This is a genomic window from Streptococcus minor DSM 17118, assembly GCF_000377005.1.
Taxonomy (GTDB): domain Bacteria; phylum Bacillota; class Bacilli; order Lactobacillales; family Streptococcaceae; genus Streptococcus; species Streptococcus minor.
The window spans coordinates 1-57,671 of the sequence record NZ_AQYB01000032.1 but is presented as its reverse complement, the minus strand read 5'-3'; the positions used below and the strand labels follow the sequence as shown (position 1 = coordinate 57,671).

Below are 57,671 nucleotides of genomic sequence, written 5' to 3'. Positions count from 1 at the left end.
AAAGAAGGTTGGTAGATTTTCCTGCATTCGATGCTGCAAAATGACCTGCAAGACATCGTCGCGTACCCATGGACTATGCTGTTCGGCACCAATATCATCCAAAATCAGAATATCTGCTTTCTTAACAGTATCAATTTCTGACTTGACCTGACCAGATTGAATTGCATTTTTTACATTGACCACAAAACTAGGATAATGAACCATGGTTGTGGCTACGCTATATTTTTCAGATAAGTCATGGGCTAGAGCTGCCAACAAAAAGCTCTTACCAACTCCAAAATCACCATAGACATAGAGACCTTTTTTTGTTGGAGAATGAAAATTGCCAATAAAGTCGCTCATCAATGAGAGAATCTCTACCCGACTTTTGGTCAAGATGACACTGTCCTCCTGATTGGGAACCAAGGTGGCGTGCTTCAGGCTAGATGGCAATTCAACTAGGTTCATCCGACGGCGAATAGCCTCTTGACGTTGCGCTTCGACTAGCTCAGCTGTCTCCTCGTAGGATACGTCTGCATATCCTTTATTCATCATCAAAATGGGCTTATATCCCTTAGCAATATAGGTTTCATCCCCATGAAGCCACTTGTCCCTCTCCTTGATATATTCAAAAAACTTGGAGATGGAGAGTTCAATAATCTTCTCCGTCAGCGCATGTTCTTGAATAAAGGCAGCAACTTGAGGATCTGCTATAATTTCCTGACGGATTTCCTGATAAGACTTGCGGACCTGCTCAGGCTGACGCAAACTTTCTTGAACCTCTTTCATCTATTCTCCTTTCTTAAAATATAAAGGTCATCAAGGTGGGAAGTAATGTTTTTATATAGTTCCTCAGGCATGTCTAATGACTATAAGATGTTAAAAATCTCAAATGAGAACTACACAACCTTACGCACCTTATTTTTCTAATTTTTCTAAGATTTCCCGCTGGATTTCTTCTAATCTGGCCAAATCTTCTTCTGTGGTTTCTTCCTTGTAATCAGGATTACTCCAACTGGGCACATTTGAGTGCTGACTTTGACTAGTCTCAGCCTTCTTGCTAGTCGACTTACGGTTGCCTTCTCGCAAGGCCAAAACAGCAGCTTCCGCACTTCTTATTTCCTTATAGGAAAAGTCATTTCCCAATTTGAGGGCGTACTTTTCATTTAGATTGGCCGAGTCAACCTTATTAAAGGTATAGAGGACAATGACATTGATGACTTCATCCAATAATCCTAGTTTGGCTAAGCTGGTCAAACAAGTCTTCTCAGAAGCAATGACTGCTGCCTTCTTACTATCTTTAATGGCTGTCAAAAAGGCCAATGGTGATAAAGCTTGACTTTCGCGAATAATGGTTTCTTCGGCAGGGGAAAAGCTTACTTCTCCTGCACTTTTCCTCTGGTTAGAACGTAGTTTTTCTTGCATCCGCTTAATAGAAATTTCTTGGTTAATGGCTGTTTCTCGAGCTAACTGATAAACCTCCAACCAAGTCCAATTTTCTTGTTCAGCTAAGTGATAGAGACCGATAATATCCGTCTGCTCATCCTGAAAACGCAAATTGTGACGAGCCATAGTTTGCTTAAAAGCCTGTGCATCAAAGCGTTCAGACTTAGATCGCAACGGCTCAATTTGACCATCTAACTGAAAAACTTCTGAAAATGATTTTGAAATATTTTTATCTGCAGTAGGTAAGCTAATCCGCAATTTCTCAACAGCAGATTCGCCAATTTTTTTGGCTAAAAGAGCTCGATAAAGCTCATTTTTTAAAAAATCCTGACTGGATTGAGGAGCTTGAAGGGCTAAAGTATAGTTGTCTTCTTGCTGGTAAATAGCCAGTAGCTTCATAGCAGTCAGTACATCCAGAGCTTGTTCTAAAGCCTGAGTACCAAAGTTAAGATGATTTAAAATCTGGCTAAAACGAAAACGGCCTACCCCCTGATCATTGGTGACGCAGAGGTATTGATATAGAGCAAAAGCCTGTAGGCCAATAATGGGCTGATAACACTGGACCAGACTGACCATATCTGGCCAGACCGCCAGTTTCCCCACAAAGGAATAGGTTTGGTTCGGTCTCATTGTTTTACCTTGTTATTTTTTCTGACGACCACTCTTGGTAATCTGCTTGAGGAGACTTTCAATCTCACTAACATCCTTGAAAGAACGGTACACAGAGGCGAAACGAACATAAGTGATTTCATCCAAATCTACCAACTCTTCCATGACCAGATTACCGATCACATCGCTCTCCACCTCACTGTCACTCTGAGCGCGCACTTTCTGTTCAATCCGATTGACCACTTCATCAATGTCTGCACTGGAAACAGGGCGTTTTTGAGCGGAACGGATAATCCCGTTAAAGATTTTCTCACGTGAAAATTGCTCTCGTGTTCCATCTTTCTTGACTACAACGAGGGTTTTTTCTTCTAAACGTTCATAAGTTGTAAAGCGGTAATGGCAATTCTCGCACTCTCTCCTACGGCGAATGGTATTGCCATCTTCAGCCTGACGACTGTCTACTACGCTGGATTTCAAACTATTACATTTCGGGCAACGCATCTTCTTTCCCCCATTTTATCATTATGCCCCCATTGTACCACAATTCTAGGGAGAAGGAAAGAAAGGAAGAAAGAGAAAAGGACTTGTTGCTAGCCCTTTTCATCATATTTGCAAAAGAAGAATCTAACGTTCATTTGTTTCTGAGTATTTTCCTTCCAGACGAGCGTATGTCCATTCTCTTATCAAACGGTAAACCACAGCGAAAATAGGAGTGAAGAAAACCATACCTAGTAGGCCAAAAAGATTTCCACCAATTAAAGCTGCTGCCAAGGTAAATAAGGTTGGCAAACCAACTGATTGTCCAACAACACGCGGGTAAATGACATTCCCCTCAATCAGTTGAATCAACTGGAAGAGGACAATAGAACCCAAGGCTAGGAGCGGACTTTCGACAGAAATAAAGAGGGCACTGATAAGACAGGCTGAAAAAGGCCCAATATAAGGAACAAAAGAAAGAACTCCAGATAAGATACCCGCCATAGCTGCGAAAGGTATCCCAAAGAGACTGTAGGAAATAAAAACGAGGATACCAATGATAACAGCCTCTACAATCTGGCTCATCAAGAACTTGTCATAGGTATCAATAATAACTTCCCCAACATAATAGATTTTTTTTACCACTTTTTCAGGAAAAACAGCTAAAAGAAGCTTAAAGGTCATATCCTGAAGATGCTCTTTACTCGTTAAAATAGCTAATGTAAAGAAGAAGGCCATCACTAGGGTCATCGCATTCGAAAAAATCCCTCCAACATTGCTAACGAGGCCTGAGAGAAAACCTGTTACATATGTGGAAACATTGCTCCAGTCTGTAAAACGCGTCACATAATCCGTAAGCAGTTTAACCCATTTGTCAGATAAGATGCCACTGTTATTCAAATAATATAGAATTTTGGGAATGCCCTCTTGGGCAACCGTTACAAGCTGTGAAATCGTTGATGCTAAGGTCGGCAGGACGATAACCACTACTCCCGTCACAATCAAAGAAAAGCCGATTAACACGCCGACCAAAGCTAGGGGACGTTTCCCTTTTTTCAAAAAAGGAACTTTTTCAAGCAAATCTTCTAACTTTTTCATGGGTACATTGAGGACAAAGGCTAACAGCCCACCTACAAAAAGAGAATTCATAGACCCTAGAATAACCAGCAAAAGAGCATATAGGTCATCAATATTGAGAACCGCCAAGAGTACTACGGCTGCAAAGGTAATTAACAATAATTTTTCTTTCATAGAATCTTTCATCATCTACCATCCCTGTCTTTTATACTGGTTTATTATACCCTATCTAGCTCTAAAAGTCTAAAAAGAGAGAGCAGGTGATCCAAACTCTCTCTATCTATAAACTCTATTCATCCCGCATGGTATAGCCAACACCACGGACCGTTCGAATATAAGAAGCCTGACCAGGAAGATCCAGCTTCCCACGGAGGTAACGAATATAGACATCTACCACATTTGTTTCTGTCGCTGATTCATACTTCCAGACCCGATCTAAGAGCTGTTCCCTTGTCATGATTTCCTGACTCTCCATAAGGGTTGCCAGTAGATCATACTCTCTGCGAGTCAAATTAATTGCTTCCTGACCGCGGTGTACCGTTCGATTTTGAAAATCAATCTTTAAATCTCGATAGGCTGCTTGCAGTTTGACCTGCTTACAAGTCTCATCAATAAAATCACGTCCCCGGAAAATAGTTGTAACCTGCTGGACCAAGTCGCTGATAACAAACGGCTTGATGGTGTAAGAAACTGCGTATTGCTTGATTTCCTCACCGTATATTTGAGCTTCATCACTCTCGACAACGACAATCATGACAAGCCCTGGCCTAAAGCGTTGGAGTTGTTTAGCTAGCTCTGTACTGGTCATATCAGCTAATTGATAGCTGACAATCAACAAGTCAAAATCTGTCTCCTGGTTCAGCAAGAGCGCTTCTTCTCCACTCGATGCGTACTCCACAACATAATCCTGTTTCTGCAATTCCATGGAAACAAAGTGAGATAAATTACGCTCCTTACCTGCTATTAAAATCTTTTTTGCCATGCTTATTTTTCATCATACCATGAATAATGGAATGTACCTTCTTTGTCTTTTCGTTGGTAAGTGTGAGCTCCAAAGTAGTCCCGCTGTGCTTGAATCAGGTTAGCAGGAAGATCTGCTGAGCGGTAGCTATCATAGTAGGTAATGGCCGCTGAGAAAGTTGGGACAGGTACACCAGCTTGGACAGCAATAGCAACAATGTCACGTACAGCCTGCTGGTACTTCGAAGTCACATCCAAGAAATACTCATCTAAGAGAAGGTTAGCCAAATCTGCTTCACGGTTGTAAGCATCGGTAATCTTTTGTAAAAATTGAGAACGGATGATACAACCATCACGCCAAATAGAGGCGATGTCAGCAAACGGCAAATCCCAGTTATGCTCTTTAGAAGCCACACGTAGTTGAGCAAAACCTTGAGCATAAGAAATAATTTTTGAGAAATAAAGAGCTTGGCGGATTTTTTCAATCAACTCAGCCTTGTCACCCTCATACTTGTAGTCAACACCTGGCAAAATCTTACTAGCATGAACACGCTCTTCCTTGTAGGTTGAGATGTAGCGGGCAAACACAGATTCTGTAATGAGGGACAATGGAACACCCAAATCGAGGGCATTTTGGCTCGTCCATTTACCTGTACCCTTGTTGCCAGCTGCATCTAGGATATAGTCGACAATTGGCCCATCCTGACCTTCATCATCTTTACGTGTTAAGATATCCGCTGTAATTTCAATGAGGTAACTATCCAATTCACCTGTATTCCACTCAGTGAAGATGTCTGCCATTTCAGACGCACCTAAACCAAGAAGGTTTTGCATCAAGTCATAAGACTCAGCAATCAACTGCATATCCCCATATTCAATGCCATTGTGAACCATTTTGACATAATGTCCAGCTCCGTCTGGGCCGATATAGGTTACACATGGTTTCCCATCTTGAGGGGCCTTAGCAGAAATCTCTTCCAAGACATCTGCTACCAACTCATAGGCTTCTTTTTGTCCACCAGGCATGATAGAAGGTCCTTCAAGAGCACCTTTTTCACCACCAGATACACCAGTGCCAATAAAGTTGATACCTGAATCTGCCAATTCTTTGGAGCGACGGATTGTATCTTCAAAGAAGGTATTTCCACCATCAATTAAGATGTCTCCCTTATCCAAATGTGGCAATAAAGCTTGAATGGTCGCATCCGTACCCGGTCCTGCCTGAACCATGAGCATAATACGACGTGGTGTTTGGATTGATTTTACAAAACTTTCTACATCGTAACTTGGTATCAAGTTTTTGCCTGGATTACTAGCCACAACATCTTCTGTCTTATCCGCTGAACGGTTATAAATAGCGACTGAGTACCCACGTGATTCTACATTGAGGGCAAGGTTACGGCCCATAACAGCCATTCCGACAACACCAAAATTTGCTTTAGTCATGAATATTTACTCCTAAATTTAAGATATAAGGGCCTATGCGACACATAACAAAATAGCCAAACAAAAGGAAGAAGGACAAGCTTCTGGGAAGTTTTTTATCTTGTAGTGTGCCGTAGCCGTATTCAGTTATGAAATCAGATACACAATCTACCCGTCATGGAAACAGGCAGTTTCTGAGTATTCATTTTTGTTTGTATCCACTCTATTATACACAGAAAAATGGGATTTTACAAATTTTCTGTCAATTTCATTCTTGGTCTAATAGACCCTGTAATTTAGCAAAAGGACTATTGGCCTCTTTCTTTTCTTGAGCTTGATGAGCAAAGTCTTCTTCTGTCAGAAGAGTCCAGTTTTGACCAGAAGGCATCTCCTGTCCAGCTGCTTCTTCTGGTGTTAGCACTTTTGCTGGTAAATTGAGTAGAATATTGTCTGCTACACTCTCATCCAGCACTAGCTTCTCACCCTCAATAATCAAAACCAAGTCCTCATCAGCCAACTCTTTTTCTTTAAGAATCACTTCATTTTCTACAAAGACTTCCATCACCGGATAAACCTCTTTCCAAGTGACAGGCTGCATAGAGCGACTCGATGCCATAGTAATCTCATAGGAAAGAGTGTATTCCAGAAAGTAAAATCCTGCTTCAAAGCGGGCTTGACCGGATGCTGCAACTGATGATAGATCCAAGATTTCTGGATTTCGCTCCAATATCTCAGCCTTCAAGTCCAAGGTCTCTTCAAAATGGATACCTTCTGGATTTTTTTGAAGGTCATAAATATGAAACTGAACCATCTTAACCCTCCAACTCGGTGATATAATGATAGGCTTGCTGAGCTGCGGTCGCTCCGTCTCCCACAGCTGTCGTAATCTGGCGGAGCTGTTTTTGACGCAGGTCCCCAATGGCAAATATCCCCGGCTGGTTAGTTTCCATCAATTCGTTGGTCACAACCCATCCATGTTCATCTGTAATCCCCAAATTTGCAACTGCTTCAGACATCGGATCCAACCCAACATAGATGAAGACACCACCAAAGGCATGCTCAGTGACTTCCCCTGTCTTGAGGTTTCTGATATTTACAGACTGAACCTTACGCTCATCCCCCTTGATTTCCTCAACCACACTATCCCAAAGGAAAGTGATTTTCTCATTAGCAAAAGCTCTATCCTGAATGATTTTTTGTGCTCGTAGTTCATCTCGACGGTGAACAATTGTTACTGAGTTGGCAAACTGAGTTAGGAATATAGCTTCCTCCACAGCAGAGTCGCCGCCACCAACTACTAACAAGTCCTGATTACGGAAGAAAGCACCATCACAGACTGCACAATAGGATACACCGCGGCTATTGAACTCCGCCTCTCCAGGCGCACCAAGAGGACGATGTTGTGCTCCCATAGCTAAAATAACCGTTTTAGCCTCAAATGTATCATCTTCTGTAATCACTTTTTTGACGGGACCTTCCACCTGTACTTCTACCACTTGTCCAAAGAGGTGCTCAACACCGAACTTTTCGAGTGGTTCATACATTTTTTCAGCCAATTCTGGTCCTGAAATGAGCTCGTAGCCCGGATAATTTTCAATATCCGCCGTGTTGTTCATCTGACCACCATAGATACCGCGTTCTAAAAGTCCGACTTTCAAATTACTACGGGCTGCATAAAGAGCTGCTGTCATACCCGCAGGTCCTGAGCCGATAATTAATGTATCATACATGATATTTCTCCTTCGATTAAACAATTATTCTGATAATGTTTGCAAATAATTTACTACCAAGCTCTTAAAATCAAGATGAGACCGATAATGCCAAAGGCAAAAATAGGTATGGTCATTACATTGATAATGAGCAAATCATATAAAAATTCTCTTTTTTCGTGCTGGGTTTTATCCCTCCCTTTGCTAGCCCGCACTACAAACCAAGCTAGGCTAGCAATGACCACTATGATGGCTGAAAAAAGGAGGCTTTCCAAATAAAGACTTAAAATAGTTTGTAGCATGTGAGTTCCTAATTTATTTCTAGATTTAGATTTCTATCTGATACGTAGACAGATGAAAGCTTGTCTTAGTAAGCTGACAACAATTAAAATTCCTGACGTCTGGCCTTGCGCTCTGCTCGACCCTTGGCACGATTTTCAATTCTCTTGGTCTTGCGACGCTTTTCATCTACAGCCCACTTGATTTTCTTCTTGTATCCAGGTTTGATTTTTTTCTTTTTCTTTTTGACAAGGCCAATCATTTCCAAATCTAGTTTTTCGTGAGATTTTTCTCGATTGACACGACGGTCTCGATCATAGGTATCAACAAACTCTCCACCCTTGATATCCTTTGGTAGAAACTGGATATTTAGTTTTTCTAATTCACGGATATCCGCATCATCACTAGGCTGATAAAGTGTAATAGCAATGCCTGATAAACCATTGCGTCCCGTCCGACCTACTCGGTGAACAAAGAAGGATAAATCTTGCGGTATGGCATCATTAATGACATGACTGACACCCTCTATATCAATACCACGCGCAGCCAAATCGGTAGCCACGATATACTCGAAATCCAAGTTTTTGACCTGGTTCATAATCCGCTTGCGCTCTCGTGGTGGAATATCACCATGAATTTTGGCAACCCGCAGACCATTAGCCGTCAAATAGGAATGAAGTTCGTCCGCACGGGTCTTAGTGTTGACAAAAATCATAGCTAAATAGGGTTGCATGAGCTTTGTCATCTCTAAAATTTGAGCATTTTTATCTCGACCTTTGGTAGAAATCAGCCAATTTTCGATAGTATCCGAAATAACAGTCTGCGTCTTAATCTGCTCGACCACAGGATTGGATAAATATTTCTTTAAAAATGGTTGTAATTTTTGTGGAATAGTCGCTGAAAAGACCAGAAATTGTAGCTGTTTTGGCAAACTACCCGCAATCTTATCGACTGTCTCCAAAAATCCCATATCCAACGTCATATCTGCTTCATCGACCACAAAAATCCCCGCCTTATGGATACCCAGGTCTCCGGATTTGACCAAATCATAAATCCGGCCCGGCGTTCCAATGACGATATGGGGTTGGTTGGATTGAAGCTTCTCTATCTGGCGTTTTTTGTCTGTCCCACCTACATAATTGCTGACACGAACTTCCGTTTCAGAATGACTAGCAAGCTGACAGGCTGCCTGGTAGATCTGGGTGGCGAGTTCACGAGATGGCGCTGTGATGACAGCCTGAACCTGGTCCAACTCCTCATTTAACTTTTGGAAAATCGGAATCAAAAAGGTATGAGTTTTGCCCGAACCAGTCTTTGACTCTCCCACTAAGTCTCGCCCTGACAAGACGATAGGAATCAATCTTTTTTGTACTTCTGTCGCCTCAACAAAGTTGATTTCCAATAGCGCTTTTTGAATATAATCCTTTAAGGTAAATTCTGTAAATTTCATAGTTTCCTCTTTTTCTAGTACTTTTCATTATAACATTTAATAGGAAGACAAGCAAAAAGGACGGATGCCCGTCCTTCATATTCTAATTTATTCTTTTCTGATTTTTCAAAAACAACAGGACCTTTCCTGCTGTTTTGAATGCTATAAATAAAGAATTGCTAAGGTTATCAGACTCATCACAAGTCCAAGTCCCCATAAGAAGAAGTCAACCTTCCACTCACTCCATTTCTGCCCAGCACCAGATAAGCCACCTAATTCCAAATGATGATGGAAAGGGGTCATACGGAAGATGCGACGACCTTCGCCGAACTTCTTCTTGGTATATTTGAAATAAGAAACTTGAAGCATGACAGATGAGGTTTCAATAACGTAAACCAATCCAATCAAGAGCAATGTCCACTCAACCCGCAGAGCAATGGAAATAGTTGCCAACATCCCACCTAAAGCCAGACTCCCTACATCTCCCATGAAAATCTTTGCCGGCTTGTGGTTGTAAATGAAGAAACCAAGAAGGCCACCAATCATACTGATACAGACTAGGAGGATATCAAATTGTTCTTGTACTACAGCAATAATAGAATAAGCTGTCAAGCTGATAACCACTGAAATAGAGGCTAATCCATCAATTCCATCTGTTAGATTGACCGCATTGGAAAAACCAACTAGCCAAAAGAGGACAAAGAGAACATAGAGTGGCCCAAGGTGGAATAAATAACCAAAGACATTGAGAGCACCAGTTCCAGCTCCTCTCATATGGACTAAGTAGAAGACCACCCCTCCAAAAAGTTGTAGAGCTAGTTTTTGCCTAGGATTGAGACCTTCATTGATTTTATGGAAAATTTTTAAAAAATCATCCAAAAATCCGATTGCGCCATAGAGGGCAAGAACGAAGAGGATAGCCAAGACCCCACCTGTTAATAGCTGAAAGCTTGCTGCAATCAGAAGAGTGACCAGAATGGAAACAGCTAAAAATACTGTTCCTCCCATCGTTGGGGTCCCTGCCTTAAATTGATGCTGCTTCACATCCTCATGCATTTGTTGCCCTTCGATTCGCTTGGCCTGGTAAAATTTGATAAATACTGGAATCAATAGAACTGTTCCAATAAAGGAAGCAGCTCCTGCTAATAAAGCAGTTTGCATCTTATTCTCCTAATGTAATGGTAATTTTTTTGGTTTTCTTGAGATTGGTTCCTACCTCTACACTCTGGCCAATAACCTTGCTACCAGAACCTTCCATATCAATGTTGATATCTGTCCAACTAGAAAACTTCTCTACATTGGTTTTTGTCCAACCATACATATCAGGGACATCTTCAAAATTGTTGGTCAAGAGTAGGACTTGTTGATTGGCTACTAGGTTAGAGCCCACTTTTTTCGAAACTTTTTCAATTTTTGAGCCATTTCCCAAAATAACAGGCTGCACCAAGTTACGGCGGAGTTCATCTGCTGTCTTACCAGGGCTTTCGCCGATGATATTAGGTAGCTTGTACTCCGTCTCATTAGCCAAACTAGCCAATGCAGGAGATGCTCCTGTTAAGTTCAAGCTGTCTTTCAAAAGCATTGCTTCCTTGAGAACTGGATTAACAATATCTTGCCAGTAAAGAAGGCTCCAATGTTGAGGTTGCTGAACTGTCACATACATAATGAATTCTGGGTCTTCAGCTGGAACCATCGCTACCACAGAGTTAATCGTGTCATTGGCACCTTCCATATAACCTATCCCATTTTCTTTGGCGATTTCCGCTGTACCCGATTTAACGGCAATATTATAACCATCTACTTGGATAACTGCTCCGGTCTCCTTCGAATAAAGGGTTCCATAATATGGATCTGTACCAACTGTCACCATATACTGAAGTGTTTGGTTAGCTGCATCAGTCGATACTGGTTTTCCCATAATTTCCGGTTGGGCAATACGAGCTGAGTCTGTGAGCGGGTCATATATCCCGGAAATAAATTTGGGTTGCAACATCACTCCATGATTTCCAATCGCAGAAAAAGCACGTAACATCTGGGTATTGGTAACTGAAATCCCCTGTCCAAAGGAGCTCATGGCAATGGTAACAATATTATCTGCTGGAAAAATACCGCCATCCTCATTGTTCATCCCAAAACGGGTTGGGTAACCAAAACGAAACTTCGATAAATAACTCAACCATCTGGCATCTCCCATCCTCTGCTCAAGCATGGTCATGCCGACGTTACTAGAAAGAGCAAATCCATTAGCAAATGTCAGTGTTTGAGGAGGGCGTCCTTCATTGACCGTCCAGTCATTTATTTTTGCATCTGCTAGGGTATAGGTATTATTGGTGTAGTACTCATTGGGATTGAAGGTCTTATTGTCAATAGCTGCTGCCAAGGTCATAACCTTCATCGTAGAACCTGGTTCAAAGAATCCCTGGTAAAGGGTTGAGTTCCAGTTTAAATCTTTTTTATCTAGCCCTTCCTTCGTATCTGGATCAAAGGTCGGACGCTGAGTAGTAGCTAAAATCTCCCCTGTCTTAGCTGACATTAGAGTGGCATTAGCATAGACACCTTTGGTCTTCTCTCCATAAAAAACATCCATATTTTTTTCAAGAGACCGTTGCAAGTCAGACGAAAGGGTGGTATAGATGTCTTTTCCATCAACAATCTCTGCTTTAACAGTTTCTGTACCTGGAATGAGGCGGCCATAGCTGTCTTTTTCATAGATAATCTTCCCATCTTGACCAGAAAGAATATGATTCAAGGCTGCTTCAACACCAGTCTGACCATGTAGACTTTGACTACCATCATCGTTATCTTTTAGTTGAGCTAAACCGATAAAATGACTGGCAAAAACCCCGTTTGTATAGAGACGACCAGGACTAGTAGAAAAGGAAATACCCTTGATATTAGCCGCCTCGGCTGCTTCAGCAATAGCTGTCATCGTTCCATGAGAGATATTCTTGCCCTTTGTTCCAAAATACACTTGGTTTAAATCAGGCAATCTGAGTTGCTGAAGGACATAGTCCTTCTCCATCCCTAAAAACTCATGAAAAATATCTGCTACTTTATCAAACTGACTCTCTTCTACGTAGAGAATCTCCTTATGAGCAGATACATAATTCTTATCAAGAATGGCAAAAATAGTATAAGTTGTGGAATCTTGAGCGATTGGGTATCCTGTCCGGTCATAGATAGTGCCTCGTTTGGCTTGAACTGTAACCTCTTTTTGATGGACCTGCTGGGCTCCTTCAGATAAATCTACCCCAAATTTACTATCTGTACCTATGATAATAGCAAAATTAATGAGAAAAACGAAGAAAAGAAAGACTGTAAGTAAAATCAAACTTTGCCCTACTCTTCTACGATTTTGATTCGGTAAACCTCGTTTCTTCAAGATATATCTTAAAAATTGTTTCTTTTTTCTAGGCATCTTACTCTGCTACTCCAATATTGTCATTATTCAGTGTCAAACCTTCTTTTTTTGCGATTTCTAGTAGACGAGCATTCCGCACCAAGTCATTGACAGCCTGCTTGGCATCTTCAATTTCTAACAATTTAACGCTGATTTCTTGATTCACACTCGCCATTTCAGATTGAACTTGGAGGAGTTTGGTCTGCAAAAAAACAATGCCAATAGCCAAAATCAAACCAGAAAGAACAATACTGCCATAAAAAGCCTTTTCTACGCGAGTAAAGGTCTTAATTTTATCTTCAATGACCTGCATGGTCAGCTCTCTATGTTTGTCTTCTAGCATAAGGTCTTCCTCTCTAAAGCTATGATTTTATGGGTGTTCCTGAAGCTGATGAACTTTCTTAGCTACCCGCAACTTTGCTGAATGGGCTCGGTTATTTGCGGCAAGTTCTTGCACGCTTGGTAAAATCGGCTTGCGATTAACCAATTCTAAGGGTGCTTTGAGGTCATCAGGAATAAATGGCAAGCCTTTTGGTACATCCACAGTACTCGCTTGCTTAAAAAGCTGCTTGGTTAAGCGATCTTCCAAGGAATGGAAGGTGATGACAGAGATTCGCCCATCAAGTGCCAACAAATCAATGGCCTGCTGGATAGACTCATCTGCAGCACCCAGCTCATCATTGACTTCAATTCGAATGGCCTGAAAAATTTGTTTAGCCGGATGCCCCTTTTTCTTCAGCTCCTTGGCAGGCTTGGCTGATTTGATGATATCTGCTAGTTCTGTCGTGGTCTCGATAGGCTTGATTTGACGAGCCTGCTCAATCTTACGGGCAATTTGCTTGGAAAACTTATCTTCTCCATATTTGAAGAAAATCCGTACCAAGTCATGGTAGTCGTAGTCATTGACCACCTGATAGGCTGACAAGGCTTGGTCTTGATTCATCCGCATATCGAGCGCTGCATCCTGCTTGTATGAAAAGCCACGCTCACGTTCATCTAGCTGAGGACTAGAAACCCCCAAATCATAGAGAATACCATCGATTTTTTCTACTCCATGTTGAGCCAAATTGGACTGGAGATGGCGAAAATTATCCTTGATAAAGGTGACCATCCCTTTTTCAATATACTCTTTCAGGCGAACTTGAGCATTGTCAATAGCTTTTTGATCTTGATCAAAACAATAGAGATGGCCTTGTTCACTTAATTTGGAAAGTAAATAAGCCGAATGTCCCGCTCCACCTAGAGTGGCATCCACATAAACACCATCTGGTTTAATATCTAGTAAATCAACAGTCTCATGGAGGAGAACCGTTGTATGATTAAATTCTGTCGTCATATCTTCTTATTATACCATACTGTGAGAAATCCAGCTTAAATTCAGCCATAGAAAAAAATTTTTCAAAAATATGTCGTATATAGTTGACATGTTAACCATCTTGTTTTATACTAGTTGTGTAAAATATATGCGACATTATTTGCCTACGAAAGGAGAATTATGAATCGTGTCAAAGACTACCGACAGATGGTTGGCAAGTCACAATTAGCACTGGCAAAGGAAATCGGTGTAGCCAGACAAACCATCAATATGATTGAAAATAATAAGTATAATCCCTCACTAGATCTCTGTGTCAAACTAGCTTTAGCCTTGGACACAGACTTGAATAGCCTCTTTTGGATCGAAAGGAAAACAAACAATGAAAGAAACACTGACAGACAAACTGATTAAACGCTTCTATGGTATTACAGGGCCACTAGATGAGTTCAGACGCCAACAAGTAGAACGCGTGGGCAACATGTGCTTTATTTGGCTCTTTTATATTATCGCCTTTGGTAATCTCATCGCCTTCTTTCTTGGGCGACAATATCCAGAGGTGGTGGCAATAGCTTATCCATTTGCACTGACCTTCATCATTTTGTTCTTATACTTTGTTGTAGCGACCAAACAAAATGTTGATATCGTACAGACCATCGATGTAGAAGAATTGGATGAAAAAGAAAAAGTACAGTTGAAACAAGTCGGCTGGAAATCAGGTCTCTTTTTTGGTTTGATAATGTGGTTATTTGGTCCACTTATTCTGGAAATGAGTTACATTGATGGCCTCTTTACACCAAAAATTTTAATGTTTGGTTGTCTTTGTGGACTGATGTTTGGCTTACTCATGCATCTTTTGGTTAAGGCTCGACAAAAATAATCAGTTTCAACTGGAAAGGAAAACATTTAGTAGTTTTCCCTTTCTTTTTTTTTAGAATGTGTTACAATATCTACATATTTTAATCAGAGAGAAGAGAGGCATATGTCTTTTTTTAGGATTTCCTTAACACCTACTCAGCGAATTGTCCTTAGTTTTGCAGGTGTGATTGTTGTCGGTTCTATTTTATTAACCCTACCGATTTCACAATTACCAAATTCCCAGGCCCACTACTGGGACAACCTTTTTACAGCAGTCTCCATGGTTTGTGTGACTGGGCTGTTTACTCAACCAGTAGCTTCTAGCTATACAGCTTTTGGGCAAATCATCTGTATGATTCTCATGCAAATCGGTGGTCTGAGTCTCCTGAGTTTTGTCGGTTTAATCGCCCTGCAGGCCAGAAAAAAATTGAGTTTTGTCAATCTAACCACTCTACAAGAAAGTTTTAGCAGGGCAGATACCAAGAACTTTCAAGGCTTTATCTTGTCTGTCTTTCGTTTCACCTTTGCCATTGAAGGGTTAGGGGCGCTGTTGCTGTCCTTTCATTTTGTACCACAATTCGGCTGGGCTAAGGGGACCTTTACATCAATCTTTCTGGCGATTTCAGCCTTTTGTAATGCTGGTTTTGACAACATGGGCTCGAGTAGCTTGGTCGATTTTGTAGAAAATCCATATCTCAACCTCGTCGTTGCCTCTCTCATTATTATGGGGGGCTTGGGATTTTCTGTCTGGTTTGATTTTCAAAGTCGACTTGATCGAAAACAGACTAGACGCAGACTCAGCTTTCACACCAAGATCGTTCTCGGTCTGACAGTAACAATCTTATCTATCGGTACTCTGTTGACCTTCATTACTGAATACAACAATCCTTCTACTATCGGCAATTTCTCTTTTGGACACAAGCTTTTGGCTAGTTTTTTCCAAGCAGTGACCATGAGAACAGCAGGATTCGCTACTATTGATTACACCCAAACACGACCCATTACGCTGTTAATCTACGCCTTTCAGATGATGCTGGGTGGTGCACCAGGCGGAACAGCAGGCGGAATAAAAATCACAACCTTCTTGGTCCTGATAGCCTACGCTCGGAGTGAAATCATGGGCCTCCCACATACTAACTTCAAACGTCGAACTATTGATAATTTAACGATTCGTAAGACCATCGCTGTCTTCATCGTCTTTCTTTCAACTTTTCTATTGGGACTGTTTGCCATTAGTGTCACAGATGCTGAAAAACCCCTTCGATTCCTTATGTTTGAAGTGATGTCAGCCCTAGCAACAGTTGGTGTATCAGCCAATCTGACCGCAACTTTGTCTTATGCAGGGCAGTTGATTATCATGGCCCTCATGTTCTTTGGCAGAATTGGACCTATGTCTATTTTGGTCAGCCTTTCTACCAAAAAGCCTCCAAAATCAGCTACCCTCCAATACGCTAAATCTTCCCTCATCGTTTAAAGCAACTATTATTTATTGACAAGGTCTGGTATTTTTGGATCTTGTCTGTCTAAGGAGTATCTTTCTATTATGCAAAAACATACTATCGGAATACTGGGTCTAGGTATTTTTGGAACCAGTATTGCAAAAACTCTCTGTAAGTACAATTGTAATATCATTGCTGTGGACGACCACGAGAATCAAATCAATCAGCTTGAATCGATTCTAACACGTGGAGTTGTTGGCGACATTTCTGATAAGGACCTCTTGCGTGCAGCAGGGATTGACACCTGTGACACAGTCGTTGTGGCGACTGGTAGCAACTTGGAAGCTAGTGTTCTAGCAGTTCTTCATTGCAAGGCTTTAGGCATTCCTAAAGTGGTAGCTAAGGCAAAAAGTAAAACCACTAGAGAGGTTCTCCTAAAAATTGGAGCTGACCGAGTCATATCTCCGGAACGCGAAACGGGTATTTCTCTAGCCAAGCACTTGCTCCACGATGATACAACCCATGTCATTGAACTGGACGAATATATTTCCATTATTGAATTTAACCCACCTGCAAAGTGGATCGGAAAAAGTTTAGGAGAGCTGAAGCTCCGTCAAACTCATATGATGAATATCATTGGCTACCGCAGCAAATATACCAATATTCTTGAAATTCAACTGACACCTGATTATATTTTCAACGAAGATGAGTTAATTATGGCTGTCACAGACAACAAAACTGTTGACCATTTTGAGGAATACACCAATAAGATGTGACCATCAAGCCCCAACATCTTAATGAAAGTGACAATTTTAAACTTGCATCGTTCAATTTCAATAAGGAAGAGATCGGTGAAAACCAATTCTCTATAAAAAAGGCCCCATCCACATTCTTAAATGTGGATGGGGCCTTTTGTTCTGTTTTAGATGCTCTGACCCTTCTAGCAGTTTCACCTGTGTTCTTCACAACCTCTTTAGTAGTAAAGTAGTTGTGAAGTTAGAATAGCTAGAGTAGGCATTACTGGGTTACCTCTGTCAATTGAGGAATGGAAATTGTCCGAGTATGTCCTTCCTTATCTGTAAACGTAACCGTCTTATTCGGCGCATCATATGTTAATTGTTCCATTGAAACGCCATAACGAAGACTTAAGGTAATCAAGGCAGACTCAAATTCCTTACTGTTCATACCAAAAGCTGCTGCACGCTCATTTAAAGCTGCCGTATACTCATCCAGTTCTTCCTCATCTTCTTCAACTTCTTCTTCCGAAGTATTGTCATCCGGTTCAACGGAGGCATCCTTGCCCCAACCTTGATTTGAACCTGGCCGTTCTTCTGGATGTTCAATATAGTATTTCACAGTCGCCAAGAAGTCCTCTAAAGTATAACCTTCCGGAGCCTTATAATGCCCATTGTCAAACCAGGATAAGGCAATATTATGGTAATGGTCATAATGTGGAATGATGAGACGACCATTTTTATAGCCGACAACATAGGCAGTATTGTATGGAAGCTTGTCTAATGGAATTCGTTTTGCTGCTACAACTCTCTCATACATCGCTTCTGCTGATTCCTTTGGCGTCTCTGTCTCAGAAGCTGTATCTGAGTTGGCAGGAGGAGTTGCATCTGGTGTATCCTCCTTAGTCGGTGGTACGAGACCTTTCACTTTAGCATAATATTCTGCTAATCTACGCTCATTTTCTGATAAATCAGCCTTAGGAATCCAATGACTATGACCTTGGTGAGGAACCACGTAAGCATCTCCTTCGTCAGCTTCAATATCCCTAGGATCAAAGATATAGCCATCAGATGTTGTATACTTACCAGCTTTTTTCGCTTGAGCAATTTCCTCAGCTGTGTAGGTAATTTCTGTGTTTTTCTTACCTAAACGCTCTGGGTGAGCTTCGATGGATTGGATGTAGTTAGGGAGATCTTTTACTTCTAAGAGAAGTAAGGCCTTGTCAGTTTGACTATCGTAGGCTCTAGAAAGATAGGTTTCTATCAACTCATTGAGACGTCTACGCAACTGGCGGTCTTGTATGTGACGTAGGTTCTGGGCAAGTTTTTTCAAGAATAGTTTGATTTCTCGAGAAGTCTCATCCTGCTTGACTCCGTCTACACCATAAACTTCATCCAAGAAGCGACCGACACGCTCGGTATATGAAATATCCCTTACTTTTTCCTTGTCTAATAGGCTCTGAGCAATAGGATTCTCCTGATTGCTTTCAGCCAATTCTTTGAGCATTTCATCTCTCAGGCGTAAATTAGCAAGGAAGTTTTTGCGAATTTCTGTAAGATTCCATTTTTCAACTTGGGATTTGTACAGTAGCAAGATGGCTTCTTCTACACGCTCTCTAGTAGTGGCTGAAAGACGTGGATTACGGTAATTTTCATACAACTGACGCAGTAAATCTGCCCCTGCAATACCTGGTTGCTTATCGAGTTTTTCGAGAACATCCAGTAGAGCAGCAGCTTTTTCTAGAGCTGCACCATCTTTGCTCAAACTTGCTTCCTGTATGCTAGCTAAGAACTCCTCCTTGGTCATTTCTAGACCTTCAAAGGAAATCCCTTCAACCTTTGCCACTAAAGCACGGTACTGCTTGTCGGTGACTGATTCTTCATTTGGAACAAACTCAACATTTTTCTGTATATATTGTTGATTAAAGGTATCCAGAGCAGCTAAATAGCCTTCTGTTGAGTTACTTGCCAATCGTGATACGGTTTCCCAGAAACTTTCTAGGGCAAAAATCACTTGACGGTGATAAGCGGGATTGTTGGCATTGATACGCTTACTCTCCGCAATCAATTGATCGATTTTCTCACGCACCACTTTTCCATCATAGCTTCCTGAGACGTAGATGGACTGAATCATTGGCAAACGACTTTTCAACGCTTGTTGAATATTTTCAGTTTGGATACGAATATAGTGGTTATGTCCGTCGTGTGGAACGACAAATGTGCCATTTTCGATTTTCAAGCGATAAGGTGATACTCCAGAACGTAGCGCTGTTGTATACAGTTCGTTGAGTAAGTCTAAATCTGCCTGACCTGTCACCAATGGAATACGGACATTTTTCTTCAAGACTGCATAGGGGTGAATGTGGGTTGGATCATAGGCATGGTCTGGATTATTGAAAACAAAATAATCATTGGATGAACGAATCGCCTCTAGTGGGATGCCGTAGGCTTTTGCTATATAATCCATTTTTTCTTGATCACTTGCATCACGAGAAAACTCTTCTAAAGGCAAGGACTGGAGTTTGGCAGCATCTGTAGTTCCATCTTCATTCTTTTTCTTTGCCAAAGCTGCCTCAGCTGCCTGAATCTGTTCCGGTGTTAAATGTTTCTTGTAGAAATAGTGGGTATGATCCCCATGGGCTACTACATACCCTTCCTTATCACCACTAATAATCTGATTCACATCGAATGGTACTTCATGTGTGTCAGGTTTCGAAGGTTCCTCTTGTTTATCTGTTGATGGAGGAGTCGGCTTCTTAGGTTTCGGCGGGGCTGGTTGAGCAGGACCAGAAGAATGTGGACCATCACCGACTTTTATCAGGTTAACTATTTTTCTTTCTAGGGGAGACAGTTGACTATATGGAATAAAATGATAGTGGTCTCCATGCGGAACAACGACGCCAAACTCTGTTTTTTTGATGATTTTCCTTGGGTCAAATACCAACCCATCTTCCTCAACATGTCGTTGGGACAATGGCGTTGCATCAAGCAGAGCTAGCAAACTAGGTAGGTCGTCTCCAATTGGGTCTGCTTGTGGTTTGTCATTGTCTGGTTTTGGTTTTGGCTGAGCTTGATCATTTCCTGGTTTTGGCTGTGGTTTTGATTGCGGTGGATGAGAAGGATTGGTAGATGGAGGAGTTGGTGCTTCCTCTTGTTTTTTATTTTTCTTTTGGCGATTCCAATAATCCTGAGCAGCTTGTAATTCACTTGGAGATAAGTCTTTTTTGGGAATAAAGTGGAAATGGTTACCGTGCGGAACAATAAAGCCATCACCAGTATCCTCTATAACATCCGATGGATGAAAGACATAACCATCATCTGTTGAGTAGCGGCCATCTTTGGCTTTATGCGCATCATTTGAATGTTTGTTGGGACTGTCCTCTGGAGAAATTTGTTGTTGCCGTTCAATTTCCTCCTTGTTACGTACATTATCTCGTTTCTGTTTATCAGATAGATAGAGGTAATATCGGCCATCTACCTTAATAATGTAGCCATTTTTTACCTCGTTAACAATGTGGTCATCCTGCAAAACATAGTGAGGATCTGTCATTAGCAATTCTTCACTAAAAATGGCATCATAGGGAACTTTTCCATTGTAGTAATGGAAGTGATCCCCATGGGATGTCACATAGCCTTGGTCTGTTATTTTCACAACGATTTGCTCTGCTTCAATATTCTCCTTGGCTGATACCTCCTCTGGAGAAAGAGCCTTGATGGCACCATTCATGTGATCATTTGTTTTCTTTGCCGAAGCTGTATCTTCTATGTAGGCGACACGATTGTTTTGTCTTTCTTGCGACTGGTAACGCACTAACTGATAGCTACATACCGATAGACTGACAAGAAGGGCGGCAACTGACCCAACGACTACTTTTTTCTTTTTCATTTTATCATTCATTCCTTTCCTTTTACTCTAGTTACAGCACCGAATGAACAGGTGTTGCACGATTTCTCGTATCCTATAATCAAAAATGAGCAGAAACCAGAAATAAAGATAGGCCAGTGTTGCTACAAAGAGCTACTCAATTCTGGATTTACTGTTGATTCATTGCTATATTTAGGCTTTAAATCACCTTTTGGATGTGAATGCGAGCAAAATCATGACATTAAGTCATCTAACTTCTGTTACTTTAATTCCTGATAGAGAGTCTCTAAAACCTCTTCCAAATTATCTAAATAGCTGAGATCATTTTGTGGATCGGCTTCTAAAGGATCTAGTACCTTCATTTTGACTCCTGTGGACTCTGCGACTGTTTTGGCTAGCTTATCTGAAAGTCCTCGCTCAGAGAAAATAGTCTTGACCTTATACTCCATTACAAAATCTTTCATTTCCGCTAACTGTCGGGGACTTGGTTCTTCCTCTGATACACCTGCAATGCCTAATTGTTCTAATGAAAAACGTCGAGCTAAATAAGAAAAAGCTGTATGCTGGGTAACGAAAGTCTTTGAGCGAGTGTTATCAAACAGCTCCTTGTAGCGTTTGGTCAATGCTTGTGCTTCTTGATTGAGCTTTTCTGCATTTTTTCTATATATCTCTGCATTGTCCGGATCCAAATCAGCTAGAAGGTTTGCAATTTCCAGCGCTTCTTGACCAACCAAAGTGGGATCTAGCCATGTGTGGGGATCATATAAACTTGCCTCATCCATTCCTTGCGTAACCTCGACACCCTCTAGTCCAGGTACCCGCTCCAATGGCAACTGAGCTGAAGCTTCAAGTACACGAACATCTGACCCTTCTAGATTGGGAGCTAAACGTCCCGCCCATGATTCCAGTACACGCGAATGGTAGATAAAAGCATCTGCATCATAAATCGCTCCAATATCGCTGGCAGAAGGCTCATAAGAATGAATTCCCTGACTAGAGCCTATCATCCGTACATCATTCAAGTCTCCCGACACCTCTTTTACCAAGGAATAAATAGGATAAAAGCTGGTAACAATCTTTAACCCTGAATGTTCATCCGTTTTTTTCTCCCCTATTTGACAGGCAAATAACAAAGGGAAAACAAGAAGGGATAGAACCAAAAGAGTCACATAGCCTTTTTTCATAAACATCTCCTTTCAAACTTAACCGGTTAATTATAACACCAACAACTTAACCAGTCAAGGTTTTTTAGAAAATTTTTTACTGAGTCTTCATTTTTGTAGTCTCCTAGTTGCCATAATCCCTCTTTTCAACATACAAGTTATTCATATCTTTGACTGCCTTCATTTTATCTAATCAATCTATAACATTAGACATTTACTAGATTAGTCGTCATCGAACTCTAGGACTATCACCAATATTTCTAGATATATAAAAAACGTCTAGCACCAACTTTCTAATGAAAAATTGGTACCAAACGTCTCAATAAAATAATAGGTGAACTTAGACTATGATTCTGGGTCATCTAGACTTCTGCCATGCAAGCCTTTTTCACGCTGGATTTGGCGAAGTTTTTCTGGGGTAACATCATTGCCTTCCTCATCCACTAGCTTAATGCCAGCGAGATGGTGCCGCAAGGAACGTTTGTAGCCCTCAATATACTCCTGGCGGAGTTCAGCCTGCTCGACCTTCTCAGATTCAGTCAAACCGACTGTTTTTTTCTTTTTAGCCAGCTCATTGATACGATCGATTTTTTGTTGCTCCATTCAAAAACCTCCTACTTTGTATTTAAAACATTAAATTTAGCTACTGTCGCTGCTTTTTCTGTAAGAGAAGCAAGGAGGGCTAGACGATTGTTTTTTACGGCTTGGTCTTCTACCATGACCATGGTATTGTCAAAGAAGGCATCGATAACGGGGCTAAGAGCAAAGAGTTGTGCCAATTTTTCTTTATGCTCACCCGAGAGCAGTAAGTTTTCGATAGCTGAGGCCAAGGCTTTTTCCTGCTCATTTTCAAAGAGAGAAGGATCCACAGTAGCTACTGCATCCGCTTTTTCAGCTAAGTTAAAGACACGAGACAGACTTTCCACAGCAGGCTTGTAGTTATCAGCCTGTGAAGCTTCTACTAGGCTGGTTGCAGCAGCTAGCATTTCCGGTACAACAAAGGTTGAACCTGCCAAAACTGCTTCTTTAATATCTTTTGGCATCTTGCCCATCATCTTATCCACACGAGCGCGGATAAAGTTGAGGACTTCTTCCCTATTTTCGTACGACAAACTCGCGAAATCCAATTCATATAGGCTATGAATCAACTCATCCATCGGAATGTTCCAACCAAAGGCATCTAGGATACGGACAATCCCTTGAGTCGCACGACGAAGGGCATAAGGATCGTTAGAACCAGATGGAATCAAACCTACTGAGAAGAAAGATAAAAGAGTATCTAGCTTATCCGCTAGAGCCAAAATAGCGCCAACTTTTGTCTCTGGTAAGTCTCCATCAGCAGCATTTGGTAGATAATGTTCTCGGATTGCTGTAGCAACCGCTGGGTTTTCTCCCGCCAATAGGGCATACTTCTCACCCATAATACCTTGGAGTTCATCGAATTCGCCTACCATTCCAGTCAGAAGGTCAAATTTATAAATGTGGGCTGCACGGGCCAAGTCTTCTCTTTCTTGCTCTGAAAGGTTGGCCTGTTTGGCTAGAGAATCTGCAATGACTTGGACACGATGCATGTGCTCAGCTAGAGAACCGATTTTTTCATGGAAAGTGACATCCTCTAATTTGGCTACTAATGCTTCGATTTGCAGTTTCTGATCCTCACGCCAGAAGAACTCTCCATCTTCCAAACGTGCTACCAAGACTTTTTCATTTCCTTTGACAACATTTTCGATATGGTCGGCATTACCGTTACGAACAGAAATGAAGTTCGGTAGGAGCTTGCCAGACTGATCCCGCACCACAAAATAACGCTGGTGGGCTTTCATAGAGGTAACGAGAACTTCTTCTGGTACAGCCAAGTATTTAGCATCAAAGGCGCCCATGAAAGCAGTTGGATATTCAACTAGGTTGAGAACTTCATTTAGAAGGCTTGGATCAATTTCCACAACCACATTTTGTGATTTTTCGATAGCCTTGATTTGTTCTACAATCATGTCTTCACGTTCTTTGGCATTTGCGATGACGAAGACCTTGCGCAAATCAGCTTCGTAGCTATCTGCACTGGTAATTGCAACTTCTGTTCCAAGGAAGCGATGACCGCGACTGATACGACCAGATTGGATATCTAAGAAAGGCATATCCAAGGCTTGCTCATCCAAAAGAACAGTCAACGTATGCACAGGACGGATGTATTCGAATGAATTGCTAGCCCAATGCATACTGACAGGAAAGCTCAAAGAAGCTAGGACTTCAGGTAGCCCAGTCAGCACTTGCTCAGCGGATTGACCGGCCTCATGCTTGGTCACATAGACATACTCTTCTCCTTTCACTTCACGAAATTCAATATCCTCAACGGTCAAACCCTTACCACGAACAAATCCCTGCGCTGCCTTTGAAAAATTCCCATCCGCATCTAGGGCAATCTTCTTAGAGGGACCTTTGAAATCTTCTGTTAAGTCAGTCTGTGCATCTGCTAAACCATTTACCCGTACAGCCAAACGACGGGGAGTCGAGAAGGTTTGGATAGACTCAAAAGAGAGACGGTTGTCTCCTAAAAAAGCAGCCATTTTCTCACCTAGTTGCTGTTCACTTTGAGTGACTACATAGGCTGGCAATTCTTCTAAACCAAGTTCTACTAATAGATTTTTTGTCATTATTTCGCATCCTCCTTAAGTAGTTCTGCACGAGTTGCCTCATCCAAGAGTGGGTAACCTAGTTTTTTACGTTCTGCAACGAAGGTTTTAGCAACAACACGGGCTAAGTTACGGATACGAGCGATATAACCCGCCCGTTCAGTAACCGACACCGCTCCACGTGCATCAAGCAAGTTGAAGGTATGCGAACATTTCAAGACGTAGTCAAAAGCTGGATGTACCAACCCTTCTTCCAAGGCACGGGCTGCTTCTTTTTCAAACTTAGTGAAATTCTCCAAAAGCATATCTTGGTCAGATACTTCAAAGCTGTACTTTGAATGCTCAAATTCTGGTTGCAAAAAGATTTCTCCATATTTGACACCTGGTGACCACTCAATGTCATAGACCGAATCCACTTCCTGAATGTAGGATGCCAAACGCTCTAAACCATAGGTTACCTCAGCAGTGACTGGGCTAGTCGGTAACCCTCCTACTTGTTGGAAATAGGTAAACTGAGTAATTTCCATCCCGTCCAACCAAACTTCCCACCCAAGACCTGCAGAGCCCGTTGAGGGGTTTTCCCAGTTATCTTCAACAAATCGGATGTCATGCTCCAAAGGATTGATACCCAATTTTTCCAAAGATGCGAGATAAAGTTCTTGAATGTTTGCTGGAGATGGTTTCATCACCACCTGAAATTGATGGTGCTGGTAAAGGCGATTTGGGTTTTCCCCATAACGACCATCTGCTGGGCGACGGGACGGCTCCACATAGGCAGCATTCCAAGGTTCAGGACCGATCGCACGCAAGAAGGTATATGGACTCATCGTTCCAGCACCTTTTTCTGTATCATAGGCCTGCATGAGCATACAGCCTTGGTCATTCCAATATTGTTGCAAGGTCAGGATGATTTCCTGAAAGGTTAGTTTTTTTGACATCAGTTGCTCCTATCTTAAGAGTTAATTTTTGGATGTTGACATAAAAAGAGAACCACAATCTTCCACTCCCATGCCAACAGACATAGGGGCGTTAAGAACGCGGTTCCACCCTAATTTATTACTTCATTTTTATATGATATTGACTAGAAAGCGCCAATCTGTCCATGTTTTTCACCTGACTTTCACTGTCTCAGGCTCGCTAGAGAAATCTATGCCAGACCTTCTTTCCTGATAAGTATTATAGCAGAAAGTCAGCGCTTTGTCTAATATGACAAAATCAATGTGAAAAGATGATAAAATATTTTGTATATCACGCAAGAAAAGACAAACCTCCAAAGAAGGTTGTCTTTAATCTAAATCCAGGTATTTCTGTTTCTTGTCCTAGCTCCTATCAGTACTAACGATGGCTGAGCTTGCGGGTCAGTAAGTCACCCAATAGTTGGATTCCAAAGATAATTAGCAAAATAATGAAGGTCGCTGTCCAAGTCACATCGTGGTTGAAACGGTTAAAGCCATAAGAAATGGCTACATTTCCAATACCGCCACTACCGATAGCACCAGCCATAGCCGTCTCTCCCACTAGAGAAATAAGGGTCACCGTTGAGACACGAATAAGATCCGGCAAACCTTCACTAAGGTAGACCTTGATAAGGTCGAAACCAGTTGCACCAGAAGCCTGAGCAGCCTCGATGACACCTCTATCTAACTCAGATAAGACCACCTGAACCTGCCGGGTAAAAAAGGCAAAGGTTGCAAAAGCCAGAGGTACAATAGCTGCTGTTGGACCAAGGTTGGTCTGCACCAATAAATAGGTCAGCGGTTGCAGAATAAAAAGCAAGATGATGAAAGGAATAGCTCGGAAGACAGAAGTAATCTTGTCCAAGATATGAAAGACAAGTTTGTTTTCCAACACACCACCAGGAGCAGTCAAGACCAGAAAAAGACCAGTCAAAAGACCAATCAAGCCTCCAATTAGAAAAGCCCAAATAGTCATATACAATGTTGTATAAATGGCTATGAGCCAGCCACTTTCTCCCCAGAGTCCAATCTTATAGACATTAGGTAAATAAGTTTGAATTAAATTACTCATCTAAGCACCTCTTTTCAATATTGTCAGTTCTACACCAGACTCCACAATGGCCCTCTGAGCGGCTTCTAGTGCATCTGGCAGACCGGACAAGACCACCACCAACTCACCTACTGGTGTATTGTCCAAAATTTCGATATTACCATACAAGATATTAGCCGTCACCTCAAATTGTTTATAAATTTCATTGAGAAGTGGCTCATCAGTCGTGTGCCCAGCATATTTCAGCTGAACCAGAAGGGCGTTGCTAGCTAAATTTTCAACAATATCTTGCTTCTCGATTTTCACCAAAGCCTCATCAATCCCCGTTGCAGTTCGAATAAACTCCTTGGTCAGGGCTTGCTTGGGATGAGAAAAGATTTCCAAAACGGAACCTTCTTCAATTAAGACACCATTTTGCATTACCGCGACCCGATTACAAATATCCTTGACAATTTGCATCTCGTGCGTGATCATCACTACTGTCAGTCCCAACTTGCGATTGAGTTTTTGAAGCAAGGCTAAAATTTGCTTGGTTGTTTTAGGGTCAAGAGCCGAGGTGGACTCATCTGAAATCAAAATTTCAGGGTCATTGGCTAAGGCACGCGCAATAGCTACCCGCTGCTTCTGACCTCCGGATAATTGGGCAGGATAGTTGTCTGCTCGTTCAGATAGACCAACCAATTCCAGCAAATCATCTACCTTTTTAGCTCGTGCTTCCTTACTCAAATCAGAATGTCTCAAAGCAAAGGCGACATTTTGTCGAGCTGTTTTTTGAGCCATCAGATTAAAGTGTTGGAAAATCATGCCAATACTTTGTCTCTTTTGACGGAGTTCGGCAGCTGATAGTTGGACCTTGCCATCCGCAAAAGTCACCTGCTTCCCAATAGTAATTTTCCCAGCAGTCGGTACTTGTAGGAGGTTGATAACACGGACTAAGGTCGACTTCCCAGCACCTGAATAGCCTACAATCCCGTAAATATCTCCCTTGTTAATATTGACGGAGACATCCTTTACTGCTTCAATCACTCGTTTCTTCTGATGAAAGGTGATGTCGATATGCTCTAGCTGAATAATCGTTTCACTCATAACTTCTAATTAACTCCTCTATCATGTCTATATGGGTTATATAATCTGCAATCTTGACATTCTCATCGCCCCCATGGTCCCGACTATTGGGGTTGCCAATACCAAATGCTGCAATGGGAACACCCAGGGCTTCAAAAACCTGATGCATGGGACCTGTCCCTGCTGTAGTTGGTAAAACAGCTACTCCCTCTGGTGAGAATTTTTTTGCAATGGCGATGACATTGAGAATTGAGGGTGCAGTCATATCACTCCGATAGCCCTCTTCTCCCAAGGTATAGGTCAAGTCTACTTGTTCGAATCCATTTCGAACCAACTGCGCCTGAATCTGTTCAAAAACTTTACGCGGCTTCATACCTGGAACCAAACGTACCTCTAACTTGGCACTGGCCTCTGCTGGCAAGATGGTTTTGACACCTTGACCCTGGTAACCTGTTTGTAAGCCTTGGATATTTAAAGCAGGTTCAAAAAAGAGATTCTTGAGCAAGGCATCTTGATTTTTTGTTAAAAAAGGAAGTTGCAGATTGTAAACTTCTTGGAGATGTTGCTGATCTACCAAGGCATGCTGCCTGACTAGTTCCATCTCATGGTCGGTGGGGGCCATGACATCATCATAGATGCCCTCCACTAGAATTTTTCCCGTCGCATCACGTAAACTGGTCAGGGCATTGATGAGATACCAACTACTACTGTTAATGGTGCCACCAAATTTGGAATGGATATCGACATCCGCACTCCGAACCTTGGCATCAAAAGTCACAATTCCTTTGGTCCCACCTGAAATCTCCATCTGCCCTTTTTGGTTGAAAATTCCCTGCTCCCAGACCAGAAGATCTGCACCAACTAGCTTCGACTGGTATTTGACCAAATATTTTTCCAAGTCAACGGAGGCTGATTCTTCTGCTCCTTCTACAATAAAGATAATGTTCACAGGGAGTTCACCCTGCGTTTGACAATACTTCTCAATCGCTGTCAAGCGGGCTGTAATATGCCCCTTATCATCATCCACACCACGACCATACATATAACCATTTCGAATATCCAATTGAAAAGGAGGGCTCGTCCAAGGTTGATCTGCATCTGCAGGCTGCACATCATAATGATTGTAAAAAATAAGGGTCTTAGCATCCTTTTTTGGGCTGGTAAAGGTTGCCATTACAAAGGGAGCTGTAAATTCATCATCTAGAACCACCTGAGCCCCAGCTGCTTGAAAGACCTCCTTGAGGTAGTGGGCTGTTTCAGATAAACCTATTTGTTGGGCAAATATGCTCCTCTTTGCAACCAATTCTCTTAGAATAGACACATAATGTTCTATGATTCTATCTTGTTCAACTGTTTCCAGCTGCTTCATACTTTCCCCCTAAACACAAATACGGCGTGCTTGCACACGCCCATACTTGCTACTATGTGTATTCACAGTTCTCACTATTGAGATTATTTTACTGAATCTGCACCTTCCCAAGCTGGTACATCAACACCATTTGATGCATCGCTAAGGATTTTAGCCACTTCATTAGTTTGATAGGCCTTAATCAAGATTTTTATCGCATCAGCTTTATTTGACTTTTCCCAACCCTTTTGAGCAGCAATGACATTGACCCATTGTTTGGACTCAGCATTGATTTCTTCTTTGAAAAGAACGGTTGAATAGTCCACACCTGCATCCACAGCGTAGTTGTTGTTGATAATAGCTGCATCAACGGATGTACGAGTAGAAGCTGTTTGGCTAGCATCCAACTCTTTGATGTCCAATTTCTTAGGATTGTCTGTGATATTAACCTTCGTTGCCAATTCTTCACCAGATACATCCAATTTGATTAGACCAGCTGTTTGCAGGAGGTAGAGAGCACGACTCTCATTGGTTGCATCGTTTGGTACGGAAACTACTGCTCCATCTGGTAATTCTGAGATATCCTTGTACTTCGCTTTTTCTCCATTCAATCCAGAGAAGATGCGAAGGGGACTAATCAATGTATCTGCTGCTGCAACCAAGTCTCCATCGTTTTCTGTGTTCCAGTTATTGAGGAAGTTGTAGTGTTGGAAAGCATTGACATCAATTTCACCATTAGCCAAGGCCTTGTTTGGTTGTGAATAATCTGTGAACTCTACAAACTTCAATGTGAGTCCTTCTTTCTTAGCATTTTCACTGACTTTTTCCCATAGTGGCTCAGTTGCATCTGTACGCGTCATGATACCAACGGTGAGAGTCTTATCGTCTTCCTTGCTATCATTGCCTGATGACGGAGCACAAGCTGCCAAAGCTACAACTGACAGGGCAGCGACTGCTGCAAAACCAAATACTTTTTTAAAGTTCATAAACTAAATCTCCATTTCCTGAGCCAGCAACTAGCTGACTCTTATTTAATTGTCTCTATGTTATCATAAGGTTCTTCCGTTGACTAGTAGAGATTTTTTAACTAGCTCTTTAAAAATTTTTATGTCTCTTTTGTATCAGTTATAGTTTTTGACTATATCTAGATTCAATCAGAAAACAGGATAAAATACGATTTTATCACTGCATATCTATTTTTTCTACCGTTCAGGACAGTTCGATGACCGCTTAGGATTTCAATAGGAGGATGCCTGCTCTACAGGCTTTGCACCACATATTCAAACAATCGGCGATGTTTGGTACAATATTTGACCAAAAATTCAGGATGCCATTGGATACCTAAAATGGACTGTGAACCCTTACTTTCATAGGCTTCGATGGTGCCATCTCGTGGATCGTGGGCAGTGGCTACCAAGCCCTCTCGTGTCAAGCTAAACACAGGCTCTTCCACAAGACTGGCATTGATGTTAATCATTTTTTCTTTGTCCATTTCCTTATCCTTTCTTATTTTGAGTAAAAAATAGACGATAGGATTCCTCTCTATCGCCTTAACTATTTGACTGTTCTTATTATTTCCACCGATATAGTGGGGGATCTATTCCTTATTCTCATTTCTTCCTCCTTATTTTTAAGCATCAAAAAAGGAAGTATCCGCTATTTGCTTTTACTTCCTCTTGGTGATCTCATTTAATTGTTCCGCTTCGATTTATAAAATTCTCGATATATATCACTTTAATTCCATAAATATCGTATATTCAAATCCAGCTTGTTTAGCAAATTTTTCTTTTACTCGATGAGTTTCTACAAATCCTAATCTTTTATAAAGTTCAATTGCTGCAATATTGTTATTTGCTACATCAAGCATAAAACAAGGGTATTCTTTTTTTTCGATAATCCAGTTTAAGAACTGTTTCATAATCCCTTGACCACGATAACTATTCAATATAGTTACAAACTCAAAATATCCACAATTAGAGTCCACTTTGTATGGTTTCCCTAAAACTTGATAAAGTGTTATCCCCATAATTGTTCCCTTGATAAATCCAAATTCTTGACGAAATACATTTTTGTTCTTCTTATAAAGCCGAGCTCCTCCTTTTCCAATACCACAACACGCAATCACTTGTCCATTGTCCAAAACAACTTTAAACTGATTTAGCCTTAATACATTCAAAAGCAACTTTTTTATTGAGATTTCACTTGTGTTAAAATGCTTAAAGTGATGTTGAAATCCATGATAAATGCAATGAACAATACCTTCATAATCTTGTGGTTTTGCGTTTCTAAATTCCATATAATCTATCTCCTCAAGTTCTAATTTGTCAATTTCTCGTCCACTTCATTATATCACTTTTCCCATATTTTATCATTTACTCAAGCTGAATATTCATTGTTGTAATCACTGTGTTTTTTCTTAATTTAGCTTTTTCTCTTGTGGCAAGATACTTCTGAATATCAAAGAAATTTCTCTTGTCGTAGTCCTCTAAGAGCTTATAATTTTTATGCTTTGTGATGTCGAATTTATCCGATAAGAAAGGGAGAACACCACGAAGCTGAAAGATACATTTTCCTCCATCCATAACCGTAATCTCGTCTTGACTCATCAGCTCTTTACCGGTCTTTTGATAATTTAGTCCAAAACTCTTTTGATTGCTCCTTGTTTCCGAAGTGTTGTAAAGGTCGATGGTTTCTTTTCCAAGTGTTTCCGAAAGCTCTTTTAGTGTTGTTTTCTCTTTCCCTCCTAAAAACAAGGTACTATCACAGTTACCGACAATGGTATCTGCATGATCCTTGTAAATTGCCTTTAATTGAGATTGTGCCTGTAATATAATGCTCGCCGAAATCTCTCGGCTTCGGATTGTGGCAATCAACTTCTCAAACTTTGGAATCAAACCGATGTTGGCAAACTCATCGAGAAGAAACCTCACATGAATCGGAAGACCTCCCGCCACCTTGACTCCCTCTGAAAGGTCACGGGCCACTGCTACATACTGGATATTAGAGCCATCAGATAATTCCTTTTCATTTCCTGAAATGCCAACAATCACCTTAGACATATCGCTTCTCCCTTCCAAAATATTGTTTTCATGGTAACACGGAGTATTTCTTTCTGTCTAATATATAAAATTAAAGGAGAGTTAAAGATTTTTTAAGGCAAAAAGAGGAGCCTACTGGGATTCTCGCTTGGATTTTCGAACAAAATGATTTGTTTCTACCTCTAGCCAGTCATCATCAGCTGACAGTTCAAAATCTTGGATTTGACTCGAAATCTGTTGGAGTTGGAGCCTAGCCTGATGAGGGGAAAGTGGAAGATTGGCAGAAAGGAGATACTGGGTATAAGGATGTTGAGGATTTGCAAAAAGTTTTTCTGCTGGAGCCAACTCAACCAACGAGCCTTTATAGAGGACAGCAATACGTTGGGCAAAGTGTTTGACAACCGTCAAATCATGAGAAATAAACAGGTAGGACAGTTGATATTCTTCCTGTAATTCAGAAAGCAACTGTAAAATTTGAGCTTGAATGGAGACATCCAGAGCTGAAGTGGGCTCATCACAGACCACAAATTGAGGCCTGCTCACAACTGCCCTAGCAATACCAATCCGCTGACGCTGTCCGCCACTGAAAGATTTGGGGCGCTTATGAACCGCATCACCTGTGATGCCGACTCTCTCCAGCATAGCTAGAGCCATGGCTTCAGCTTCCTCTTTAGGCCATTGGTATAGAGGTTCCTTGACCAATTCTAAAGCAGATAGATAAGGATTGAGGGCTGAATAGGGATCCTGATAGATAATTTGTAAGGCTTGATTGGCTAAATCAGCTTGACTCAGCCCCACATAGTCCACTTGACCTTGACTGGGTGTTTCCAAACCCAATATTAGCTTGGATAAGGTAGACTTACCGCTACCTGACTCACCTACTAGACCTAAGGTTTCTCCCTTGTAAAGAGTTAGGGTGACACCATCTACTGCTATCTGGTATTGCTCTTGACCAAAAAGATTTTTCTTGCTGTAGATTTTTTGTAGATCACGAACTGTAATAAGTACTTCTCTATTCATCTATTCAAGCTCCTTTCTAACAGAATGGGTTTCAGAAACCGCCACAAGAGGACCAGATGGGTAAACAGACAGTGACTGTGGAGCCCATTTTCCATCTAATCGGGCTGCCCGCAGAAGTTCTTGGGTATAAGGATGCAGAGGATTGGTAAAAATATCCTCAACAGTCCCCTCTTCTACCACCTGACCAGAGCGCATGACCATAACTTGATCACAAAGACCTGCAATGACACCAAAATCATGACTGACAATAATAACTGTCAATCCTAGACTTTCTTGTAATCCTTTAATCAGAGCCAAAATTTGAGCCTGAATTGTCACATCTAAGGCCGTAGTCGGCTCATCGGCAATCAGGATGCGGGGTTCTGCCAAGAGAGCCATTGCAATCAAAATACGCTGCCGCATCCCACCTGAAAATTCAAAGGGGTATTGGTTGAGGCGTTGCTCTGGATTAGAAATCCCCACCTTGTTCAGCATATCTATCATCTTTTCCATCCGCTCACCAGCAGATAATCCAGGACTAAAGCGGTCAATAATTTCTTCCAGATGGTAGCCGATTTTTCGTAAGGGATTTAAAGAAGTCATAGGGTCTTGGAAAATCATAGCCATAGGCAAACGATCATAATCCAAAAGTGGTTTACCTTCTAATTCTAGACGGTCATAGGCTACCCTCACTTCTTTTGGGACAATCCCCATCATGGACTTGACCGTCAAACTCTTGCCACTCCCTGACTCTCCCACAATACCAAGAATTTTTCCCCGTGGAAGAGAAAGAGACACATCCTTCACTAAGGTTTCAATCGCTTTGCCTCTTTGAGTTTGAAGTGTTAAATTTTCTAACTGAATACTCATCATCATTAGATAACCTCCTTTTGCAAACTATCCCGAATCAAATCTCCTACATTATTGAAAGAATAAATGGTCAGGAGGATAAAGAATCCCGGTAAAATAGCCATATGAGGAGCACTTTGTAGCGTAGATTGAGCATTTTGCAACAGACTACCCCAAGAAGCTAGTGGCTGCTGAATCCCAATTCCTAAGAAACTGAGAGCAGACTCTGTCATGATGGCAGAAGAAATACTGCTAGAAGCTGCCACGATAAGAGTAGGAAAAATCGAAGGCAAAATATGTCTTCTAATAATGACCATAGGTCGCACTCCAATATAACGAGCATAACTGACATAATCATGGGTCTTAGCTGATAAGGTTTCTGCTCGAATCAATCTAGAAATCCGCATCCAAGAAAAACCACCAATCACAACAATAATGGTTGTAAGCCCTGGCTGGAGAAAAACACTGACCACAATAACCAGAACCAACCAAGGAATGGAAGACAAGACATCAACTGTTCGCATCAAGAGACTATCCAACCAACCGCCAAAGTAGCCAGCCAAAATCCCTACCAAACTCCCTATCAAAACCGAAGCTAGCATGGCCAACAATCCGACTAAGAGGGAAATTCGACCACCATATAAGACACGCGCAAAATAATCTCGTCCCACATTATCGGTCCCAAAGATATGTGCCAGGCTAGGTGGTTGATTCATCTGACTGACATTAGTGGTGTTGGGTTCCAGAGGCAAGATAGGAGCCAAAATGGACAAAGTCAGCAAGAAAAAAAGAAAGAGGACAGAAAACAGATAGAGAGGCGATGACACAGTCTCTTCTTTTAATCGTTTAAAAAACATCAAGAACTACCTCCCTTGCTAATACGCGGATCTACGATGGAGTAGAGAATATCTGATAGAAGATTGCCTAAAATAACCAAAGTAGCCGAAAAAAGCAGGACAGCCATAATCACAGGATAATCCAAGGCTTTCGTGGCTGAAGTCAGATAAGGACCAACACCCGGCCAAGCAAAGATGGTTTCTGTAATCAGAGCACCTGTCACTAGCATAGGCAAGGCTAAACCTATTTGGGTGACAATGGGAAGAAGGATATTACGGACAATATGCCTACCAAAAATTTCTTTCTTGCTCGCCTGAAAAGCCTCCTGAACCGTCACATAATCCTTATCTACCTCGACAATGGCAGAAGTCCGAATATAGCGTATTAAGTCTGGCATAAAAGCCATCACCAAGGTTAGATAAGGTAAGGCTAAATGAGCAAGAAAATCACCCCAGTCTCCTTCCTTACCAAGACTATACATCCCAATAAAAGGCAATAGATTAAGACGGAAACCAAAAATATAAATCAAAATCATGGCAAACCAGAAGGTCGGTACCGCAATCCCCAGGGAAGCAAAACCATCAATGAAACGGTCTAGCCACTTTCCTCGATGGGCAGCTGATAAGAGCCCCAGTCCAATCGCCAAAATCAAGGCAGTTAGATAGGCTGGCAAAACTAGAGCGATGGTATTTGGTATCTTTTCCGCCAAATCATCAGCAATATTATGATGGGTTAGAAGAGAATGACCAAAATTGCCATTCCAAATGTTGTCCAACCAAATATAATACTGAACCAAAAATGGTTGATTAAGACCATGCTGCTCCTTCAAGAGCTCGATTTGCTCTGCTGTCATGTTAGGTGTAGCCAGAGAATCAATGACATCAAAAGGGGCTAGCTGAATCAGAGAAAAAACAATGAAGGAAATGACCAAGAGTAGAGGAATGACCTGGGCAATTCGCTTAATAATATATTGAAACATAGTACTCCTATAACGCGGACAAGACTGGCAAAGCCAGTCTTTATCCTATTTTTTATTCATCTTCAATCGTCAAAAGCGATGGATCTTCAAAGGTATAGATTGGTACCAAACCAGCTTCTTTTACTCCTTTGATACGCTTGTTGACAGCTAATATTTTCTTGTTGTCTACAATTGGGTAAATAACCGCTTGATTGGCCAACTCTGCCTGCAAATCATCGTAGATAACTGAACGTTTCTCCTTATCCAACTCAACTGCACCTTTTTCAAAGAGACTATTGATGGCAGCCGAGTTGAGCTTGAAGTAGTTGGACGCACCTCCGCCTTTAAAAAGACGGGCATACTGGTCTGGGTCATTTCCCATAATATAGCCACCCAAGAAGAGTTTATAAGTAGTCGTCCCTTCCTTGCGCAACTCTGTAAAGAGTGCTGTAGGGTCACCACCAGCTAATTCAACACTGATGCCGACTTGTCCTAGTTGCTCCTGAATCAAGGTTGCCTGCAAGGTTTGAGCAGGATCAGACGAGTTGAAGCCCAGATTGAGTTTCAGATTGCTGATACCAGCTTCTTTTAGGAGAGCCTTGGATTTTTCTAGATTTTGTTTATAGTGCTCTACCTTTTCAGTGGTGTATGGATTGGCTACTGGCAAGAAGGAGTAAGGGATATCGTAGTATTTCTTATCTAAATAAGCTGCTTGGTTCATATCTTCTTTGTTGAGGGCAAAGAGGATGGCTTGCCGTACGCGCACATCAGACAATTCCGGAGTGGCCGCATTGAGACCCAGATAACCAATACGATTTTCAGTATAGGCATAGGTCTCGATATCTCTACTCTCTAAATCTGCTATATCTGTTGGAAGCACGAACGAAGCATCGATTTCCCCTGTTTGTAGAGCTATCTTACGAGTAGCCGCACTGGTGATGATACGCAAGACCAGATGATCAATTTCTGGCTCACCCTTATAGTAATACTCATTGGCTTCTAACTTGATGTACTGACCATGTTTGTATTCCACAAACTTGTACGGACCTGTTCCAACTGGGGTATTGGTCAGCTGACTAACCGAGAAATCAGGCTCATCATTGTAGACATGTTCTGGTAAGATGTAGGTCTCTGTTACGATATTGTCCAAGGCAGAAGCGCTGACTGCTGGTAAGATAAAAGTAACAGTGTAATCATCCACTTTTTCAAACTGAACGGGTTGACCATTGATGTAGAGACCATCCGCATTGCCATTTTCTTCCTTAACCTTTTGTTGGTATGTAAAGAGGACATCATCTGCGGTAAAAGCTTCACCATCAGACCACTTGATATCCTGACGCAATTTAACCGTAATACTGAGTCCATCATCTGCAATCTGGTAGCTATCTGCTAATTCATTGACATAAGAACCGTCTGGTTCTACACGAATCAGCGGAGAATAGAGAATATTGGTCAAGGTTAATCCCCAACGGTCGCTAGTATTGATCGGGTTAGTCGAACTAGGATCTCCATCAATGGCATAAATAAAGGTATCACTATCTACCGCCTTACTTGTGTTGGTTTTGCTTGTCTCCTTAGTACCACAAGCTGCCAAGGTTAAAACTGTCACAGCTGCTAAAAGACTGGTTACTAATTTCTTTTTCATATCCAACTCCTTTTTAAGTATTCCATGCCATCATACCAGTAAATCGACCCCTTGTATAATATATAAATTTTAAATAGACTTTAAAAAATTTTATAAATAAGATTTCTTTTTAAAAAAGAAAACCTTATATTTCTGACTGGAATGCAGAGATATAAGGTTCAAATATTATATTTATAAAAGAGGGAAATACGCTTCTTTATTCCACATGCCACGCAATTCCTTCATATTGCCAACCAGACCGAGATAAGACCGTTTTCTCATTTTCATCCTTAGTGTAGAGATGTTTTTTGATACCTGGATGATAGAGACGGTAAACTGGGATTGTCCCAAATGACTGATATGAAATCCCTTCTGCCTGCCAACCGCGTTTTGATAAAACCTGGTATTCATTGGTATCCTTGGTGTAGAGGTGCACTTTTAAGCCTGGGTGATATAGGCGATAAACCGGATGTTCACCAGTAGCCCTTGTACTCCAAGCAACACCTTCTGCTTGCCAACCGCGAGTAGCGAGAACTGCATTTTCATTGGCGTCTGTTGTATACAAATGAGTTTTAAGCCCTGAATGATACAGGCGATAAACTGGTTTTAATACGGAGTTGGGAGAGATAACCTTGACGGTATTTCTCACATGAAAGGGGATATCCGTCGTACCAGGTGAGTCGATATGTCGCTTGATACCATGTTGGTCCAATTCTGCTTCAAACTCTGGACTTTCATTATAGTATCTCCATCCTCTAACTGTGATCTCCACTGTCCCTTCCTTCAAGGCCACCCAGTTCCCTGTTGCATCCACTGTCAGAATGGACGGATCCGATACCTCGTATTTAAAGGCATACTGCAAATCTTTCAGGATACTTTCCTGACTCGGACGAACCTGTCCCTTGCTGCCTACTACCACTTCCCCATTAGGAATGCTGGCAAAATCAAAATCTTCTTGAGTGATGTAGTAGTTATAGGTTCTTTCTTGAGCTTTGGCCTGAATAGAACCGCTAAAAACAGTTAAGAGTAACGCAACTACGCTAATGATAATGCGATTTTTGTTGTATTTCATTTGGTTTACCTCCGTAGGAATTATACCTAAAATATCTTTCATTGCCATCTTTCATTCTTGGCAATAACACCATTCCTCAAGTACCCACTATCAGATAGCGTAGCTTATGGAAAGATGAGTACAGAAAAACCAACCTCGCGGTTGGCTCTATGTCTTAAAATCCTTCTACATTGGTATAGATTTTTTGGACATCTTCATCATCTTCGAGGGCATCGTAGAGTTTCTCAAAAGTAGCTAAATCATCACCTTCCAAGACCACTTCTGACTGGGGAATCATTTCCAACTCAGTTACTTGGAATTCTTTAATACCAGCTTCTTTCAAAGCAACAATGGCTTTGTGAAGATCCGTTGGAGCAGTATAGACAGTGACTGTTCCTTCTTCTGCTTCCACATCTTCTACTTCCACATCAGCTTCCAACAGTTGCTCGAAAATGCTATCTGCATCGTCACCTGCAAAGACCGCAACACCTTTTTTGTCAAACATGAAAGAAACGGAACCACTAGCTCCCATATTTCCCCCATTCTTACCAAAAGCTGCACGCACATTCGCCGCAGTCCGATTGACATTGGAAGTCAAGGTGTCGACAATCAGCATCGAACCATTTGGTCCAAAACCTTCATAGCGACCTTCCACAAAGGTTTCGTCCGTATTTCCCTTTGCCTTGTCAATGGCCTTATCAATAATATGTTTTGGTACCTGTGCCTGTTTGGCGCGATCGATGACAAATTTCAGTGCTGAGTTGGTTTCTGGATCTGGATCACCTTTTTTAGCAGCAACATAGATTTCCACACCAAACTTGGCATACACTTTTGAGTTAGCCCCGTCCTTGGCAGTTTTTTTCGCAACAATATTGGCCCATTTACGTCCCATGGGAATTCTCCTTGTTCTAAGATGGTTATCTTCCATCTTCTTATTTTTCTTTGGGAAATAGGAAATTCTATTTCCTAATAACTCCCACATTATACCATAATCTGCTTTTTTTGAGAAGATGGGATGTATTTTTCAAGTCTGACTTGCCATTTTTTGGCAAAAAACATATTATTATAATGAATAGAATTATTTTTAGAAAGTTGGATAGTTTATGAAAACATTGATCAAGGTTCTCTGGTTGATTTTACTCTTTATGACCTCTCAGCTATGGGGCATCGTGATAGGTTTTACCATGGCCCCAAGTATGCTAGCCCAAACCCCTTACAATCCCAATCTTCTGGTAGAACTCATCATTACAGCCAGTGCGATTGCATCCGTCTATTTGTCTTGGCTTATCGCTAGGAAAGCTGGTATGCCCTTGCCGATTTTTAAGGGCTGGACTATTAAAGATGGTGGCTTTGCGATAGGAATGACGATTTTGACTCGCTTTTTCGCCCATGCGGGTATCTATCTTTTGAAGCAATCACATATTGATGCGACTGCAAATGATGCTGCACTAGAGGCCATGTTTGCCAACTTTAGCCTTCCACTAGCCTTTATCATTATTGCTATCTGCGGTCCTATCCTAGAGGAGTGGATCTTTCGGGCAGGACTCATCGGCTATCTTTTTGAAAAATACCCCTTACTTGGGCTTGCTATTAGCACCCTGATTTTCGGAGTTCTCCATATGCCGACCAATCTGATTAGCTGGGGCATTTATGGTGGTATTGGTTTGATTTACTCTTTGGTTTATTATAAGACCAAGCGTTTGGAGTTGGTAATGGTCATGCACATATTGCACAACACCGCTGCCATCCTTCATTTCTAGCACACTATCAAATATAAGAATCTCTTAGAAAGACTAGTTTCTAAGAGATTTTTTATAAAAAAATGAAGAAAATCTCTTTAACGAGTTTTCTTCATTTCTAATATTTTTACAATTCAACTGTTGCAACCAGGCTATCTTTGTTTACTTGGCCGAGGTTTTCAATAGCTACTGACTTGAGTTCTGCTGTATTGGTAAAAGCAACAACGGTTGTGGTTTCACGTCCTGCTGAACGGATAGCTTCTAGGTCTGCGACCAAGAGTAAATCACCAGCTGTTACATGCTGACCATCTACAACCTTAGCTGAGAATGGTGCACCATTGAGAGCTACCGTATCTAAACCAACATGGACTAAAACTTCCAGGCCCTTGTCTGATAGAATACCGACTGCATGCTTGGTTGGGAAGACACTGGTTACAACCCCAGTTACTGGAGAATAAATGCTACCGTTAGAAGGTTCAACAGCATAGCCGTCTCCCATCATTTTCTGAGCGAATACCGGATCCTTGACATCTGTAATCGACAAAGCTTTCCCTTCCGCTACGGACTGAACAGTTTCTATCATCCCTTTAAATTGTACTACTTGCTTAACTGTATCTGTCGAAACGGAAGTGGATGTTGGAATAGCCACTCCAGATTCCAATAAGTCTTGAATATCTGATTTTAGAACATCGGCTTTCGGACCGTAAACGGCTTGCACTCCAGAATCCTTGACAATCAAGCCCATCGCCCCTGCTGCTTTCCAATCCGCTTCAGTTCCAACCTGCTTGACATCTTTAACACTAATCCGCAGGCGGGTCATACATGCATCTACATCTTCAATATTATCGCGACCACCAAGGAGATTGATAATTTTGACTACCTGAGAGTTTGCATCCGCCACTCCTGCCTCACCTTCTGGAGAGGCATCAATTGTATCAGTATCATAGTTGCCATTGCGCCCAGCTGTTGCCAGATTAAATTTTTTGATCATAAAATTAGCGATAAAGTACATAGCAACCGCAAAGAAGGCTGTTACCCAAACAAAGTTGAGCAAGTCCATACCTAAACCTGCTTTCAGGGCCATTGGAGTACGGGTTAAAAATTCGATATTACCAAAAGAATGCATCCGTAGGTTGACAATATCTGCCATAGCAAAAGCTGCACCTTGGACAAACGCATAAACAACATAAAGAGGCATCGCCGCAAACATAAACATAAACTCGATTGGCTCGGTAACACCTGTCAAGAAGACCGCAAGGGCAGAAGAGATAAACATACCTTTATATTTGTGTTTTTTATCTGCATCTACATTGCGATACATGGCATAGGTCAAGCCCATGAGAATACCAGAAGAACCAATCATCTGACCAACCTTGAAACGAGCTGGAGTGACGCTGACTAGAAGGTCGTTATACTGCCCCATATCCCCAGCATCTTTGAGATTAATCAAATCAGTAATCCAAGCCAACCATAGTGGATCTTGTCCAAATACTTGGCTACCTGCTTGAGCCCCAGTCAAGATATCATAGGTTCCTCCCAGTGAGGTGTAGTTCATCGGAATTGTCAACATATGGTGAAGACCAAAAGGCAAGAGTAGACGCTCAAGCGTTCCATAGACAAACGGTGCCAAAATCGGAGCAGTATCTTGTGAAGTCGCAATCCATTTACCAAAACTATTGATACCTGTTTGAACAAGCGGCCAGAATACTGCCAAACACAGCGCCACCAAGACAGAACGGTAGATAACCACAAATGGTACAAATCGTTTCCCGTTAAAGAAGGTCAGAACATCTGGCAACTTGCGGTAATTGTAGTATTTATTAAAGGCTGTTGCTCCAACAAAACCAGCAATAATCCCGATGAAGACACCCATATTAAGGGCTGGCTGACCTAGAATATTTACAAAGTAACCAGAAACTGGAATCTGAGTGCCAAATACAGTGCTAACGGTCGCCTTAGGATCTGCCAGCATAGCAGTAGTAACCCCAAAGAAGTTTCCTGTAATCAGGTTCATCAAGATAAAGGCAAGACCAGCTGAGAAGGCTCCTCCTGCACGTTCCTTAGCCCAGCTACCACCGATTGCTAAGGCAAAGAGTAAATGAAGATTTCCGATAATCCCCCAACCAATTTGGGCTACAATGTTCCCAATACGAACCAAAAGTTCTGAATCAGGATTCATGAGAGGAATGGAGTTTCCGATACTAACCATCAGACCAGCCGCAGGCATAACTGCAATGACGACCATCAAACATTTTCCGAATTTTTGCCAAAACTCGAAGCTCAACAATTTTTTCATGATATTTCTCCTAAAGTTTTAATGACATCTCCACACCAAAATGGTCTGAGATAGGGGACTTGTTACTTCCGTTAAAAATAACCTGACTGGATAAAACCCTCCTTTCCTGATTTAAAAAGATATAATCCAGACGTTTCTCTTGGCTATGACCACTCCAGCCATCAATGGCTTTTTCAACCGTAATACCAGAATCTTTCTCCTCTGCCAATTCAAATCCATCAAAGAGTCCCAGACCTTTGATAGCCTCGTAAGCTTCTTGATCTGAAAAAGCATCCATATTGAAATCACCTAGCAATAGTTTTAAGCGACCATGGTCCGTCCGGTTTACAATCGCTTTTACATTTTCCAATTGTTCCTCACCTGGACTATCTGGTAGATTGATATGACAAGAATAGCAGTCAATCAACTGACCTTTGTAAGAAATCGTAACACCCAAAATCTTACGCGATAAAATTGAGTCAACTGTCTGATGACGACTGCAATAAAAAGTATCCACCTCATAGACAGGATGTTTGGTTAGGATTGCAATCCCTTCATCATAACGACCATAGCCAATATGCGAATTGCTCCAAAAGTAAGAATACTGCGGACCTATTAAACTCTCTAAATGCTCCAAAACCTTAAGTCCATAATTATCACTTTTGAGCTCCCGACTCACATTAGGAGCTGTGATACTCTGGTTGACTTCTTGGAGGGCAATCAAGTCGTAATCTTTTTCCGCAATTGTTCTGGCTAACTCTTCTATCTTTTTTTCTTGACTTTCTTCCAACCAGGCATGAACATTGATGGTAAGTACTTTCATCTTTTTCTCCAGTCTATTCTGAGGCATTCAACTCATTGCCACGCTGGTACAAAAGGGTAATGCGAGTTAGAAAATCTTTATGTTCTTGAGTCAAATCTTCTTCCTTCATGCGCCACTGCCAGTTGCCTCCGATAGTGGATGGGAAATTCATACGACTCTCTGCTCCCAGATTCAGGATGTCCTGCATGCTTGCAATAGCGGTATTGCTCACAGTCCCAAAAAGAACCCGTAACATAGCTTGATAGATTGGCTCAATCGGTTTACGATTGCTGTAGGCATCTACATACTCTTGTTGCTCAACACTTAGATTTTGATACCAACCATTGACCACTTCATTATCATGCGTGCCCATGTAAGCGATAGAATTTGGAATACAACGGTGAACTGCATCAATACTCTTACCGGTGACATCACTCAGTCCAAATTCTAAAATTTTCATACCTGGATAACCGCAGTCATTGAGCAATTTTCTAGCCTTGGCATCAATATTACCTAAATCCTCCGCAATAATTGGCAAATCTCCTAGCGTCTCCTTAACAGCCTTGAATAGGCTATAGCCTGGACCAGGCTGCCAAGTACCCTCTTTTGCCACAGTAGCTTTCCCATCTACCTGCCAATAGTCTGAAAAGCCTTTAAAATGGTCAATCCGAAGAAGATCATACAACTTGAAACTTTCGTGGATACGGTAAATCCACCAACTAAAACCTGTTTTCTCATGCTGTTCCCAGTCATAAAGAGGGTTGCCCCACAACTGACCGTCCGCGCTAAATTGATCAGCCGGAACTCCTGCAACAAAGGTTGGTCTACGCTCACTATCTAGTTTAAAAAGCTGTGGTTTCGTCCAAACCTCCACGCTATCTGCGGATACATAGATTGGCATGTCACCAATAATTTTGATATGGTGCTCATTAGCATAGTTTTTGAGAGCCTTCCATTGACCAAAGAAAAAGTATTGACAAACCTTGAAATAGTCAATCTGGTCAGCCAACTCAATACGGTACTTTGCTAAAGCCTCTTCATTGCGAGCCAAAACGGACTTATCTTCCCATTCTTGTAAGGCTCGATTATCAAATTTTTCCTTGATAGCCATGAATTCAGCGTAATCATTCAACCAGGTGCTATTGGCTTTTTCAAAAGCTGCCAAAAGGGCTTTGTTCCGGTCATTAGACAAGAACCGCTGAACAGCCTTCTCCAAAATCGGTCGGCGAACCTGGTAAATCAGAGCATAGTCCACCAAATCTTCCTTATCTCCGAAATCAACCTCTGCTACATCAGCCTCTTCCAACAAGCCTTCCTCAATCAAGAGATCAAAATCAATGAGATGAGGATTTCCGGCAATAGCCGAAAAAGATTGGTAGGGAGAGTCTCCATAACTAGTTGTTGTCAGTGGCAAAATTTGCCAGTAAGTCTGCTTAGTTTCCACTAAAAAATCGACAAAATGATAGGCTGACTGACCAAAACTTCCAATTCCATATTTTCCTGGAAGAGAGCTGATATGCATCAGTACACCGCTGTTTCGTTGTGTCATAAAGCGCTTTCCTTTCTTAGGATATAAGGATATTGTAACGGAAACGTTTTCACTTGTCAAGTATTTATACGTAATAATTTTAACATTATACGTAAAAGTTTTCCAAAAAGAGATTATCAACCTACGATTACTATTATTTTCTATATTTTTATCCTCATTTATGGTAGACTTAAAGCAGATATAAATCCCTTTAGAAAGTATGGTTTATGAGTAAATACAAAAAAGTTTATACTGACATCAAAGACAAAATCGAGCAAAATATCTGGAAAGCTCAGGATGAACTTCCAACTGAGAATGAATTGATGAGGATTTACTCCTATTCCAAGGATACCATTCGCAAGGCACTGTCTATGCTAGAATTGGATGGCTACATCCAAAAACGTCAGGGGAGAAACTCTATCGTCTTGGACCATCACCATATAAAAAAGCAATACTTATCCGAGCTCAAGACCGCCAGTGAATTGAATCGACTAGCTCTCCATCAGATCGAAACTGAACTGACAGATCTCTATATTGTCCAAGGTCAAGCTGACCTAATGGCAAGCTTTGAAGTAGATGAGACAGTAGATTTTTACAGAGTAGGTCGTGTCCGTACCATTGATGGAGAACGCTTGGAATACGAAGTATCCTATTTTGATCGTCGTATTGTCCCCTTTCTCAATCGTGAAATCGCAGAAGGCTCCATTTATCGTTATCTAGAAGAAAAACTTGGACTAAAGATTTCCCATTCTCGCCGTGAGATTTCCTTCCGTTACGCCAATGAAGAAGAAAAACGACTGATGGACTTAGGAGACTACGACATGGTCGTCGTGGTAGAGAGCACTACCTATCTCACTAATGGCCAACTGTTTCAAACCGGTAGTATCAGCTATCGACCAGATAAGGTCACTTTTCTTTCCATCGCCAAACGGTAAAAAGCAAGGAATGAACTTCCTTGCTTTTTTTTATTATTAGATAAGAATTCCTTCCAAGTGATCCAATTCATGCTGAACAATTTGAGCTGTAAAGCCTGTAAAGGACATCGTTACCTCCTGCCAATCCTGATTATGGTATCGAACCACAATTTCTTCATATCGAGTGGTCGAACGACTACCTATCAGGGACAGGCAAGACTCCACTGTTTGGTAAGGTTTAACCTTGCTGATGAGGACAGGGTTATACATGACCAAGTGACCAAAACCCAGACTGACAATGATAATCCGCTTTTGGACCCCAATCATATTAGCCGCCAGACCAACGCAGGCGTCCTGATGAGCTAGCAGGGTGTCCTGCAAATCTTTCCCGATGGACAAGTCTGCCTGACTGGCCTCTTGCGATTGTTGTTGGAGAAAGAGGATATCTTTCATAATGGGTTTAATCATAATCACTCTTTCCTAGATTTCTTTTTTACTGACTTTGATTCCCAGAAAGGCCAGCAAAATCGTCAGAATACTTCCACCAGCAATGATAAATATTGGGGAAGTTTGGTTACCTGTTGACGGTAGCTTCGATTTATTTTTGCCTGACTGGCTCTTTGTAGTTGGTGTTTCAGAAGCTTGCGTGGTCGTTGCAGTGCCTGGCTCACTGGTTGTTGTAGTCGTTGGTTGTGGAGTTGGTTGATTTTCTTTTTTCGCCACTTTCAATACCAGGGCTGTCAATGGTTCTACGCTTAGCTGATTTTCCGTAAGGGTGAGGCCTTTTGGATCTACAATAGCCTCTGTTCCAGCCCGCTCTGCATCTACCAATACCTGAGCATCAGCCCATTTGGTTTGTTCTGCGGAGAGGTCGAGCTGACGAACCTTAGTATCTGCATTGATAATGACAGCATAGATATCGCCATTTGAAGCAGCTGTTTGATAAGCAATAAACAGATCTTTTTCTTCAACTCCTGCAGATTCTGTCTGAGTTTTTGGCACTGATAAAAGCGTCACATCGCGGTCAATATCTGCCTTGTTGGTTTTTCTAAAGGCATCCGTGGACCGACGCAGGGCGATAAGACCTGTTGTATATTTCTGGGTCTTAACATTGATCGGATAGGTAGCTTCATTGGTTGCCTTTTCCCAATCAAAATGATTGACGGCGTCGGATGAATCATAGGAATCATGAATAAAATAAGGATATTCTGTCACCGCATCTATCAGTGTTGACTTGTACGGAGCAGCACTTTCAGCAACCTTACCAATGTAAGCTGGATTGAGAAATTGTTTGGTTCGGCCGTATTCTTGACCGGAGTGGATAAATGGGGTCCCCTGAGCGGTCAAAATCATGGTATTGCCCAGGCGCAGACGCTTATGAATCTCTTCTTCGGCCACTTTTGGATCCTTGTTGATAGACTTCGCAATGACATCATGCAAGGTCAGATTGTCATGGGCAGCAATATATTGGACCACATCACCCGGTGAATCTGCCTCAAAGTTACCCGGTTGAGCCTTGATATTCTTGAAAAGCGCCTCAATATCACGGGCACCACCCGTAATAAAGGCAGCTTCTCCTTCGTCTGGAAAACCTGATTTGAGAGAATTGCGGATGTCATCAGAAAACACACCGACTGTATCAGTCAATTTCATCCAGGTTTGGTCGGCAGGCTGTTGTGGCTTTGCCTCATCTCCATGGTAGGTCTTCCAGCCTTCCCCAATCATGATCACATTGGGATTGATAGCCTTAGCTTCGTTGAAGGCTTCCTCAATTGCTTGGGCATCATGGTCTCCCATCATATCAAAGCGGAAGCCATCTACCTTAAATTCACTGGTCAAATACTTAATCGAGTCAACCAGTACGCGGCGACTCATGGCATGTGTTGTTCCAAGACGACCACCACCAAAGCTTTCACGAGGGGTGCCGTCCGCATTCATAAAGTGGTAATAGTTCGGCTCCAAATCTTCAAAAATATAGGTCTTAGCAGTATGATTATAGACTACGTCTAATGTGACTCCCATACCGCGCTTGTGAATCTCATTGACCAGATTCTTAAATTCAGCAATGCGTTTCTCCGGATCCTTGGCATTTTCAGAGTACATGCCCGAAAGTGAAAAATAGTTTTGCGGATCATATCCCCAGTTATAATTATTGTCCTTAGAAGAATAATCGATAGAGCGCGTATGGTCTGCCTCATTGACATAGAAATAACTCATAATCGGCATGAGCTGTATATGGGTCACACCCAAACTCTTGAGGTAGTCCAGTTTTTCCACAAAGGCAGAGAAGGTCCCAAAACGACTGTTGAGTTTGCCATCCAAGGTGCTGTCAGAGGTAAAATCACGAACATTTGCTTCATAGATAATGGCATCTTCTCGGCCTTGGAAATTCTCAATTTTAGCAAAATCCAAATCCTGTGGACCAAGTTTACTCGGATTAACAAAGGCAGCCTTGGCTGTTTTGATGTCTCCCTGAACCATATTATTATCCCATTCTGCTAAGGATTTAGCGTATGGGTCTAACACCAACACTTTTTGATTGTCGCGTGTGATTTCGTAGTGGTAATAATAGCCTGTGTAGTTGGAAATGTTTAGGCCAGACTGGTTATCTAGTGTTGCAGACCAAACTCCCCTTTCTTCCTTGGTCATGTCCACGGTGCCCATCACTTTAGTTTGGTCATCCTTATCGTAAACGATGACCTTGATGCTATCAGCACTTGGAGACCAAAGATGCATCTCTACTTGCGAGCCATCATCATTGAGCTTGGCTCCCAGCTCCCCATCATAGGCAAACAGTTTATCCTTCAACTCCCAAGACATGCGGACCTTTTGCTCTATCCCTGCATAGGAAACGGTCAAAATTCCCTTGCTCTGGTTAAAATCACCTGTGATGGTCAAGACAGGACTGCCATCAGTCAGTGTCATGTCTGTGATGGTGACCTCTTGTCCATCCTTATCCTTGACTGTGAGCCCCTTTTGGAGTTCTTCCTTAGTAACTCCAGCCAAGGTGGAGAAGGTTGCTTTGATTTCTGTCTCTTCTGTCTGCTCTGCTCCTTTCAGCACTACTTGGTCAATATAGTAAGGATTGTTATAGACTTTTGGATCCTTATCATGAACAAAGACCTGTGTATGATGTTCTAAGTCCTGAAACTTATAGTCATTTGGTTGAATCTTCATATCATCCCCAGTTTTGCTTTGATCCAATAGAACAAATCCTAGTAGTTTTGCTGCATCTTTAAGAGGTACATCCCAGTAAGCACCGTATGGTCCGATACCTGTTTTGTTGGCAGCTCCTTTTGGCCAATCCTTTGATGGTTCTTTCACATCGTCAAAGAGCCAGGCTGTCAAGTTATCGTATTTATCATCTGCATTTTGGTAGTTGATACGGACAAGGCCTTTTTCAAGGGGTGGATAAGTGTGGCTGTTAAACTCTTCATCCACCCAAGCCTCATTCATTGCTGGAGCGAGAAGTTCAACATTTCTGTCCCCAGTCAAATTCTGCCCAGACACCTTATCGTTGATTAGCCAAGAAATTTTTTTCTGCTGCTTTTCAGATAATTTGATGTCAATGTAGTAGCCGTAATCGTCTTTTTGGGCATCTTTCAAAGAAAGAGCACCCATTGGCCAATTGGCAGATGGTTGTTCCACATCATCCCATATCCACAGACCAAGATTCGCAATGTCCCCTGCCGGTAGTGTTTTCAAATGAAGACGAAAATAGCCGGCCGCAACAGCAGGGACTTCCGTATTTTCTGCTTGAACCTGAGACAAAGCAGGGGCTTCTTTAGAAGGCGCCTGGCTAGCACTCGTTTCTACTGTTGTAGCAGGAACGGTTGCCTCAACTATAGTTGTTTGGTCTAGACCTGCAACAACAGTCGTATTGATTTCCTCAGCAAAATAGGTCGGACCAGCCAATACCGCAACTGCACCGATCGCCACAGACAATAGGCCAACACTGAGCTTTTTCAGCGTGTACTGTTGCTGCTTCTCATCATTAGAACGATGTTTTTTCATGAGAACCTCCTGATTTTTCTTTTATGAGCCTATCTTACCACATGTTGCAAACGTTTGCAAATTGAAACTGTTTCCTGAAACTATTATTTTCTTGCAGTATTTTTACAAAAAAAGCCACCCTTGCGAGTGGCTGTCACTATCTTTTAGGCTTGATGGATAACAATTTCTCCATCAACCACATCCGCTTTCAACTGCTTAGCGTCGATATGTTCCAAGTAGAAATCCGTCACCTTATCACGAATTTGACCCTCGATGACACGACGCAGAGGACGAGCTCCCATGGCCTTATCATAACCCAGCTCCATAAGTAAGTCCTTAGCTTCCTTGCTGACTTCCAGATGAATATCCTTCTTGGCCAAGGTCTGGTTGACCTGAGCCAGCATCAAGTCTACGATTTGCAGGAGATCTTCCTTGGTCAAATGCTTGAACTCGATGACAGCGTTGAAACGATTCAGAAATTCTGGACGGAAGTAAGGTGCGATACGAGTCATAATATCCACTTCTTCTTCCTCATCATGACTGCCAAAACCAAAGCCTGTGTTGGAAGTTGCGATAATGACCGTATTCTTAAAGTTAACCGTGTTGCCCTGACCATCTGTCAAATGACCATCATCCAAGACTTGTAATAAAAGGGTAATGACCTGAGGATCAGCCTTTTCAATTTCATCTAAGAGAACGATAGAATAAGGATTCCGGCGGACACGCTCCGTAAGAGTATGGGAATTATCATCATAACCCACATATCCAGCTGTTGTTCCAATCAGCTTAGATACTGCGGTACGGTCGCTATATTCAGACATATCCAGACGGATAATCGCATCTTTATTGCCAAACATATCAAGAGCCAATTGTTTGGCCAACTCTGTCTTACCAACCCCTGTAGGACCGACAAAGAGGAAGCTACCGATAGGACGATTGCCTTCATCAAAACCAGCACGATTTCGACGAATGGCCTTAGACACGGCTTCTACCGCATCATTTTGACCAATGACCTTAGCCTCCAAACGCTCCTTCATCCCCTTCAAACGCTCAATATCCGAAGCTCCCATTTGGGAAACAGGGATACCTGTCATCCGCTCTACAGCCTGAGCGACATCATTGACAGTTGCCACCGCCTTTTGACCTTCGGTATGGTTGTCGATTTTCTCTTGCAACTGATCGATACGAATCTTTTCATTTAGAGCTGTCTCATAATCTTCCTTATCTGCCGCAGCCTGTTGCAACTGTCTAGCTTGAGCAATTTCAGCCTCCAAAGCCTTTATATCTGTCACCGGATGCTGGGCTGCCAAATGAGCAGCTGTCACATCCACCAAATCAATAGCCTTATCAGGCAAACTTCTTTGTGGAATATACTGGACAGAATAATCCACTGCAGCCTTGAGCATGTCATCTGGTAAAATAATATTATGATGGGCTTCGTAGAGAGGTTTGATACCTTTGAGAATAGCCAGAGTATCTTCTGCAGATGGTGCATTGACTTTGACCTCGTTGAAACGACGGGCCAAAGCTGCATTTTTCATAATGGTATTGCGATATTCATCCTGAGTAGTTGCCCCGATAACGGTCAAATCACCTCTAGATAGAGCCGGTTTAAGAATATCAGCCAAACCCTTAGAGCCAGAATCTCCACCTGTTGAGCCAGCACCTAAAATTTGATGGATTTCATCAAAGAAGAGAATAACATTTCCTGCCTCTTGCACCTCCTTGACTAAATTTTGGACATTTTCTTCAAATGCACCACGGTACTGTGTTCCAGCCTCAAGACCTGATATATCAATTGATATCAATTCCTTATTTTTAATAGCAGCTGGTACATCACCATTAACAATCGCTTGTGCTAAGCCCTCTACTACCGCCGTCTTACCGACACCAGCATCCCCAACCAAGACAGGGTTGTTCTTCGTACGACGAGCCAGAATTTCAGCAGTTTCCTGAATTTCCTTGTTTCGCCCAATGACAGGATCTAACTTACCTTGACGTGCCTGATCAGTCAAGTTAGTCCCCAACTTAGCCAAAATACCATCTTGACTGACAGTTCCTACCTGACCTTGTGAAGAAGTCGTCTGGGCTTCTGGTCCAGCAGGTAGTTGACCGGTCTGACGATAGTAAGCAAATTCCTCTGGCGTCACTTCACGCCCATTGATCGAGTATCGACGACGTTCTGTATTAAAACCACCCATATTCCCCATGAGTTGGTTGAAAATATCATCCATATTGTTAAAATTATTGTTCATATTTCTACCTCTTTTTGTTATTTTGTGTTCATATTGGCCTATTTACATTGACCAAAACTGACCTTTTGTCTAAAAATAAATCTTATCAGATTCTCCGAATCGGTTCAGGTGCAGATTTCGTATTCTGACTTTCTCTGACCAATTCACTAAAAAAATAAAACATATGTCATCCTCCTTAGTCTGACCTTTCTAGGGTTTTTTATACCCATGACTGTATTATACACCATTGGTCAGTAAAGGTCAATAGATAAATCTTATTTTTTTATTATTTTTGTCCAAAATAGTTGAAATTTTCTGTCTTTTTATGGTTTTCCTTAGATTTTACACTTATTTTCTGGTATACTACTAAAAAGGAGAAAACAATGTCATTCACCTATAAAAACCAAGCCTCGCTTTACCATCCCATTATCATTATAAGTATCTTTCTGATTGCTTTTGGCTTGTGTGGCTTAGTACTTTTTAGAATTTTGCATTCATTTATGAATCTGACAACAGGTTCTGGAATCTCTCCCATCTTTACCTTACCTTGGCTAAGCTCAATCATCCTTGGTACAACAGTTCTCTTCTCCGCTCTTTCTTTTCGCAAGCGCCCCTTTATCAATGGAAATGCAGATGGCTTAACAATTTATAAGGGCTGGAAATCCTATCATTTCCCTTGGGACACTATCCAGTCTATTACATATCAAAAGAAAATGGAGCGACCTCTTTTCAGATATATGGATTGTCTTGATAGAGCCTATTACGAATACTTGCTGATTGACTCAGATGGCCAAGGCAGCATTTCCTTAGAAATCACCTATATCGAGGGTGGTACTGATAATATTCTACAAGTGCTTGGCAGTCAATTCAAAAATATAAAGACAGAAGATAAAACTCAAGAACTATATAAAACTAGTTTTCCCAATTATGATACAAAGCCCCCTATATCGTAACTTTCTAATAAAGTATCAGCCACTCATCACGACAATCAACAGAAAATGGAGACAGCATCATGACAACAGAAAAAGGATATTTTGGCCAATTTGGCGGTAGTTTTGTCCCTGCACCTATTCAAGTCCTATTAGATGAACTAGAAGCAACTTTTAACAAATATCACCAAGATCCTGATTTTATCAAGGAGCTAACTTTTTATTTACAGGATTATTCTGGTCGTCAAACCCCTCTTTACTACGCTGAGAGTCTAACTCGACACCTAGATGGTGCTAAAATTTATCTCAAGCGGGAAGACCTTAACCATTTAGGTTCCCACAAGCTCAACAATGTTTTGGGACAAATCCTTCTAGCCAAGCGCATGGGCAAAACTCGTGTCATTGCTGAAACAGGAGCTGGTCAGCACGGCGTTGCAACTGCAGCTGCAGCTGCTAAGTTTGGCATGGAATGCGATGTCTACATGGGAGCCGAAGACGTCAAACGCCAGCGCCTCAATGTTTTTCGAATGGAGATGATGGGAGCTCGCGTTCATGCTGTTACCGAAGGAACAGCCACCCTCAAAGAAGCAGTAGATGCTGCCTTTGGAGCCTGGATGGAAGACTTGGATGCTTTTTATGTTCTAGGATCGGCTGTTGGCCCCCACCCTTATCCAACTATTGTTCATACATTTCAAAAAATAATCAGCCGAGAATCTCGTCAACAAATCCTAGACAAAGAAGGCCGCTTGCCAGATGCAGTGATTGCTTGTGTGGGTGGTGGTTCCAATGCCATCGGTGCTTTCTCTCAATATATACCTGATAAGGAGGTCTCTCTGATTGGCGTTGAAGCTGCTGGACATGGTGTCAATACAGACAAGCATGCTGCTACCCTGACCAAAGGAACTATCGGGGTGTTAGACGGTATGAAAACCATCGCTCTTTTTGATAAGGACGGCAGTGTTGCACCAGTTTACTCCATTTCAGCAGGCTTGGATTACCCAGGAGTTGGTCCAGAACATGCCTTCCTAAAGGACTCTGGCCGAGTAAACTATATTGCCGTTACTGATGAAGAGGCAGTGCAAGCCCTTCTTCTCCTCTCCAAGACCGAAGGAATCATTCCAGCCATTGAGAGTTCCCACGCCATCGCTCAAGCGATAAAAGTCGCACCAAGTATGGATAAAAACCAAATTATCATTGTCAACCTATCTGGTAGAGGGGACAAAGATGTCGCTGCTATCGCAACCTACCTAGGAGAAACTATAACAGAATAAAAAGTCTCGAAAAAAATCGAGACTTTTCTTATCAGCATTTACAGATAATAACAATGCAAAATCAACTATTCGTACCATCTATACTAGCAGGATAAATGGTTTATCTGAAATGGCATCAACCATGTGAACAGACCAATACTAATAAAAAATGTTAGCATCAAAAACAAACATTCCTTGTAATATAACTTCCTGTTACATTAATCCAAACGATTCGGTCTTTTCATTTCCTTCACAATTATAGACCAATTAGGATTGAGCTTCCAACTAGGATCTGAAACAATCTGACTAGCCACCCGTCTAGCCTCCTCTAAAATTGGAAAATCTTCCACAATATTAGCAACTTGAAATTCAGGTAGACCTGATTGTCTTGTACCAAACACCTCACCAGCCCCCCGCATCTGCAAGTCTTTTTCCGCCAAAACAAACCCATCTGTCGTTTCAGTCATAGCCTGCATCCGCTCTTTTCCTGAGTCTGTCTTAGGATTGGCCACCAAAATAGCATAGGATTGTTTATTCCCACGGCCCACACGACCACGAAGCTGATGCAACTGGCTCAAACCAAAACGATCCGCATCGATAATCACCATGATAGTAGCATTAGGCACATTGACCCCCACTTCGATAACCGTTGTTGATACTAACAAATCTATTTTTCCAGCCTTAAAATCCTGCATAATACTATCTTTTTCCTGATTTTTCATTTGACCATGCAAGAGGGTAATCTTGACTGTTTTTCCAAAATAAGCGTTCAACTCTTCTTCCAAAGCAATGGCATTTTTCAAGTCCAAGGCTTCAGACTCCTCAATCAAAGGTGAGACCACATACACTTGGTTTCCCTTTTTGATTTCCTTACCTATCCATTCTAGGACAACAGGAAGTTGCTCATGTTTGACCCAACGAGTCTTAACTTCTTTACGACCTTCTGGTAGCTGATCGATAATAGAGACATCCATTTCACCAAAAGCTGTGATTGCTAAAGTCCTAGGGATAGGAGTTGCCGTCATCATCAGGACATCTGGATTCTCTCCCTTTTCACGAAAAAGCCTCCGTTGCTTGACACCAAACCGATGCTGCTCATCTGTAATCACCAGCCCTACATGATGATAATTGACCCGCTCCTGAATAAGAGCATGAGTCCCAATTACAATATCTACTGTCCCTGACTCAATTGCAGCCAAGGTATCCCGCCGAATCGCAGCCTTCATCCCTCCAGTCAACAAAGCAATGGACAACTCCGGAAAAAGCTGGCTCAAACTCTCATAATGTTGCTCAGCTAAAATCTCTGTCGGAACCATCATAGCTGATTGAAAACCCGCTGTATAAGCTGCATACATAGCTAAACCCGCAATAACTGTTTTTCCTGAGCCAACATCCCCTTGTAAAAGACGATTCATATGACTAGACGATGACATATCTGATAGAATCTCCAATAAACTCCTCTGTTGAGCGTCAGTCAAAGCAAATGGCAGTTGTTGTATTTTATTAGCCAAAGCCACCTGATCATAAGTAATCAAGACTCCTGCATCTGGCTTACGATTTTCAGACTTCAAACTTTGCAGATTAAGCTGAAAATAGAACAATTCCTCAAACTTGACACGCCTCAAAGCTTGTTGATACTGTTCAATATCTTTCGGAAAATGCATGGCTCTTATAGCTTCGCGACGATTTAGCAGCCTATAACGCTGCAATAACTCACTAGGTAGATTTTCCTCTACTAAATCTAGGTACCCTGCCTCCATAGCAGCCTTAATCAACTTAACTAAACTAGCCTGTTTGATTCCTTGACCAACACGATAAACAGGCTGCAAATCATCCTGACTTTGACTCAGTATCTTCATCCCAGTCAGAGAAGCCTTGCTCCTATCCCATTTTCCCCATACAGCAATTTGAGAGCCAACCACTATCTTATCTGCCAAGTAAGGCTGATTAAAAAAAGAAACTGCGACAATCACTTCACCCTGCCGAATGGAGAACCGTAACCGATTCCGTTTATAACCGTAATATTGAACAGCAGCAGGACTTACCACCTCACCTAAAACTAAGGCTTTTTCTCCATCCATCAAATCCAATACTGACTTAGACTGAAAATCTTCATAACGAAAAGGATAATACAGCAGTGCATCACCCACGGTTTGCAATTCTAGTTTTAAAAATTTTTCAACCGATTTAGAACTAAAACCAGGAAGAACAGACAAAGCATCACCTAAAGATTTCATAAATCTATTATATCAAAAAAAGATAGTCTAACGAGCATAAAAAAAGCCTGTATTACAGAACAAGCTAAAAACGCATTTTATGGCACAAAAAAAGCAACATGAGTTGCTGCAATCGGGAAGACAGGATTCGAACCTGCGACACCTTGGTCCCAAACCAAGTACTCTACCAAGCTGAGCTACTTCCCGATAACTGGTACTAAAAAGAAAGCTCCCCTAATGTGCGTGACATTAAGCGAGAAATGCACCCTAGAGGAGTCGAACCTCTAACCGCCTGATTCGTAGTCAGGTACTCTATCCAGTTGAGCTAAGGGTGCTCATATATGCCGAGGACCGGAATCGAACCGGTACGATGTTACCATCGCAGGATTTTAAGTCCTGTGCGTCTGCCTGTTCCGCCACCCCGGCCTCTCTAAGCGAACGACGGGATTCGAACCCGCGACCCCCACCTTGGCAAGGTGGTGTTCTACCACTGAACTACGTTCGCAATCGCTTCAATGCCGGCTACATGACTTGAACACGCGACCCTCTGATTACAAATCAGATGCTCTACCAACTGAGCTAAGCCGGCTTATTTATTCCTTATGCGGGTTAAGGGACTTGAACCCCCACGCCCGAAAGCGCCAGATCCTAAATCTGGTGCGTCTGCCAATTCCGCCAAACCCGCATATGACCCGTGCTGGGCTCGAACCAGCGACCCATTGATTAAAAGTCAATTGCTCTACCAACTGAGCTAACGAGTCTCTTCTCTTGTATCCGTTTATACACTAGTTGAAATGCCGATTCTCTCTTCATTTCAACGGTCCCGACGGGAATCGAACCCGCGATCTTCGCCGTGACAGGGCGACGTGATAACCGCTACACTACGGGACCTAAAATTATATCCAGACTAAAACCCTAGTAAAACGGATTTCTTATCGTCCTCATAACTTATGGGAGTTAACGGGATCGAACCGCTGACCCTCTGCTTGTAAGGCAGATGCTCTCCCAGCTGAGCTAAACTCCCATGGGATGAAAGTTTAACTCGCTGGCTCCCTGTCGTGCGCTAACGCTTCGACAAAGGTGACTAAGGTCTACCTTAGCTGAGCTAAACTCCCAAACGGAATCTCTACGATTCCTATGGCTAAGCGACTACCGTATCTCACAGGGGGCAACCCCCAACTACTTCAGGCGTTCTAGGGCTTAACTACTGTGTTCGGCATGGGT

46 protein-coding genes, 9 tRNA genes, 1 rRNA gene and 2 pseudogenes (1 of these 58 running past the window's edge) are annotated in these 57,671 nt (G+C 41.9%); 8 read left to right on the top strand and 50 right to left on the bottom strand.

Annotation, left to right across the window (positions count from 1 at the left end):
* From dnaI to rsmH, 14 genes are all read right to left on the bottom strand, one after another.
* Positions 1-768: the 5' portion of a primosomal protein DnaI gene (dnaI, locus tag F602_RS0105425; RefSeq protein ID WP_018166943.1), read on the bottom strand. Its footprint begins 150 nt before the window's first position; the window shows 768 of its 918 coding nt (coding positions 1-768); the start codon lies at positions 766-768; its stop codon lies beyond the left edge, outside the window.
* Positions 769-897: 129 nt separating this feature from the next.
* Positions 898-2,055, bottom strand: a complete 1,158-nt coding sequence (locus tag F602_RS0105420; protein WP_018166942.1) for a replication initiation and membrane attachment family protein — start codon at positions 2,053-2,055, stop codon at positions 898-900.
* Between the two features lie 12 nt (positions 2,056-2,067).
* A complete protein-coding gene (gene nrdR, locus F602_RS0105415) occupies positions 2,068-2,535 on the bottom strand; it encodes a transcriptional regulator NrdR (RefSeq protein WP_018166941.1) in 468 nt (155 codons plus the stop codon).
* 123 nt (positions 2,536-2,658) lie between these two features.
* Complete coding sequence (locus F602_RS0105410) at positions 2,659-3,774, bottom strand: AI-2E family transporter (protein ID WP_026183317.1); 1,116 nt, start codon at positions 3,772-3,774, stop codon at positions 2,659-2,661.
* A 103-nt stretch (positions 3,775-3,877) separates the two neighbouring features.
* Positions 3,878-4,570 carry a response regulator transcription factor gene (locus F602_RS0105405; protein ID WP_018166939.1) on the bottom strand — a complete coding sequence of 231 codons (693 nt, stop codon included), beginning with the start codon at positions 4,568-4,570 and terminating at the stop codon, positions 3,878-3,880.
* A gap of 2 nt (positions 4,571-4,572) precedes the next feature.
* Entirely contained in the window at positions 4,573-5,994 is a 1,422-nt protein-coding gene (gene gndA, locus F602_RS0105400) for an NADP-dependent phosphogluconate dehydrogenase (protein ID WP_018166938.1), read from the bottom strand.
* A 247-nt stretch (positions 5,995-6,241) separates the two neighbouring features.
* A complete protein-coding gene (locus F602_RS0105395; protein WP_018166937.1) occupies positions 6,242-6,784 on the bottom strand; it encodes a YceD family protein in 543 nt (180 codons plus the stop codon).
* Position 6,785: 1 nt separating this feature from the next.
* The gene (trxB, locus tag F602_RS0105390; RefSeq protein ID WP_018166936.1) at positions 6,786-7,703 is read right to left on the bottom strand and encodes a thioredoxin-disulfide reductase; all 918 of its coding nucleotides are present in this window, start codon (positions 7,701-7,703) and stop codon (positions 6,786-6,788) included.
* A gap of 53 nt (positions 7,704-7,756) precedes the next feature.
* Positions 7,757-7,984 carry a DUF4059 family protein gene (locus F602_RS0105385; RefSeq protein WP_018166935.1) on the bottom strand — a complete coding sequence of 76 codons (228 nt, stop codon included), beginning with the start codon at positions 7,982-7,984 and terminating at the stop codon, positions 7,757-7,759.
* Positions 7,985-8,067: 83 nt separating this feature from the next.
* A complete protein-coding gene (locus tag F602_RS0105380; protein WP_018166934.1) occupies positions 8,068-9,411 on the bottom strand; it encodes a DEAD/DEAH box helicase in 1,344 nt (447 codons plus the stop codon).
* A gap of 141 nt (positions 9,412-9,552) precedes the next feature.
* Positions 9,553-10,551, bottom strand: a complete 999-nt coding sequence (gene mraY, locus F602_RS0105375) for a phospho-N-acetylmuramoyl-pentapeptide-transferase (RefSeq protein ID WP_018166933.1) — start codon at positions 10,549-10,551, stop codon at positions 9,553-9,555.
* A gap of 1 nt (position 10,552) precedes the next feature.
* Positions 10,553-12,808 (bottom strand): penicillin-binding protein PBP2X, encoded by a 2,256-nt coding sequence (gene pbp2x / locus F602_RS0105370; RefSeq protein ID WP_018166932.1) that lies wholly within the window; start codon positions 12,806-12,808, stop codon positions 10,553-10,555.
* A gap of 1 nt (position 12,809) precedes the next feature.
* On the bottom strand, positions 12,810-13,133 hold the full coding sequence (gene ftsL / locus F602_RS0105365) for a cell division protein FtsL (protein WP_018166931.1): 324 nt from the start codon (positions 13,131-13,133) through the stop codon (positions 12,810-12,812).
* A 27-nt stretch (positions 13,134-13,160) separates the two neighbouring features.
* Positions 13,161-14,126 carry a 16S rRNA (cytosine(1402)-N(4))-methyltransferase RsmH gene (gene rsmH / locus F602_RS0105360; protein WP_018166930.1) on the bottom strand — a complete coding sequence of 322 codons (966 nt, stop codon included), beginning with the start codon at positions 14,124-14,126 and terminating at the stop codon, positions 13,161-13,163.
* Positions 14,127-14,285: 159 nt separating this feature from the next.
* Here rsmH and F602_RS0105355 point away from each other — a divergent pair, with 159 nt between their 5' ends.
* From F602_RS0105355 to F602_RS0105340, 4 genes are all read left to right on the top strand, one after another.
* Entirely contained in the window at positions 14,286-14,516 is a 231-nt protein-coding gene (locus F602_RS0105355) for a helix-turn-helix transcriptional regulator (protein ID WP_018166929.1), read from the top strand.
* Positions 14,485-14,982, top strand: a complete 498-nt coding sequence (locus tag F602_RS0105350) for a DUF3278 domain-containing protein (protein WP_018166928.1) — start codon at positions 14,485-14,487, stop codon at positions 14,980-14,982. The genes F602_RS0105355 and F602_RS0105350 overlap by 32 nt, the downstream gene beginning before the upstream one ends.
* A 102-nt stretch (positions 14,983-15,084) precedes the next feature.
* Positions 15,085-16,434, top strand: coding sequence for a TrkH family potassium uptake protein (locus F602_RS0105345; protein ID WP_018166927.1), 1,350 nt, complete (start codon positions 15,085-15,087; stop codon positions 16,432-16,434).
* A 69-nt stretch (positions 16,435-16,503) separates the two neighbouring features.
* The gene (locus tag F602_RS0105340) at positions 16,504-17,175 is read left to right on the top strand and encodes a potassium channel family protein (protein WP_018166926.1); all 672 of its coding nucleotides are present in this window, start codon (positions 16,504-16,506) and stop codon (positions 17,173-17,175) included.
* Between the two features lie 241 nt (positions 17,176-17,416).
* On the opposite strand, the gene F602_RS11155 is transcribed toward F602_RS0105340, so the two are convergent.
* The 19 genes and pseudogenes from F602_RS11155 to F602_RS0105240 all read right to left on the bottom strand — a co-directional run bounded on the left by F602_RS11155 (position 17,417) and on the right by F602_RS0105240 (position 39,459).
* Entirely contained in the window at positions 17,417-21,019 is a 3,603-nt protein-coding gene (locus tag F602_RS11155) for a pneumococcal-type histidine triad protein (RefSeq protein ID WP_040839995.1), read from the bottom strand.
* A 239-nt stretch (positions 21,020-21,258) separates the two neighbouring features.
* Positions 21,259-22,182 carry a metal ABC transporter solute-binding protein, Zn/Mn family gene (locus F602_RS0105325; protein WP_018166923.1) on the bottom strand — a complete coding sequence of 308 codons (924 nt, stop codon included), beginning with the start codon at positions 22,180-22,182 and terminating at the stop codon, positions 21,259-21,261.
* Between the two features lie 324 nt (positions 22,183-22,506).
* Positions 22,507-22,764 (bottom strand): DUF896 family protein, encoded by a 258-nt coding sequence (locus F602_RS0105320; RefSeq protein ID WP_018166922.1) that lies wholly within the window; start codon positions 22,762-22,764, stop codon positions 22,507-22,509.
* Positions 22,765-22,775: 11 nt separating this feature from the next.
* On the bottom strand, positions 22,776-24,812 hold the full coding sequence (gene glyS, locus F602_RS0105315) for a glycine--tRNA ligase subunit beta (RefSeq protein ID WP_018166921.1): 2,037 nt from the start codon (positions 24,810-24,812) through the stop codon (positions 22,776-22,778).
* On the bottom strand, positions 24,812-25,729 hold the full coding sequence (gene glyQ / locus F602_RS0105310) for a glycine--tRNA ligase subunit alpha (protein WP_018166920.1): 918 nt from the start codon (positions 25,727-25,729) through the stop codon (positions 24,812-24,814). The genes glyS and glyQ overlap by 1 nt, the downstream gene beginning before the upstream one ends.
* A gap of 397 nt (positions 25,730-26,126) precedes the next feature.
* Positions 26,127-26,819 carry a methionine ABC transporter permease gene (locus F602_RS0105305; RefSeq protein ID WP_018166919.1) on the bottom strand — a complete coding sequence of 231 codons (693 nt, stop codon included), beginning with the start codon at positions 26,817-26,819 and terminating at the stop codon, positions 26,127-26,129.
* Complete coding sequence (locus tag F602_RS0105300; protein ID WP_018166918.1) at positions 26,820-27,884, bottom strand: methionine ABC transporter ATP-binding protein; 1,065 nt, start codon at positions 27,882-27,884, stop codon at positions 26,820-26,822.
* Complete coding sequence (locus F602_RS0105295) at positions 27,877-29,232, bottom strand: M20/M25/M40 family metallo-hydrolase (protein ID WP_018166917.1); 1,356 nt, start codon at positions 29,230-29,232, stop codon at positions 27,877-27,879. Before F602_RS0105295 ends, F602_RS0105300 begins: the two co-directional genes overlap by 8 nt.
* An 83-nt stretch (positions 29,233-29,315) precedes the next feature.
* Positions 29,316-30,197: a MetQ/NlpA family ABC transporter substrate-binding protein gene (locus tag F602_RS0105290; protein WP_018166916.1), complete on the bottom strand. Its 882-nt coding sequence runs from the start codon at positions 30,195-30,197 to the stop codon at positions 29,316-29,318.
* Positions 30,198-30,469: 272 nt separating this feature from the next.
* Positions 30,470-30,631, bottom strand: a pseudogene (locus F602_RS0105285) (gamma-glutamyl-gamma-aminobutyrate hydrolase family protein); the annotation flags it as partial.
* 309 nt (positions 30,632-30,940) lie between these two features.
* The gene (locus F602_RS0105280; protein ID WP_018166914.1) at positions 30,941-31,507 is read right to left on the bottom strand and encodes a GNAT family N-acetyltransferase; all 567 of its coding nucleotides are present in this window, start codon (positions 31,505-31,507) and stop codon (positions 30,941-30,943) included.
* Positions 31,508-31,583: 76 nt separating this feature from the next.
* Positions 31,584-32,159, bottom strand: a pseudogene (locus F602_RS0105275) (type IV secretory system conjugative DNA transfer family protein); the annotation flags it as partial.
* A 222-nt stretch (positions 32,160-32,381) separates the two neighbouring features.
* Positions 32,382-33,269, bottom strand: coding sequence for an ATP-binding cassette domain-containing protein (locus tag F602_RS0105270; protein WP_018166912.1), 888 nt, complete (start codon positions 33,267-33,269; stop codon positions 32,382-32,384).
* Positions 33,270-34,124 (bottom strand): ABC transporter ATP-binding protein, encoded by an 855-nt coding sequence (locus tag F602_RS0105265; protein WP_018166911.1) that lies wholly within the window; start codon positions 34,122-34,124, stop codon positions 33,270-33,272. It lies immediately after the preceding gene.
* The gene (locus tag F602_RS0105260) at positions 34,124-34,957 is read right to left on the bottom strand and encodes an ABC transporter permease (protein WP_211205362.1); all 834 of its coding nucleotides are present in this window, start codon (positions 34,955-34,957) and stop codon (positions 34,124-34,126) included. Before F602_RS0105260 ends, F602_RS0105265 begins: the two co-directional genes overlap by 1 nt.
* Positions 34,954-35,913 (bottom strand): ABC transporter permease, encoded by a 960-nt coding sequence (locus tag F602_RS0105255; RefSeq protein WP_018166909.1) that lies wholly within the window; start codon positions 35,911-35,913, stop codon positions 34,954-34,956. The genes F602_RS0105260 and F602_RS0105255 overlap by 4 nt, the downstream gene beginning before the upstream one ends.
* A gap of 52 nt (positions 35,914-35,965) precedes the next feature.
* Positions 35,966-37,537 carry an ABC transporter substrate-binding protein gene (locus tag F602_RS0105250; protein WP_018166908.1) on the bottom strand — a complete coding sequence of 524 codons (1,572 nt, stop codon included), beginning with the start codon at positions 37,535-37,537 and terminating at the stop codon, positions 35,966-35,968.
* A 196-nt stretch (positions 37,538-37,733) separates the two neighbouring features.
* A complete protein-coding gene (locus F602_RS0105245; RefSeq protein ID WP_026183316.1) occupies positions 37,734-38,588 on the bottom strand; it encodes a hypothetical protein in 855 nt (284 codons plus the stop codon).
* A gap of 154 nt (positions 38,589-38,742) precedes the next feature.
* Entirely contained in the window at positions 38,743-39,459 is a 717-nt protein-coding gene (locus F602_RS0105240; RefSeq protein ID WP_018166906.1) for a YebC/PmpR family DNA-binding transcriptional regulator, read from the bottom strand.
* 211 nt (positions 39,460-39,670) lie between these two features.
* On the opposite strand from F602_RS0105240, the gene F602_RS0105235 reads away from it, so the two are divergent.
* Positions 39,671-40,327: a CPBP family intramembrane glutamic endopeptidase gene (locus F602_RS0105235; RefSeq protein ID WP_018166905.1), complete on the top strand. Its 657-nt coding sequence runs from the start codon at positions 39,671-39,673 to the stop codon at positions 40,325-40,327.
* A 106-nt stretch (positions 40,328-40,433) separates the two neighbouring features.
* On the opposite strand, the gene F602_RS0105230 is transcribed toward F602_RS0105235, so the two are convergent.
* The 3 genes from F602_RS0105230 to malQ are packed head-to-tail and all read right to left on the bottom strand — an operon-like array spanning position 40,434 to position 44,932.
* On the bottom strand, positions 40,434-42,602 hold the full coding sequence (locus F602_RS0105230) for a PTS transporter subunit IIBC (protein WP_018166904.1): 2,169 nt from the start codon (positions 42,600-42,602) through the stop codon (positions 40,434-40,436).
* Positions 42,603-42,612: 10 nt separating this feature from the next.
* Positions 42,613-43,404: an endonuclease/exonuclease/phosphatase family protein gene (locus F602_RS0105225; protein WP_018166903.1), complete on the bottom strand. Its 792-nt coding sequence runs from the start codon at positions 43,402-43,404 to the stop codon at positions 42,613-42,615.
* A 13-nt stretch (positions 43,405-43,417) separates the two neighbouring features.
* Positions 43,418-44,932, bottom strand: a complete 1,515-nt coding sequence (gene malQ / locus F602_RS0105220; protein ID WP_018166902.1) for a 4-alpha-glucanotransferase — start codon at positions 44,930-44,932, stop codon at positions 43,418-43,420.
* 206 nt (positions 44,933-45,138) lie between these two features.
* On the opposite strand from malQ, the gene F602_RS0105215 reads away from it, so the two are divergent.
* The gene (locus F602_RS0105215) at positions 45,139-45,846 is read left to right on the top strand and encodes a UTRA domain-containing protein (protein WP_018166901.1); all 708 of its coding nucleotides are present in this window, start codon (positions 45,139-45,141) and stop codon (positions 45,844-45,846) included.
* Between the two features lie 36 nt (positions 45,847-45,882).
* Here the strand turns inward: F602_RS0105215 and F602_RS0105210 are convergent, their stop codons facing one another.
* From F602_RS0105210 to F602_RS0105200, 3 genes are all read right to left on the bottom strand, one after another.
* Positions 45,883-46,293 (bottom strand): peptide deformylase, encoded by a 411-nt coding sequence (locus tag F602_RS0105210; protein WP_018166900.1) that lies wholly within the window; start codon positions 46,291-46,293, stop codon positions 45,883-45,885.
* Between the two features lie 12 nt (positions 46,294-46,305).
* Positions 46,306-49,839, bottom strand: coding sequence for a pullulanase (locus tag F602_RS0105205; protein ID WP_018166899.1), 3,534 nt, complete (start codon positions 49,837-49,839; stop codon positions 46,306-46,308).
* A gap of 143 nt (positions 49,840-49,982) precedes the next feature.
* Positions 49,983-52,073, bottom strand: a complete 2,091-nt coding sequence (locus tag F602_RS0105200) for an AAA family ATPase (RefSeq protein ID WP_018166898.1) — start codon at positions 52,071-52,073, stop codon at positions 49,983-49,985.
* 362 nt (positions 52,074-52,435) lie between these two features.
* Here F602_RS0105200 and F602_RS0105195 point away from each other — a divergent pair, with 362 nt between their 5' ends.
* Positions 52,436-53,005: a hypothetical protein gene (locus tag F602_RS0105195; RefSeq protein ID WP_018166897.1), complete on the top strand. Its 570-nt coding sequence runs from the start codon at positions 52,436-52,438 to the stop codon at positions 53,003-53,005.
* A 59-nt stretch (positions 53,006-53,064) separates the two neighbouring features.
* Positions 53,065-54,252: a tryptophan synthase subunit beta gene (gene trpB / locus F602_RS0105190; protein ID WP_018166896.1), complete on the top strand. Its 1,188-nt coding sequence runs from the start codon at positions 53,065-53,067 to the stop codon at positions 54,250-54,252.
* Between the two features lie 197 nt (positions 54,253-54,449).
* On the opposite strand, the gene recG is transcribed toward trpB, so the two are convergent.
* From recG to rrf, 11 genes are all read right to left on the bottom strand, one after another.
* Positions 54,450-56,468 carry an ATP-dependent DNA helicase RecG gene (recG, locus tag F602_RS0105185; protein ID WP_018166895.1) on the bottom strand — a complete coding sequence of 673 codons (2,019 nt, stop codon included), beginning with the start codon at positions 56,466-56,468 and terminating at the stop codon, positions 54,450-54,452.
* A gap of 112 nt (positions 56,469-56,580) precedes the next feature.
* Positions 56,581-56,654 (bottom strand) — tRNA-Pro (locus F602_RS0105180).
* A 54-nt stretch (positions 56,655-56,708) separates the two neighbouring features.
* A tRNA-Arg gene (locus F602_RS0105175) sits at positions 56,709-56,782 on the bottom strand.
* Positions 56,783-56,789: 7 nt separating this feature from the next.
* A tRNA-Leu gene (locus F602_RS0105170) sits at positions 56,790-56,873 on the bottom strand.
* 7 nt (positions 56,874-56,880) lie between these two features.
* Positions 56,881-56,952, bottom strand: a tRNA-Gly gene (locus tag F602_RS0105165).
* 11 nt (positions 56,953-56,963) lie between these two features.
* Positions 56,964-57,036: transfer RNA gene (locus tag F602_RS0105160), tRNA-Thr, on the bottom strand.
* A 14-nt stretch (positions 57,037-57,050) separates the two neighbouring features.
* A tRNA-Leu gene (locus F602_RS0105155) sits at positions 57,051-57,132 on the bottom strand.
* Positions 57,133-57,135: 3 nt separating this feature from the next.
* Positions 57,136-57,208, bottom strand: a tRNA-Lys gene (locus F602_RS0105150).
* 57 nt (positions 57,209-57,265) lie between these two features.
* Positions 57,266-57,338: transfer RNA gene (locus F602_RS0105145), tRNA-Asp, on the bottom strand.
* Positions 57,339-57,398: 60 nt separating this feature from the next.
* Positions 57,399-57,471: transfer RNA gene (locus F602_RS0105140), tRNA-Val, on the bottom strand.
* A 116-nt stretch (positions 57,472-57,587) separates the two neighbouring features.
* A 5S ribosomal RNA gene (gene rrf / locus F602_RS11200) occupies positions 57,588-57,671 on the bottom strand; the annotation flags it as partial.

Bases quoted from the DNA above. Each gene is read 5' to 3' on its own strand.
- F602_RS0105420 (WP_018166942.1), bottom strand. From the start codon at position 2,055: ATGAGACCGAACCAAACCTATTCCTTTGTGGGGAAACTGGCGGTCTGG.
- nrdR (WP_018166941.1), bottom strand. From the start codon at position 2,535: ATGCGTTGCCCGAAATGTAATAGTTTGAAATCCAGCGTAGTAGACAGT.
- F602_RS0105410 (WP_026183317.1), bottom strand. From the start codon at position 3,774: ATGAAAGATTCTATGAAAGAAAAATTATTGTTAATTACCTTTGCAGCC.
- F602_RS0105405 (WP_018166939.1), bottom strand. From the start codon at position 4,570: ATGGCAAAAAAGATTTTAATAGCAGGTAAGGAGCGTAATTTATCTCAC.
- gndA (WP_018166938.1), bottom strand. From the start codon at position 5,994: ATGACTAAAGCAAATTTTGGTGTTGTCGGAATGGCTGTTATGGGCCGT.
- F602_RS0105395 (WP_018166937.1), bottom strand. From the start codon at position 6,784: ATGGTTCAGTTTCATATTTATGACCTTCAAAAAAATCCAGAAGGTATC.
- trxB (WP_018166936.1), bottom strand. From the start codon at position 7,703: ATGTATGATACATTAATTATCGGCTCAGGACCTGCGGGTATGACAGCA.
- F602_RS0105385 (WP_018166935.1), bottom strand. From the start codon at position 7,984: ATGCTACAAACTATTTTAAGTCTTTATTTGGAAAGCCTCCTTTTTTCA.
- F602_RS0105380 (WP_018166934.1), bottom strand. From the start codon at position 9,411: ATGAAATTTACAGAATTTACCTTAAAGGATTATATTCAAAAAGCGCTA.
- mraY (WP_018166933.1), bottom strand. From the start codon at position 10,551: ATGCAAACTGCTTTATTAGCAGGAGCTGCTTCCTTTATTGGAACAGTT.
- pbp2x (WP_018166932.1), bottom strand. From the start codon at position 12,808: ATGCCTAGAAAAAAGAAACAATTTTTAAGATATATCTTGAAGAAACGA.
- ftsL (WP_018166931.1), bottom strand. From the start codon at position 13,133: ATGCTAGAAGACAAACATAGAGAGCTGACCATGCAGGTCATTGAAGAT.
- rsmH (WP_018166930.1), bottom strand. From the start codon at position 14,126: ATGACGACAGAATTTAATCATACAACGGTTCTCCTCCATGAGACTGTT.
- F602_RS0105355 (WP_018166929.1), top strand. From the start codon at position 14,286: ATGAATCGTGTCAAAGACTACCGACAGATGGTTGGCAAGTCACAATTA.
- F602_RS0105350 (WP_018166928.1), top strand. From the start codon at position 14,485: ATGAAAGAAACACTGACAGACAAACTGATTAAACGCTTCTATGGTATT.
- F602_RS0105345 (WP_018166927.1), top strand. From the start codon at position 15,085: ATGTCTTTTTTTAGGATTTCCTTAACACCTACTCAGCGAATTGTCCTT.
- F602_RS0105340 (WP_018166926.1), top strand. From the start codon at position 16,504: ATGCAAAAACATACTATCGGAATACTGGGTCTAGGTATTTTTGGAACC.
- F602_RS11155 (WP_040839995.1), bottom strand. From the start codon at position 21,019: ATGAAAAAGAAAAAAGTAGTCGTTGGGTCAGTTGCCGCCCTTCTTGTC.
- F602_RS0105325 (WP_018166923.1), bottom strand. From the start codon at position 22,182: ATGAAAAAAGGCTATGTGACTCTTTTGGTTCTATCCCTTCTTGTTTTC.
- F602_RS0105320 (WP_018166922.1), bottom strand. From the start codon at position 22,764: ATGGAGCAACAAAAAATCGATCGTATCAATGAGCTGGCTAAAAAGAAA.
- glyS (WP_018166921.1), bottom strand. From the start codon at position 24,812: ATGACAAAAAATCTATTAGTAGAACTTGGTTTAGAAGAATTGCCAGCC.
- glyQ (WP_018166920.1), bottom strand. From the start codon at position 25,729: ATGTCAAAAAAACTAACCTTTCAGGAAATCATCCTGACCTTGCAACAA.
- F602_RS0105305 (WP_018166919.1), bottom strand. From the start codon at position 26,819: ATGAGTAATTTAATTCAAACTTATTTACCTAATGTCTATAAGATTGGA.
- F602_RS0105300 (WP_018166918.1), bottom strand. From the start codon at position 27,884: ATGAGTGAAACGATTATTCAGCTAGAGCATATCGACATCACCTTTCAT.
- F602_RS0105295 (WP_018166917.1), bottom strand. From the start codon at position 29,232: ATGAAGCAGCTGGAAACAGTTGAACAAGATAGAATCATAGAACATTAT.
- F602_RS0105290 (WP_018166916.1), bottom strand. From the start codon at position 30,197: ATGAACTTTAAAAAAGTATTTGGTTTTGCAGCAGTCGCTGCCCTGTCA.
- F602_RS0105280 (WP_018166914.1), bottom strand. From the start codon at position 31,507: ATGGAATTTAGAAACGCAAAACCACAAGATTATGAAGGTATTGTTCAT.
- F602_RS0105270 (WP_018166912.1), bottom strand. From the start codon at position 33,269: ATGAATAGAGAAGTACTTATTACAGTTCGTGATCTACAAAAAATCTAC.
- F602_RS0105265 (WP_018166911.1), bottom strand. From the start codon at position 34,124: ATGATGATGAGTATTCAGTTAGAAAATTTAACACTTCAAACTCAAAGA.
- F602_RS0105255 (WP_018166909.1), bottom strand. From the start codon at position 35,913: ATGTTTCAATATATTATTAAGCGAATTGCCCAGGTCATTCCTCTACTC.
- F602_RS0105250 (WP_018166908.1), bottom strand. From the start codon at position 37,537: ATGAAAAAGAAATTAGTAACCAGTCTTTTAGCAGCTGTGACAGTTTTA.
- F602_RS0105245 (WP_026183316.1), bottom strand. From the start codon at position 38,588: ATGAAATACAACAAAAATCGCATTATCATTAGCGTAGTTGCGTTACTC.
- F602_RS0105240 (WP_018166906.1), bottom strand. From the start codon at position 39,459: ATGGGACGTAAATGGGCCAATATTGTTGCGAAAAAAACTGCCAAGGAC.
- F602_RS0105235 (WP_018166905.1), top strand. From the start codon at position 39,671: ATGAAAACATTGATCAAGGTTCTCTGGTTGATTTTACTCTTTATGACC.
- F602_RS0105230 (WP_018166904.1), bottom strand. From the start codon at position 42,602: ATGAAAAAATTGTTGAGCTTCGAGTTTTGGCAAAAATTCGGAAAATGT.
- F602_RS0105225 (WP_018166903.1), bottom strand. From the start codon at position 43,404: ATGAAAGTACTTACCATCAATGTTCATGCCTGGTTGGAAGAAAGTCAA.
- malQ (WP_018166902.1), bottom strand. From the start codon at position 44,932: ATGACACAACGAAACAGCGGTGTACTGATGCATATCAGCTCTCTTCCA.
- F602_RS0105215 (WP_018166901.1), top strand. From the start codon at position 45,139: ATGAGTAAATACAAAAAAGTTTATACTGACATCAAAGACAAAATCGAG.
- F602_RS0105210 (WP_018166900.1), bottom strand. From the start codon at position 46,293: ATGATTAAACCCATTATGAAAGATATCCTCTTTCTCCAACAACAATCG.
- F602_RS0105205 (WP_018166899.1), bottom strand. From the start codon at position 49,839: ATGAAAAAACATCGTTCTAATGATGAGAAGCAGCAACAGTACACGCTG.
- F602_RS0105200 (WP_018166898.1), bottom strand. From the start codon at position 52,073: ATGAACAATAATTTTAACAATATGGATGATATTTTCAACCAACTCATG.
- F602_RS0105195 (WP_018166897.1), top strand. From the start codon at position 52,436: ATGTCATTCACCTATAAAAACCAAGCCTCGCTTTACCATCCCATTATC.
- trpB (WP_018166896.1), top strand. From the start codon at position 53,065: ATGACAACAGAAAAAGGATATTTTGGCCAATTTGGCGGTAGTTTTGTC.
- recG (WP_018166895.1), bottom strand. From the start codon at position 56,468: ATGAAATCTTTAGGTGATGCTTTGTCTGTTCTTCCTGGTTTTAGTTCT.